Annotated in this window: 69 protein-coding genes, 1 rRNA gene and 2 pseudogenes (1 of these 72 running past the window's edge); 39 read left to right on the forward strand and 33 right to left on the reverse strand. The window is 52.7% G+C overall.

Annotation, left to right across the window (positions count from 1 at the left end; genetic code table 11):
* From rrf to E3E32_RS00015, 3 genes are all read left to right on the forward strand, one after another.
* Positions 1-108, forward strand: a 5S ribosomal RNA gene (gene rrf / locus E3E32_RS00005); the annotation flags it as partial.
* Between the two features lie 53 nt (positions 109-161).
* Positions 162-821: a protein-L-isoaspartate(D-aspartate) O-methyltransferase gene (locus E3E32_RS00010; protein ID WP_167729662.1), complete on the forward strand. Its 660-nt coding sequence runs from the start codon at positions 162-164 to the stop codon at positions 819-821.
* A 38-nt stretch (positions 822-859) separates the two neighbouring features.
* A complete protein-coding gene (locus E3E32_RS00015; RefSeq protein WP_167729663.1) occupies positions 860-1,483 on the forward strand; it encodes an HAD-IB family phosphatase in 624 nt (207 codons plus the stop codon).
* Between the two features lie 179 nt (positions 1,484-1,662).
* Here E3E32_RS00015 and E3E32_RS00020 read toward each other — a convergent pair whose 3' ends face one another.
* Both E3E32_RS00020 and E3E32_RS00025 read right to left on the reverse strand, forming a co-directional pair.
* Positions 1,663-2,793 carry an A24 family peptidase C-terminal domain-containing protein gene (locus E3E32_RS00020; RefSeq protein ID WP_167729664.1) on the reverse strand — a complete coding sequence of 377 codons (1,131 nt, stop codon included), beginning with the start codon at positions 2,791-2,793 and terminating at the stop codon, positions 1,663-1,665.
* Positions 2,794-2,802: 9 nt separating this feature from the next.
* Positions 2,803-2,970, reverse strand: coding sequence for a class III signal peptide-containing protein (locus tag E3E32_RS00025; protein ID WP_167729665.1), 168 nt, complete (start codon positions 2,968-2,970; stop codon positions 2,803-2,805).
* A 93-nt stretch (positions 2,971-3,063) separates the two neighbouring features.
* Between E3E32_RS00025 and E3E32_RS00030 the strand changes: the two genes are divergently transcribed.
* Both E3E32_RS00030 and E3E32_RS00035 read left to right on the forward strand, forming a co-directional pair.
* Positions 3,064-3,399, forward strand: a complete 336-nt coding sequence (locus tag E3E32_RS00030) for an ASCH domain-containing protein (protein WP_167730831.1) — start codon at positions 3,064-3,066, stop codon at positions 3,397-3,399.
* A gap of 3 nt (positions 3,400-3,402) precedes the next feature.
* Entirely contained in the window at positions 3,403-3,972 is a 570-nt protein-coding gene (locus E3E32_RS00035) for an ASCH domain-containing protein (RefSeq protein ID WP_167729666.1), read from the forward strand.
* On the opposite strand, the gene E3E32_RS00040 is transcribed toward E3E32_RS00035, so the two are convergent.
* Positions 3,953-4,234 (reverse strand): hypothetical protein, encoded by a 282-nt coding sequence (locus E3E32_RS00040; RefSeq protein ID WP_167729667.1) that lies wholly within the window; start codon positions 4,232-4,234, stop codon positions 3,953-3,955. The two genes, E3E32_RS00035 and E3E32_RS00040, sit on opposite strands and share 20 nt — an antisense overlap.
* Before the next feature lie 158 nt (positions 4,235-4,392).
* On the opposite strand from E3E32_RS00040, the gene E3E32_RS00045 reads away from it, so the two are divergent.
* Entirely contained in the window at positions 4,393-5,103 is a 711-nt protein-coding gene (locus tag E3E32_RS00045; RefSeq protein WP_167730832.1) for a TIGR02253 family HAD-type hydrolase, read from the forward strand.
* A gap of 83 nt (positions 5,104-5,186) precedes the next feature.
* On the opposite strand, the gene pgsA is transcribed toward E3E32_RS00045, so the two are convergent.
* The 3 genes from pgsA to E3E32_RS00060 are packed head-to-tail and all read right to left on the reverse strand — an operon-like array spanning position 5,187 to position 7,897.
* Positions 5,187-5,750, reverse strand: a complete 564-nt coding sequence (gene pgsA, locus E3E32_RS00050; RefSeq protein ID WP_167729668.1) for an archaetidylinositol phosphate synthase — start codon at positions 5,748-5,750, stop codon at positions 5,187-5,189.
* A 3-nt stretch (positions 5,751-5,753) separates the two neighbouring features.
* A complete protein-coding gene (locus tag E3E32_RS00055; protein ID WP_167729669.1) occupies positions 5,754-6,293 on the reverse strand; it encodes a tRNA (cytidine(56)-2'-O)-methyltransferase in 540 nt (179 codons plus the stop codon).
* Entirely contained in the window at positions 6,290-7,897 is a 1,608-nt protein-coding gene (locus E3E32_RS00060) for a transglutaminase-like domain-containing protein (protein ID WP_167729670.1), read from the reverse strand. Before E3E32_RS00060 ends, E3E32_RS00055 begins: the two co-directional genes overlap by 4 nt.
* A 49-nt stretch (positions 7,898-7,946) precedes the next feature.
* On the opposite strand from E3E32_RS00060, the gene E3E32_RS00065 reads away from it, so the two are divergent.
* Genes E3E32_RS00065 through E3E32_RS00075 form a run of 4 tightly spaced genes read left to right on the forward strand, consistent with a single transcriptional unit; the run spans position 7,947 to position 10,100 of the window.
* The gene (locus E3E32_RS00065) at positions 7,947-8,720 is read left to right on the forward strand and encodes an S-adenosyl-l-methionine hydroxide adenosyltransferase family protein (protein ID WP_167730833.1); all 774 of its coding nucleotides are present in this window, start codon (positions 7,947-7,949) and stop codon (positions 8,718-8,720) included.
* A gap of 12 nt (positions 8,721-8,732) precedes the next feature.
* Complete coding sequence (locus E3E32_RS00070; protein ID WP_167729671.1) at positions 8,733-9,296, forward strand: nicotinamide-nucleotide adenylyltransferase; 564 nt, start codon at positions 8,733-8,735, stop codon at positions 9,294-9,296.
* A gap of 40 nt (positions 9,297-9,336) precedes the next feature.
* Positions 9,337-9,522, forward strand: a complete 186-nt coding sequence (locus E3E32_RS10220; protein WP_370456340.1) for a nucleotidyltransferase domain-containing protein — start codon at positions 9,337-9,339, stop codon at positions 9,520-9,522.
* Entirely contained in the window at positions 9,474-10,100 is a 627-nt protein-coding gene (locus E3E32_RS00075; RefSeq protein ID WP_240910528.1) for a nucleotidyltransferase, read from the forward strand. Before E3E32_RS10220 ends, E3E32_RS00075 begins: the two co-directional genes overlap by 49 nt.
* Here the strand turns inward: E3E32_RS00075 and E3E32_RS00080 are convergent.
* Both E3E32_RS00080 and E3E32_RS00085 read right to left on the reverse strand, forming a co-directional pair.
* Positions 10,078-10,662: an HAD family phosphatase gene (locus tag E3E32_RS00080; RefSeq protein WP_167729672.1), complete on the reverse strand. Its 585-nt coding sequence runs from the start codon at positions 10,660-10,662 to the stop codon at positions 10,078-10,080. The genes E3E32_RS00075 and E3E32_RS00080 overlap by 23 nt on opposite strands.
* A gap of 10 nt (positions 10,663-10,672) precedes the next feature.
* Positions 10,673-11,860, reverse strand: a complete 1,188-nt coding sequence (locus tag E3E32_RS00085; protein ID WP_167729673.1) for an MFS transporter — start codon at positions 11,858-11,860, stop codon at positions 10,673-10,675.
* A gap of 115 nt (positions 11,861-11,975) precedes the next feature.
* Between E3E32_RS00085 and E3E32_RS00090 the strand changes: the two genes are divergently transcribed.
* Positions 11,976-12,494 (forward strand): hypothetical protein, encoded by a 519-nt coding sequence (locus tag E3E32_RS00090; protein WP_167729674.1) that lies wholly within the window; start codon positions 11,976-11,978, stop codon positions 12,492-12,494.
* Here the strand turns inward: E3E32_RS00090 and E3E32_RS00095 are convergent.
* The 4 genes and pseudogenes from E3E32_RS00095 to E3E32_RS00105 form a co-directional block, all read right to left on the reverse strand.
* Entirely contained in the window at positions 12,491-12,955 is a 465-nt protein-coding gene (locus tag E3E32_RS00095) for a GNAT family N-acetyltransferase (RefSeq protein ID WP_240910529.1), read from the reverse strand. The genes E3E32_RS00090 and E3E32_RS00095 overlap by 4 nt on opposite strands.
* Positions 12,930-13,055, reverse strand: a complete 126-nt coding sequence (locus tag E3E32_RS10155) for a hypothetical protein (protein WP_255453200.1) — start codon at positions 13,053-13,055, stop codon at positions 12,930-12,932. Before E3E32_RS10155 ends, E3E32_RS00095 begins: the two co-directional genes overlap by 26 nt.
* Before the next feature lie 36 nt (positions 13,056-13,091).
* On the reverse strand, positions 13,092-13,589 hold the full coding sequence (locus tag E3E32_RS00100; RefSeq protein ID WP_240910530.1) for a GNAT family N-acetyltransferase: 498 nt from the start codon (positions 13,587-13,589) through the stop codon (positions 13,092-13,094).
* 35 nt (positions 13,590-13,624) lie between these two features.
* A pseudogene (locus E3E32_RS00105) lies at positions 13,625-14,430 on the reverse strand (GNAT family N-acetyltransferase).
* A gap of 72 nt (positions 14,431-14,502) precedes the next feature.
* On the opposite strand from E3E32_RS00105, the gene E3E32_RS00110 reads away from it, so the two are divergent.
* The gene (locus E3E32_RS00110) at positions 14,503-15,006 is read left to right on the forward strand and encodes a hypothetical protein (protein WP_167730835.1); all 504 of its coding nucleotides are present in this window, start codon (positions 14,503-14,505) and stop codon (positions 15,004-15,006) included.
* Here E3E32_RS00110 and E3E32_RS00115 read toward each other — a convergent pair.
* Positions 14,978-16,138 (reverse strand): MFS transporter, encoded by a 1,161-nt coding sequence (locus E3E32_RS00115; RefSeq protein WP_167729675.1) that lies wholly within the window; start codon positions 16,136-16,138, stop codon positions 14,978-14,980. The genes E3E32_RS00110 and E3E32_RS00115 overlap by 29 nt on opposite strands.
* Positions 16,139-16,210: 72 nt before the next feature.
* Here E3E32_RS00115 and E3E32_RS00120 point away from each other — a divergent pair, with 72 nt between their 5' ends.
* Positions 16,211-16,690 (forward strand): hypothetical protein, encoded by a 480-nt coding sequence (locus E3E32_RS00120; RefSeq protein WP_167729676.1) that lies wholly within the window; start codon positions 16,211-16,213, stop codon positions 16,688-16,690.
* A gap of 130 nt (positions 16,691-16,820) precedes the next feature.
* Here the strand turns inward: E3E32_RS00120 and E3E32_RS00125 are convergent, their stop codons facing one another.
* The 4 genes from E3E32_RS00125 to E3E32_RS00140 all read right to left on the reverse strand — a co-directional run bounded on the left by E3E32_RS00125 (position 16,821) and on the right by E3E32_RS00140 (position 19,524).
* On the reverse strand, positions 16,821-17,069 hold the full coding sequence (locus E3E32_RS00125; protein WP_167729677.1) for a hypothetical protein: 249 nt from the start codon (positions 17,067-17,069) through the stop codon (positions 16,821-16,823).
* A 72-nt stretch (positions 17,070-17,141) separates the two neighbouring features.
* The gene (locus E3E32_RS00130; protein WP_370456341.1) at positions 17,142-17,609 is read right to left on the reverse strand and encodes a GNAT family N-acetyltransferase; all 468 of its coding nucleotides are present in this window, start codon (positions 17,607-17,609) and stop codon (positions 17,142-17,144) included.
* Entirely contained in the window at positions 17,606-18,559 is a 954-nt protein-coding gene (locus tag E3E32_RS00135) for a hypothetical protein (RefSeq protein ID WP_167729678.1), read from the reverse strand. Before E3E32_RS00135 ends, E3E32_RS00130 begins: the two co-directional genes overlap by 4 nt.
* Before the next feature lie 194 nt (positions 18,560-18,753).
* The gene (locus E3E32_RS00140) at positions 18,754-19,524 is read right to left on the reverse strand and encodes a DUF2202 domain-containing protein (RefSeq protein ID WP_167730836.1); all 771 of its coding nucleotides are present in this window, start codon (positions 19,522-19,524) and stop codon (positions 18,754-18,756) included.
* Positions 19,525-19,641: 117 nt separating this feature from the next.
* Here E3E32_RS00140 and E3E32_RS00145 point away from each other — a divergent pair, with 117 nt between their 5' ends.
* Positions 19,642-20,340: a carotenoid biosynthesis protein gene (locus E3E32_RS00145; protein WP_167729679.1), complete on the forward strand. Its 699-nt coding sequence runs from the start codon at positions 19,642-19,644 to the stop codon at positions 20,338-20,340.
* Positions 20,337-21,018, forward strand: a pseudogene (locus E3E32_RS00150) (carbon-nitrogen hydrolase family protein). The gene E3E32_RS00145 and the pseudogene E3E32_RS00150 overlap by 4 nt, the downstream one beginning before the upstream one ends.
* A 12-nt stretch (positions 21,019-21,030) precedes the next feature.
* Here E3E32_RS00150 and E3E32_RS00155 read toward each other — a convergent pair.
* Positions 21,031-21,771, reverse strand: coding sequence for a DUF2202 domain-containing protein (locus E3E32_RS00155; RefSeq protein ID WP_167711513.1), 741 nt, complete (start codon positions 21,769-21,771; stop codon positions 21,031-21,033).
* Positions 21,772-21,922: 151 nt separating this feature from the next.
* On the opposite strand from E3E32_RS00155, the gene E3E32_RS00160 reads away from it, so the two are divergent.
* Entirely contained in the window at positions 21,923-22,369 is a 447-nt protein-coding gene (locus E3E32_RS00160) for a dual specificity protein phosphatase family protein (RefSeq protein WP_167729680.1), read from the forward strand.
* Here E3E32_RS00160 and E3E32_RS00165 read toward each other — a convergent pair.
* Both E3E32_RS00165 and E3E32_RS00170 read right to left on the reverse strand, forming a co-directional pair.
* Entirely contained in the window at positions 22,356-22,919 is a 564-nt protein-coding gene (locus E3E32_RS00165; RefSeq protein WP_167729681.1) for a nitroreductase family protein, read from the reverse strand. The two genes, E3E32_RS00160 and E3E32_RS00165, sit on opposite strands and share 14 nt — an antisense overlap.
* A gap of 45 nt (positions 22,920-22,964) precedes the next feature.
* Positions 22,965-23,714, reverse strand: coding sequence for an MBL fold metallo-hydrolase (locus E3E32_RS00170; protein WP_167729682.1), 750 nt, complete (start codon positions 23,712-23,714; stop codon positions 22,965-22,967).
* 64 nt (positions 23,715-23,778) lie between these two features.
* Between E3E32_RS00170 and E3E32_RS00175 the strand changes: the two genes are divergently transcribed.
* The 3 genes from E3E32_RS00175 to E3E32_RS00185 are packed head-to-tail and all read left to right on the forward strand — an operon-like array spanning position 23,779 to position 25,366.
* Positions 23,779-24,240: a Mut7-C RNAse domain-containing protein gene (locus E3E32_RS00175; RefSeq protein WP_167729683.1), complete on the forward strand. Its 462-nt coding sequence runs from the start codon at positions 23,779-23,781 to the stop codon at positions 24,238-24,240.
* A 32-nt stretch (positions 24,241-24,272) separates the two neighbouring features.
* Positions 24,273-24,989 carry a 6-hydroxymethylpterin diphosphokinase MptE-like protein gene (locus E3E32_RS00180; protein ID WP_167729684.1) on the forward strand — a complete coding sequence of 239 codons (717 nt, stop codon included), beginning with the start codon at positions 24,273-24,275 and terminating at the stop codon, positions 24,987-24,989.
* Between the two features lie 41 nt (positions 24,990-25,030).
* Entirely contained in the window at positions 25,031-25,366 is a 336-nt protein-coding gene (locus E3E32_RS00185; RefSeq protein WP_167729685.1) for a hypothetical protein, read from the forward strand.
* A gap of 17 nt (positions 25,367-25,383) precedes the next feature.
* Here the strand turns inward: E3E32_RS00185 and E3E32_RS00190 are convergent, their stop codons facing one another.
* On the reverse strand, positions 25,384-26,211 hold the full coding sequence (locus E3E32_RS00190; RefSeq protein WP_167729686.1) for a hypothetical protein: 828 nt from the start codon (positions 26,209-26,211) through the stop codon (positions 25,384-25,386).
* 62 nt (positions 26,212-26,273) lie between these two features.
* Between E3E32_RS00190 and E3E32_RS00195 the strand changes: the two genes are divergently transcribed.
* Positions 26,274-26,489, forward strand: a complete 216-nt coding sequence (locus E3E32_RS00195) for an LSm family protein (RefSeq protein ID WP_012572081.1) — start codon at positions 26,274-26,276, stop codon at positions 26,487-26,489.
* Between the two features lie 9 nt (positions 26,490-26,498).
* On the forward strand, positions 26,499-27,233 hold the full coding sequence (locus E3E32_RS00200) for a molybdopterin-guanine dinucleotide biosynthesis protein MobB (protein ID WP_167729687.1): 735 nt from the start codon (positions 26,499-26,501) through the stop codon (positions 27,231-27,233).
* Between the two features lie 43 nt (positions 27,234-27,276).
* On the opposite strand, the gene E3E32_RS00205 is transcribed toward E3E32_RS00200, so the two are convergent.
* A complete protein-coding gene (locus E3E32_RS00205; protein WP_167729688.1) occupies positions 27,277-27,723 on the reverse strand; it encodes a M67 family metallopeptidase in 447 nt (148 codons plus the stop codon).
* 64 nt (positions 27,724-27,787) lie between these two features.
* On the opposite strand from E3E32_RS00205, the gene E3E32_RS00210 reads away from it, so the two are divergent.
* Together E3E32_RS00210 and E3E32_RS00215 are read left to right on the forward strand one after the other, a co-directional pair.
* A complete protein-coding gene (locus tag E3E32_RS00210) occupies positions 27,788-27,937 on the forward strand; it encodes a hypothetical protein (RefSeq protein ID WP_167729689.1) in 150 nt (49 codons plus the stop codon).
* Between the two features lie 193 nt (positions 27,938-28,130).
* Entirely contained in the window at positions 28,131-28,280 is a 150-nt protein-coding gene (locus E3E32_RS00215) for a hypothetical protein (RefSeq protein WP_012572077.1), read from the forward strand.
* Positions 28,281-28,493: 213 nt separating this feature from the next.
* Here the strand turns inward: E3E32_RS00215 and E3E32_RS00225 are convergent, their stop codons facing one another.
* The 5 genes from E3E32_RS00225 to E3E32_RS00245 form a co-directional block, all read right to left on the reverse strand.
* Positions 28,494-28,997 carry a transposase gene (locus tag E3E32_RS00225; protein WP_167729690.1) on the reverse strand — a complete coding sequence of 168 codons (504 nt, stop codon included), beginning with the start codon at positions 28,995-28,997 and terminating at the stop codon, positions 28,494-28,496.
* A 90-nt stretch (positions 28,998-29,087) separates the two neighbouring features.
* Complete coding sequence (locus E3E32_RS00230) at positions 29,088-31,481, reverse strand: CDC48 family AAA ATPase (RefSeq protein ID WP_167729691.1); 2,394 nt, start codon at positions 31,479-31,481, stop codon at positions 29,088-29,090.
* A gap of 194 nt (positions 31,482-31,675) precedes the next feature.
* A complete protein-coding gene (locus tag E3E32_RS00235; RefSeq protein ID WP_167729692.1) occupies positions 31,676-32,167 on the reverse strand; it encodes an Hsp20/alpha crystallin family protein in 492 nt (163 codons plus the stop codon).
* A 69-nt stretch (positions 32,168-32,236) separates the two neighbouring features.
* Positions 32,237-32,752: a mechanosensitive ion channel family protein gene (locus E3E32_RS00240; protein ID WP_167729693.1), complete on the reverse strand. Its 516-nt coding sequence runs from the start codon at positions 32,750-32,752 to the stop codon at positions 32,237-32,239.
* Positions 32,753-32,791: 39 nt separating this feature from the next.
* The gene (locus E3E32_RS00245; protein WP_167729695.1) at positions 32,792-33,649 is read right to left on the reverse strand and encodes an MBL fold metallo-hydrolase; all 858 of its coding nucleotides are present in this window, start codon (positions 33,647-33,649) and stop codon (positions 32,792-32,794) included.
* Positions 33,650-33,794: 145 nt separating this feature from the next.
* Here E3E32_RS00245 and E3E32_RS00250 point away from each other — a divergent pair, with 145 nt between their 5' ends.
* The 6 genes from E3E32_RS00250 (at position 33,795) to rpl18a (ending at position 38,977) form a co-directional block, all read left to right on the forward strand.
* Positions 33,795-35,483, forward strand: coding sequence for a methylmalonyl-CoA mutase (locus E3E32_RS00250; protein WP_167730837.1), 1,689 nt, complete (start codon positions 33,795-33,797; stop codon positions 35,481-35,483).
* A gap of 59 nt (positions 35,484-35,542) precedes the next feature.
* Positions 35,543-37,465, forward strand: a complete 1,923-nt coding sequence (locus E3E32_RS00255) for a CGP-CTERM sorting domain-containing protein (RefSeq protein WP_206205178.1) — start codon at positions 35,543-35,545, stop codon at positions 37,463-37,465.
* Positions 37,466-37,567: 102 nt separating this feature from the next.
* A complete protein-coding gene (locus tag E3E32_RS00260) occupies positions 37,568-37,723 on the forward strand; it encodes a 50S ribosomal protein L39e (RefSeq protein WP_012572069.1) in 156 nt (51 codons plus the stop codon).
* 10 nt (positions 37,724-37,733) lie between these two features.
* Entirely contained in the window at positions 37,734-38,009 is a 276-nt protein-coding gene (locus E3E32_RS00265; protein WP_167729699.1) for a 50S ribosomal protein L31e, read from the forward strand.
* A gap of 34 nt (positions 38,010-38,043) precedes the next feature.
* Entirely contained in the window at positions 38,044-38,730 is a 687-nt protein-coding gene (locus E3E32_RS00270; RefSeq protein WP_167729700.1) for a translation initiation factor IF-6, read from the forward strand.
* 13 nt (positions 38,731-38,743) lie between these two features.
* Positions 38,744-38,977, forward strand: coding sequence for a 50S ribosomal protein L18Ae (gene rpl18a, locus E3E32_RS00275; RefSeq protein WP_012572066.1), 234 nt, complete (start codon positions 38,744-38,746; stop codon positions 38,975-38,977).
* Positions 38,978-38,985: 8 nt separating this feature from the next.
* On the opposite strand, the gene E3E32_RS00280 is transcribed toward rpl18a, so the two are convergent.
* Entirely contained in the window at positions 38,986-39,585 is a 600-nt protein-coding gene (locus E3E32_RS00280) for an asparagine synthase-related protein (protein WP_167729701.1), read from the reverse strand.
* A gap of 186 nt (positions 39,586-39,771) precedes the next feature.
* Between E3E32_RS00280 and E3E32_RS00285 the strand changes: the two genes are divergently transcribed.
* From E3E32_RS00285 to E3E32_RS00305, 5 genes are all read left to right on the forward strand, one after another.
* A complete protein-coding gene (locus E3E32_RS00285) occupies positions 39,772-40,188 on the forward strand; it encodes a YhbY family RNA-binding protein (RefSeq protein WP_012572064.1) in 417 nt (138 codons plus the stop codon).
* Positions 40,189-40,191: 3 nt separating this feature from the next.
* The gene (locus E3E32_RS00290; RefSeq protein ID WP_012572063.1) at positions 40,192-40,644 is read left to right on the forward strand and encodes a 30S ribosomal protein S19e; all 453 of its coding nucleotides are present in this window, start codon (positions 40,192-40,194) and stop codon (positions 40,642-40,644) included.
* Positions 40,645-40,719: 75 nt separating this feature from the next.
* Positions 40,720-41,058: a DNA-binding protein gene (locus E3E32_RS00295; protein ID WP_167729703.1), complete on the forward strand. Its 339-nt coding sequence runs from the start codon at positions 40,720-40,722 to the stop codon at positions 41,056-41,058.
* A gap of 17 nt (positions 41,059-41,075) precedes the next feature.
* A complete protein-coding gene (locus tag E3E32_RS00300; protein ID WP_012572061.1) occupies positions 41,076-41,357 on the forward strand; it encodes a hypothetical protein in 282 nt (93 codons plus the stop codon).
* 38 nt (positions 41,358-41,395) lie between these two features.
* The gene (locus E3E32_RS00305; protein WP_167729705.1) at positions 41,396-42,295 is read left to right on the forward strand and encodes a transcription initiation factor IIB; all 900 of its coding nucleotides are present in this window, start codon (positions 41,396-41,398) and stop codon (positions 42,293-42,295) included.
* Between the two features lie 18 nt (positions 42,296-42,313).
* Here E3E32_RS00305 and fen read toward each other — a convergent pair whose 3' ends face one another.
* Together fen and E3E32_RS00315 are read right to left on the reverse strand one after the other, a co-directional pair.
* Positions 42,314-43,339 carry a flap endonuclease-1 gene (fen, locus tag E3E32_RS00310; protein WP_167729706.1) on the reverse strand — a complete coding sequence of 342 codons (1,026 nt, stop codon included), beginning with the start codon at positions 43,337-43,339 and terminating at the stop codon, positions 42,314-42,316.
* On the reverse strand, positions 43,339-43,764 hold the full coding sequence (locus tag E3E32_RS00315; protein WP_240910531.1) for a phosphate-starvation-inducible PsiE family protein: 426 nt from the start codon (positions 43,762-43,764) through the stop codon (positions 43,339-43,341). The genes fen and E3E32_RS00315 overlap by 1 nt, the downstream gene beginning before the upstream one ends.
* 214 nt (positions 43,765-43,978) lie before the next feature.
* Here E3E32_RS00315 and acs point away from each other — a divergent pair, with 214 nt between their 5' ends.
* From acs to E3E32_RS00330, 3 genes are all read left to right on the forward strand, one after another.
* On the forward strand, positions 43,979-45,364 hold the full coding sequence (gene acs, locus E3E32_RS00320; RefSeq protein WP_167730839.1) for an acetate--CoA ligase alpha subunit: 1,386 nt from the start codon (positions 43,979-43,981) through the stop codon (positions 45,362-45,364).
* Between the two features lie 287 nt (positions 45,365-45,651).
* Complete coding sequence (locus tag E3E32_RS00325) at positions 45,652-46,308, forward strand: hypothetical protein (RefSeq protein WP_206205179.1); 657 nt, start codon at positions 45,652-45,654, stop codon at positions 46,306-46,308.
* Complete coding sequence (locus tag E3E32_RS00330) at positions 46,293-47,000, forward strand: metallophosphoesterase family protein (protein ID WP_167729709.1); 708 nt, start codon at positions 46,293-46,295, stop codon at positions 46,998-47,000. Before E3E32_RS00325 ends, E3E32_RS00330 begins: the two co-directional genes overlap by 16 nt.
* A 12-nt stretch (positions 47,001-47,012) precedes the next feature.
* On the opposite strand, the gene E3E32_RS00335 is transcribed toward E3E32_RS00330, so the two are convergent.
* The 3 genes from E3E32_RS00335 to E3E32_RS00345 all read right to left on the reverse strand — a co-directional run bounded on the left by E3E32_RS00335 (position 47,013) and on the right by E3E32_RS00345 (position 50,682).
* A complete protein-coding gene (locus E3E32_RS00335; protein WP_167711986.1) occupies positions 47,013-47,330 on the reverse strand; it encodes a PRC-barrel domain-containing protein in 318 nt (105 codons plus the stop codon).
* 77 nt (positions 47,331-47,407) lie between these two features.
* On the reverse strand, positions 47,408-49,924 hold the full coding sequence (locus E3E32_RS00340) for a CDC48 family AAA ATPase (protein WP_167729711.1): 2,517 nt from the start codon (positions 49,922-49,924) through the stop codon (positions 47,408-47,410).
* Positions 49,921-50,682: a hypothetical protein gene (locus E3E32_RS00345; RefSeq protein WP_167729713.1), complete on the reverse strand. Its 762-nt coding sequence runs from the start codon at positions 50,680-50,682 to the stop codon at positions 49,921-49,923. The genes E3E32_RS00340 and E3E32_RS00345 overlap by 4 nt, the downstream gene beginning before the upstream one ends.
* A gap of 118 nt (positions 50,683-50,800) precedes the next feature.
* On the opposite strand from E3E32_RS00345, the gene E3E32_RS00350 reads away from it, so the two are divergent.
* Positions 50,801-50,965 (forward strand): hypothetical protein, encoded by a 165-nt coding sequence (locus E3E32_RS00350; protein WP_167711970.1) that lies wholly within the window; start codon positions 50,801-50,803, stop codon positions 50,963-50,965.
* A 63-nt stretch (positions 50,966-51,028) separates the two neighbouring features.
* On the forward strand, positions 51,029-51,815 hold the 5' portion of the coding sequence (gene glp, locus E3E32_RS00355; RefSeq protein ID WP_167729714.1) for a gephyrin-like molybdotransferase Glp. Its footprint extends 416 nt past the window's final position; only the first 787 of its 1,203 coding nucleotides appear in the window; the start codon lies at positions 51,029-51,031; its stop codon lies beyond the right edge, outside the window.

Here is a 51,815-nt window from a genome sequence, read left to right on the forward strand (position 1 = left end):
CGGCGGGGTCACACCCGGTCTCGTTTCGACCCCGGAAGTTAAGCCCGCCAGCGATCCCGGGTGTACTGCCCTCCGAGAGGGGGCGGGAAACCGGGGACGCCGCCGGCCACTATTCCTTGCTTCTTCGCAAACGTTATATCTATAAGGGAGTATTTTTATCCATGAGTGATGAACTATATCGAAAGTGGGAGAGGACTGTTGAAGTCCTCGTTAGGGAGGGCATAATCCGGAGCGAAAAGGTCAGACAGGCTTTTCTGAAGGTCCCGAGGTATCTCTTCGTTCTTCCTGAGCATAAAAGGTGGGCGCACGTTGACGAACCGCTTCCCATTCCTGGCGGTCAGACGATAAGCGCCCCCCACATGGTCGCGATAATGCTCGAGCTTGCCGAACTTGAGGAAGGTATGAACGTTCTTGATGTAGGTACTGGAAGCGGCTGGAACGCGGCTTTGACAGCGGAGCTTGTTAAGACTGACGTCTATACCGTCGAGAGGATTCCGGAGCTCCTCGAGTTCGCGAGGAAAAATCTTGAAAAAGCCGGCTATGCCGATAGGGTTCACGTCATCATCGGCGATGGCACCAAAGGTTTCCCACCTAAAGCGCCCTATGACAGGATAATGGTCGCCGCTGGAGCACCAAATGTCCCAGAACCTCTCGTTGAACAGCTCAAGCCTGGAGGAAAGCTCATAATCCCCGTCGGAAGCTACCACCTTTGGCAGGAGTTGTACGAGGTAATAAAGCTTAAGGACGGAAGCGTGAAGGTCAAGCGGCACGGTGGAGTTGCCTTTGTGCCCCTCATCGGGGAGCACGGCTGGAAGGAGTAGGCTTTTAAGTCGTGATGAGTTTTTCCTCTGGTGGTATCATGGTGAGACTGATTGCCTTTGACCTTGAGGGAACGCTGGTCAAATCCGTCTCAAGCTGGGTGGAGCTTCACAAGAAGTTTGGAACCTGGGATAAGGGTAAGGAGTATGCTGAGCGCTTCTTCGCTGGGGAGTTTGACTACGCAACATGGGCAGAGCTCGACGCTTTGCTTTGGAAGGGCCATACAAAGGAGGAGATAATGGAGTGGGCTAACTCCGTGGAGTACATGGATGGTGCATGGGAGCTCATTGAATTTCTGAGGAAGAATAATTTCAAAATAGCAATACTAAGCAGCGGACTGATGTGCCTTGCGAGGAGGATAGCCAGCGAGCTTGGCGTTGACTATGTCTTTGCCAACGAGCTGATTTTTGACGAGAACGGGGTTATTACGGGGGAGGTAAATCCTGCCGTGGATTTCCAGAGCAAGGGAAAAATTCTGGAGAACCTCAAGAGGGAGCTCAATCCTGAGCTGACGGTAGCAGTCGGCGACGGCTACAATGACCTCAGCATGTTCAGCGTTGCGGATGTCAGCATCGCCATAAACCCGCACGAGGGAGTTGAGGGAGACCACAACGTCGAGAGTCTGCATGAGGTCATGGAGATCATCAAGGGACTCCTTGACTGATTTTCTATGCTTTTCCCGGGGTCGGTGAAGGGCGTGGTCATCACGACGCCGCGCGGCTTCAGCAAAGCAAAAGCTCGTCATCCCCCTGTCGGCCCGACCGGAACCCCCGCTTCACTTCTCAGCGGAGAGGGCGGGCAGCCGGGCCGATAGAGGGTTCGGCGAGGAGTTAAAAAGCATTACTAAAGCCCGGCTATTTTGAGCTGTATCCACCAGAAGATGTCGCCCCAGAAGTAGGATATCAGGAAGCCGATGAAGAGTGCGGGGGCAAATGGCATGGTCTTTTTCCTTAAAAAGCTGTTTTCAAGCTTCCCTTCCTCAACAAGGCGCTTGAGCTCCTCAATCTGCTCCTTCTTCAGCCCCTCTGCGGTGGGTGACGCTATTATCCTGCCGTAGTCAGGTTTGAGCAGTTCGAGGTTGGCCGTCATGATGGCGATTTTCATGCGCGTGAATGGATCCGTTCTGTCCCTTCCAATCCTTCCGTCCTTCTCGAATATTGTCTCGCCCAGAACGTCCCACTCCTCCAGCTTCTCAACTGGAACTTCCTCCATGAGAACCTCGGTGCGCATGAACTTTACGGTCGAGAGGAACACCTTAAAGAGGTATATCACTGCGAGCAGTCTGACGAAGACCCAGAGAGCCTTTTCTGGGTCGAGGTAGATGAGGTAGCCGAGGACGATGAACCCGAGTACGTTTCCGATTTTCCCTGCCTTTCCGAGGAGAATTATGATGACAACGGTTGTCAGCCACCCGAGGATGCCGCCAAGCGCTATTCCAGTAGTCTCGTAGAGGACTATCTGCAATCCCAGCGCCGCGGTTATCCAGAGTGCCACCTCAGCTGTGAGCTTTGCTCCACTGGTGAGTATCTCCCTCAGCTCGGCGAACTTTTTCCTGACAATCAGCACTCCAAGGGAGTAGAGGAATATGAAGGGGAATATCGCAATGATGCTGTTGAGGAGTATGGAGATGGGGTAGAGCGGATAGTTCAGGGCATATGGTGGGATTAGGGAGGCCGTTGATGGGGGATATGGCAGCAGGGCGGAGAAACCCGCCAGTATTACAACGTCTCCGCTTGCCCAGGCGCCGAGGAAGTATAGAACAAGGCCCAGGATAAGCCCGATGAAAAAGCCGATAAGTCCTGAGATTGCAAGCATAGTGTTGTGCTCGACGAAGAAACCCCTGTAGAGGTAGTAAACTATACCTAGACCAGTTATTGGAAGGACATGGAGGTCATCGATAAAGCCGGTCTTCATATCAGTGTACGAGGTAACGACTCCTATAACCAGCCCCAGAATGAGGGGAACATGGTCCATAATTTCACCTCAGAGGTCTTCGAGAATCTGCTTCCTGACCTGAGTGGTGTAATTAGATATCGCCTCGTTGAGGTTCTTCGTTCCGTTGAGCACGATCCTAGCCGCCATAACTACGAGCACGAGCACAGCGGCCAGCATGAAAAGGTACTCAATCGCGCTCTGAGCTTTTCTCATCATCTCTCACACCTAAACTATCTGCGGCGCTAAAGGATTTAAAAGTTTCCATCGGCTAAGCTTTTAAGCGGAGCGAAAAATGAAAGCGTGGTGAAAATGAAGGTTTACAGACTTCGCGTGAGAGACGAATACCTCGACTACATCAAGTCCGGAGAGAAGAGAATAGAGGTTAGGGTGGCATATCCCCAGCTGAGGAACATAAAACCGGGTGATAAGATACTCTTCAACAACGAAGTTCCTGCCGTTGTTACGGGAGTGAAACGCTACGAGACGTTCAGACAGGTTCTCCGCGAGGAGCCGATTAAGAAGATATTCCCCGACGAGCCGAGCTTTGAAAGGGCCCTTAAGAGGTTCCACAACATGTACCCCAAGTGGAAGGAGAACAGGTATGGGGTAATAGCCATAAGGTTCAAGCTGATCGGCGAGGGGTGAGTCATGAAGCACCTTGAGTTCGACGGCAAATACGCCGATTTAATCCTCAAGGGCAAGAAAATAGCCACAGTGAGGTTGGGCAGGAAGCCGAACCTCCAGTCCGGCGACGAAGTGCTCATCCACTCAGGTGGCTACGCTATAGCAAAGGCCGTAATCGAGAGGGTCGAAAGCAAGACAGTTGGGGAACTCACAGATGAGGACGCTTTTCTCGACGGATTTTCAAGCAGGGAAGAGCTGATTAAAGCTTTGAAGGAGCACTACAGGTACGTGAACGATGACTCAAAGGCCCACGTGATAGTATTCCGCATCGTTGAGCGCTTTGATAGGCCGGTTACCTCATCTGACTACGCCTACGAGGGGAACCTGCCGATTGAGATAGCTGAGATGGCCCTGAAGCACCTCGACCTTCCTGAGGGGGACAGAAAGCTCATCGAGCTCTTCCTTCAGGCGGGCAGTCTGAGGAAAGCCGCATACAGGCTTGGAGGTTTGAACAAGCGCTATCTGATAAGAGACGCGTTGAGGAGGGCCTACGAAGAGCTGAAAAAGAGGGGCCTCATGGGGCCGAAGCTCTGACGCTCTCGAGCATGCTCACTTTAACTCCTTCTCCTTCACTGTTCTTGACGGCGGAGAGCTTTACCGGAATGAGCTTGAAGGTTCCTCCGTGAATAAGCCTTCTAAGCTTCCTCTCAAACTCCTCGGCTTCCTTCTCGCTCATGAACTCCACCTTCGCTATGAAGTCGTACTCCCCGTAGAGCCAGTAGCCTTCGACGGGGAGCTTCTCTAAAACCTCGTCCCGGACACCCCAGACGAGGAGTATTGCTTCGATTTTGCTCACCTCCTTCCCTTTCCCCTTTGTGCTCTGCCCATTGATAAAAGCCTTTCCAAAGTTTTTCTGTCATCAAGGCAAGTTCATGAAAACTTTTCGATCAAAAGTTGTCGTTGTGCCAAGGGAACGGTTTTAACGTCCCTCCCTAAGTTCCTACGGTGGTAAAGATGCTCAGGGCGGTCTTCTTCGACTTCGTTGGCACGCTCATAACGAAGGAAGGGGAAAACGTAACCCACCAGCACATCGTTGGAGATGTTCTCAGAAGGGCCGGCAGGGAAGATTTGGACGTCGTTAAAGTCTGGGGGGAGTACGAGGCTGAAAGCTCGGCCCTCTTCAAGGAGCTCGCCGGAAAGCCCTACGTTAAGATAAGGGATGTCGACACCGAGGCCATGCGGAAGGTTGCCGAGCGCTACGGCTTCTCCGTTCCCGAGGATTTCTGGGAGATAAGCATCGCCATGCACGAAAAATACGGAAAACTCTTCGACGATGCCGTTGAGACAATCAAGGCCCTGAAAGACCTTGGCCTCCATGTTGGCATTATAACCGACTCCGACAACGACTACATCGAGGCTCACCTTAAGGCTCTCGGCATCTACGAGCTCTTCGACAGCATAACGACCAGCGAGGACGCTGGCTACTACAAGCCTCATCCTAGGCCCTTCCAGCTTGCCCTGGAGAAGGCGGGAGTTAAAGCCGAGGAGGCCATTTACGTCGGCGATAATCCGGCAAAGGACTGCGTCGGAGCGAAAAGCGTCGGCATGATTAGCGTCCTGCTCGACCCGAGTGGGACAAAGCGTGAGCTCTGGGAGAACTGCGATTTTGTCGTCTCAAAGCTTGGAGAGGTCGTCGAGATAGCCAGGGGCATGCTCGAGAAATGAGAAAGGGGTCGGCAACGGCAGGGCTCATCATCCAGTGCAAAGCGCGTTTCAGCTAGCGAAATTCTCGTCATTCCCCCTTCTTTTCACTTCAATCTTTTGTAGGCCTCCCACATCCTCTGGAGAACTGTTATCCATGTCAGAACGGCGACGGTGTAGACGCCGTACTCCACGTATCCGAACAGGGCGGTGATTATAAGTATGAGGAGTCTTTCTGCCCTCTCCGCTATTCCCACCGCCAAAGTTCCGGAGCCGGCAAGCTCGGCCCTGCAGCGCTCGTAACTGACGAGATAGCTCCCCATGAAGGCAATAAAAGCTATCCTCCAGTCAACAAGGTTTCCGAGGGCTATTCCGAAGAGCACGGCTCCATCGCTTATCCTGTCAAAGGTTGAATCTAGGAATGCTCCAAACTTGCTCGTCTTGCCCGTCATTCTGGCGAGAGTTCCGTCGAGTGCATCAATGAGAGAACCAACGAGAAGGACGAGGGCGGCTATAAACTGCTCGCCGCGGTAGAAGAAGTAGGCGCCGATTAAACTTATCAAAAGCCCAACGAAGGTTATCTGATTCGGTGTAACCCCAGCTTTTGCGAGCGGCCTTACGATGGCCTCAAGGAAGCCTTTGACGTTGGCCCTGTACCTGTTGAGCACCATGCCTTACTCCCCCAGCTCTACCACTTTCTTGCCCTTCTCCTGGGGTATTATCTTGAGCCTTGCGTTCTGGAACTCCTTCCTCAGGCCAGCACCATTGAGAAGTCTGTCGAGGAAGACTGCTAAAGCAGCCACCTCGCTGTGGGGCTGGTTTCCGACGGCCACGTTGTAGTCGGCCATTTCGTAAACTTCTTTTGGCACCTTCTCGGCGCCGACGATCACCATAATGTCTCTTCCCGATTTCAGTTCTTCCTTAATCTTCGGAACGGCATCATCGATGTGAATACCGTACATGGTCAGATGGGCTATTATTCCGCCCATCTCTTTCCACTCGCGCATCACTTTTTTCCAGCTCGGGTTGAACTCTATCTCAAAGGGCCCGCCCCACCTCTCAACGACGTCCTCTACGCTATCCTTAACGTGCTCGTCGAGCTCAGCCGCGATTATTATTTTATCTGCCCCGAAGGCTCTAGCTGTTAAGGCCACATGTGTGGTTATCCTTTTATCCCTCTCCGGTCTGTGTCCAAGGCGAAGCACGGCTATCATCCGACCTCCCCCGCGAATATTCTCCAGTACTTTGTGAAGTCGTCTCCCCAGGCCATGTTCTTGTAGAACTCGTACATGGTTTTTACGTCTTGCTCTATCTTACCCGTGCGGTACTCCGCGATGATTCTGTTGAGGTCCTCTTCATTTGGAGCCGAGGCGAAGAGGAAGAGGGCGTAAAGCCTCTCGTTCTCGTCGAGGTTGCTCATCACGAGCATTAGCTTGGAACGGAGCTCTGGTTTGAGTCTCTCTGTGACAATCCTGAGAAGCCTGTCCTCCAGATTGGCTAGGAAGTCCCCGGTAACGTCCACATGCTCATGGCCCTCGAGCGTCTCTGGGGCTTGAGCGACTATACGATAACCGTCACGCGTCACAAGCTGATAGAGCTTGGGGAAGTAGGGACTCGCCAGGTACTCATCGAGAGAACCCACGAAGCCGTGCCTGATGTCAACTATGTACCAGCCGTCGGCGGTGTAGAACTCTGTCATCGGCCTCAGCGTGCAGTCCGTGCCATTGGAGAGAGTTATAACCCTGGCAGGGACATCAACGGAGCGCAGCATGGCAGTCATAAGTATCTGTGCCTCAGCGTAGCTTATCCTATCCTGCTGGAGTATCTTGGACGGCTCGAGGGTTGAGGTTGTGTCTCCGAATGAGTACGTCCTCATCATCCAGTCGTAGATGGCTTTCACTGCATGGAACTCTGACTCGGCGTTTCCGATGATCTTGAGAGTCATGTCCCTCAGCTCGCTTCCCTTGAAAGCCGGCATTGAGTTGTAGCGCTCTGCCCAGTAGCCGTCAACTATGTACTCGTCGGTTATCCAGTGGTATTTGAGTCCATATGCCTCTTTCAGGGTCTCGTTGCTCTCGTTCCAGGGCGTCCACACTACTTTAAGGGGCACACTCTTCACCACGCTGCCCTCTGCCCCGCTGATTGCATACTTGAGTATTACCGAGACGTAACCGTCCCTGTATGCGTAGGGCACGCTGACGGTATAGCTCAGTCTAATCTTCCCATTGCCATCTATTGTGTCGGGAAGGGCATTGGCGCTGATGAGCCTCATCCCGTCGAGGAGGTTGAAGCTTATATCGCGGAGCTCAACCGGAACCTCGAGGGTGTTCTCGATTGTGACGGTTATCCTGGCCGTTTCCCCTCCTTTCAGAGTTGTTGGGGCTTCCACGTTGAGTTTGAGCTCGTCAGGTGGACCGGCCTCGTTCGAGACTGTTATCCTGAACTGTCCGTAGAAGCCTGTCCAAGAGCGTTTGAGTTCATCAGTCAGCTCTAAGGAGAGTTTGAGGTTGTAAACGCCCGGCTTCATGGGTGCCCTCAGGATCCAGACGAGCTGAACGCTGTCTCCAACCTTCAGGACATCGGGAAACTTCGGCTCTTGGAGTATCTGGAAGTTGTCATCACCTAGGACAAGGGTTGCTCCCGTTAGGCCGACTTTTCCGGTGTTGTTTACGAAGACCATCACATGGAGCGTTCCACCAGGCCTTGCCAGGGTCTTGTCAACCGAGAATCTGACCTCGGCCGGTGGCTTGAAGAGGCAGCCTGAAACCAGCACCAGGAGGACCAGGAGAATCACCACGGGGCCTTTCCTCATAACCATCTTCCAAAGTCTCTTAAGCACTGACGTTAATAAAGTTTGGGTGGTGGCAGTGATAACGCTGACGACAGATTTCGGTTTGAAGGGGCCCTACGTCGGCGAGATGAAGGTGGCAATGCTCAGGGTCAACCCCGGGGCAGTGCTCGTTGACGTAACCCACTCAGTAACGAGGCACTCAATTATAGAAGGCTCCTTTGTCATGGAGCAGGTTGTCAAGTATTCGCCTAAAGGCACCGTCCACGTTGGAGTGATTGATCCTGGTGTCGGGACGAGCAGGAGGGCTATCATTATAGAGGGTGAGCAGTTTCTGGTTGTCCCCGACAATGGATTGGCAACACTCCCCATGAAGCACATAAAACCGAGAGCAGTCTACGAAATAGACTTTGGGAAGATAAAGCGCTTTACTGGCTGGAGGATAAGCTCGACCTTCCATGGACGGGACATCTTCGGGCCTGCTGGAGCCCTGCTGGATGCTGGGCATTCCCCAGAAGAGCTCGGTCGAGAGATTCCCCTGGAAAGCTTAATTAGGCTTGAGGTCGAGCCCAAAAAAGAAGGCGAAATCTGGAAGCTCAAGGTAATCTACATAGACGACTTCGGGAACGTCATACTCAACCTTGAGGACTACGGAAGGCCAAAGGCCGTTGAGCTCATCGACTTTGAGTTACTCATTCCTTACCTCGAAACCTATGGCCTGGTAAAGCCCGGTGAGCTTCTGGCTTTGCCCGGAAGTCACGACTACCTCGAGATAGCCGTCAACCAGGGTTCTGCTGCTGAAAGGCTCGGGCTGAAGGTTGGGGATGAGGTGAGGGTGAGGTTGGTTCAATGAGAGGTGATTAAAATGCCGAAGCGTGGTCTGTTCGTCGGCCGTTTCCAACCGGTTCACAACGGGCACATAAAGGCCCTTGAGTTTGTTTTCTCGCAGGTGGACGAGGTAATAATAGGCATCGGCAGCGCTCAGGCCAGCCACACACTCAAGAACCCCTTCACGACGAGCGAAAGGATGGAGATGCTCATAAGGGCTCTGGACGAGGCGGGTCTGGAGAAGCGCTACTACCTGATTCCGCTACCGGACATCAACTTCAACGCCATCTGGTCAACCTACGTCCAGAGCATGGTTCCAAGATTTGACGTCGTCTTCACTGGAAACTCTCTTGTCGCTCAGCTCTTCCGTGAGCGGGGATACGAGGTCATAGTACAACCCATGTTCAGGAAGGACATCCTCTCGGCAACTGAGATAAGAAAGCGCATGATGAATGGCGAGCCTTGGGAGGAGCTCGTGCCGAAGAGCGTCGCCGAGTTCATAAAGGAAATCAAGGGTGTTGAAAGGATAAAGATGCTCGCCACAAATCTTGAAAACTCGGAGAAAGAACTGCAGGCGCCAATAAGGATTCCCGAATTTTAGAAGCCTTGTATCTCTTTACTTTGAACTAGGAGAGATCGGTATGGAGACAGACTGGCATCTCGCTTTGGAAAAGTTCATTGAGGACTGGAAAATTAAGGACTTCGTTGAGGCCGCTTTGCTAACTGGAAGTTATGCAGTTGGGCTACAGACCAGATACTCCGATGTAGACTTTACATCGTGCTCTCTGAAGACGTTGGATGGAGGGAGAGAGGAAACGTCGTTATAGACGGGACTTTAATCGAGTACTTCGCAAATCCAGCAAGACAGATCAGGCACTATTTTGAGAAGGAGTTTGCCCAGAACAGCCGGGCCACCGCGAGGATTATAGTAATTGGGAAAGTGCTCTTTGACAAGACAGGAATAGCTGAGGTTCTAAAGGCGGAAGCGCTGGAATACATGAAGAGATCCTTTGAACGGCCCGATGAGACCTGGGTGGAAGTAGCTAAGTACTCCCTCTGGGACATGCTCGACAGTCTGAAGGACGCTGAAGACAGGAACGATCCCAGCTCTGGCTATCTCTACAACCTGGCCCTCAACAGAGCTCTTGAGGTTTATTCGAAGTTTTTGGGTGTTGAAATTCCTCCAGCGAGCAAAGTTTACTGCCTTTTCAGGGACGAAGGGTTCAGAAAAGCGTACATGTTTGAGGAATTCCCAGATAGGAAGTTCGTGGGATTGTTCCTGAATGCTCTTGAGAGAAGCAAGGCTGAAAATCTGGAGAGAGTCATAACGCACATCTTCGAGAGAATGGGAGGATTCAATATCAACGGCTGGCGGCTGAGAACTAAGGCTTTAGATTCTTTATGAAATCTACCAGCTCTTTCAGGTCTTTCACCAGAAGATCCGCCCCTGGGACGCTCCTGCCCACCGCTATTCCCACGTCGGCCCTCTCGAACATCTTGGCGTCCGCGTAACCGTCTCCCATAGCGAGGATAAAACAGTCTCTTAATCTTTCGAGGAACTCCCCTTTATCCCGGAATCTCAGCCTTATTCCCTGGAACTTTCCGTCCTCAAAGATTGCCCTGTTGGCTATGATCTCGTCTCCGAGCCTCTTAAACGGTTCAAGGACTTCCTCAAAGGAACCGCTGATGAGAACCACCTTAAAGCCCTTCTCCCTGAGCGTTTCAACGAGCTCTCTCGCCTCAGGACTCACGTTCACCTTCTCCCTCGTCCTGAGGAACGTCCCCTCGTCGATACCTCTTATGAGCTCCACCCGTTTGAGGAGGGAATCCAGCCACTCCACCTCCCCGGAGAGGCCCTTTTCAAGAAGCTCCCCTATCTCCCGTTTTCCGGTTATTCTGGCCATCTCCCTCCAGAACTCGAAGTCTGTTAAAGTCCCCTCGATGTCTATTACCGCGACCTTCTTCATTTTCCATCCCTCACTGGAGGCTGCTTCTTACCTTCGCCTTTCTAAAGGCTTCCCCTCTAACGAAAAGTACCCCAGCTAAGAGGAACAGAACTAAGCTGGCTGCATAGGGCAGTGTCGCGTGTACGCTCGCCAGTGCGCCGGCGATGAATGGCGTGACGAGGCCAATTAGCCTGTTGTAGCTCGATATGGCTGCGTGGAACTCGCTAGCCCTTTCCTTCGGAATCAGCGAGAACTGCCACGAGCGGTAGAACGGGAACCAGAGCGTATTCCCGAAGTCCCCCATCGCATAAACAACCAGGGCCAGCCAGAATGGCGGCGAGAGCGCCATGACGAGGGCATAGACCGCGTTGAGGAACATTCCAAGGCCTATCGCCTGAAAGCCCTTCCCCTTCGGAACTCTCTCGCTGGCGTAGGTTCCAATTATCGAGGCCAGACTGCTCGCGCAGGCTATCAGCGTTACCTCGAAGACTGTCTTGTGGAGCACAAAGACGACGTAGTTGATGAGCACCAGCTCAGGCGCGAGGGACCACGCCAGAGTCAGCAGCGCTTCAAAGGCCAGCAGGAGCTTGAACTCGCCGGCCTTGAAAGTGAAGCCCTCAGGGGTTATTCTCTCCTCCCTGCCGGCCGACGGAAGGAAGAGCCAGATGTAGGCGATGGTCGGTATCGAAAGCAGGCCGAAGAAGAGGAACGCTAAACGGTAGTGGTCTGCTGAGCTCCAGACGTAGCCGAAGAGGTAGCCGAGGATCGGGAAGGTTACCAGCCTGCTGATTTCGGGCAGGCGCAGGTGCCAAGCGAAGATTTCTTCGTACCTGTCCTCCGGGTAGATAATCTGCTCATAGGCACGGTAGAGAGGGTAAAGCACCGTCGAGAGCTTCTCGACTGTTCTTCCCGCAAAGAACATGACCGGAGCTATTGCACCTCTGGCAAAGCCGTAGAGGATGTAGGCTATTCCGTCGAGGGCGTCAATCACCATCAGCCCTTTCTTGATGTCCCATCTGTTGAACGCCCTGCCGAGGAGATATGTAAGCGGGATCGCGATGATGTTAACGGCCGTAAAGAACGCCCCGACCTCGAGGACGGAGTAGCCGGAGTACATCATATAGAGGGGCAGAAGAATCCAGACTATGAGCTGGGGTGCGATGATTGTGTGGTAGAGCATGTAGGCTTTGGCATCTCGCGGAATCTCGCCCCAGCGCATAGGAACACCTCTGCAGCTACTCACTGGCACTTTAAGGATGCTCTCTTTAAACTTCTGAAAGTTTCTATCGGGTTAAGTAGAAAGTGTTTTAAAGTCTTTATGTTGAATTCCTTTGGTGGATGCCTTGAAGAATGTGCTGGCATTTGTCATCGTGGCACTCGTCATTTTATCTCTTTTCTCGTCTTACATAGGGTATGAGACTGAAAAGAAAACGAAGTCGGCCATCTCACATCTAGAGATGATATCTGAATTGAACCTTCTCTGTCTCTCGGAAGTTTCCTCCCTTAGGACGATGCTCGATGGCAACGCTTCGGATGACGTGATCAAAGAGAGAGTGAGACTCTATGAAAGCTGCGCCATAACGCTCCAACGCTCTGCCTTTGGTCTGTACTCTCTAACCGGTGACGATAAATACTACACCCTAGGCGTCTTTGCGGCTAATCTTGAGAGCTTTTTCCACACCCTATACACTCATCCAGATAGACTCAAGGAGTCCCTCGAGAAAAATATGAACATCCTTAACTCCATCTCAGTTGTCATCGAGGGGTTTATAGAACAGGCAAGGCAAGTTGATGAGCTAACCCTGCAGGATGTCGAGACTCTGGAAAATCTATCCAAAAGGCTCAGCTATTAACTCCTCAAACACTTCACGTAAATCAGAGCCGGCTCGCCCCATTCTGGATAGGGGTCTATTAAAGCAACCCTGACAAAACCTCTCTTTTCGTAGAACTTCCTCGTTTCATCGTAGGGCTTGTAAGATAGATCGCCTGAGGTTTTCACTACGAGAACTTCGAAGCCTTTCTCAAGCGCCCATCCCTCAATGAAGGCCAGCAGTTCCGAGCCTATTCCTTTCTCTCGCTTCTCACGCTTCACGGCCATCCAGAGGATTTCGAGGGCCTTCTCGTTCAGCGGCTTGAGGGTGATGAACCCGAGGATTTTGCTCCCTTCAACCGCGAGGAAGGTTCTTTCCCTTTCAAGGTCGCGCTCCATCGCCCTAAGCCCGGCCTCGTTGAACCACTCGGGAAGGGCTCTGACGATTTCAAGGCAGACTTTCCTTTCTTCCTCACTCTCAAGGAGTTTTACGATCATCTTCATCGCCACGCGACTCCAACCACTTTTTAAGGGCCTCGTTCACGATTCTCAGGAACTCCTCTTTAGTTCCTCCCTTCTTGTAGAACATCTCAAGGAGCTCCATAAACTGGTGCTCTCCCTCCGTGAATCTTTCACCCCTCTATTCAAAAATCCTGAACCTCTCGCCCAAGAGCTCGACCGTATGGAAGCCCTCATCCCTCGGTGTTGGCTCCAGATCCTTGACAAGCTCAATCGTGTTTATTGTATCGTAGCCGAGCCTCTTCCAGAAGGCTACTGCATCCTTGTCCTGGGGAAGAACGAAGAGGTAGAGCGAGCTGTCCCACTTGAGAACCTCTTGCTCGACCTTTTTGACGAGCTTCCTTCCGATTCCGTGCCCCCTAAACTCAGGCCTGACGTATATCTCCTCGACCCAAAAGCTTCCTTCTCGCGAGGAAACTCTGATGAAGCCGGCACACTTATCATCTTCGACGGCAAGGAAGATGATGTCCCCCCGCTTGAAGTAATAAGTAGCCTCCGCTTTGTATTCCTGCTCGGCGTGTGGGTTCCACCCCTGCTTTCCCCTCAGCTCGCGGAAGAACTCGATGTACAGGCCCTGAAAGTCTCCAAGGTACTCCTCAGTAAGGCGAACTATCTCCATGGGCCTCCTCCAGATTCGCTCTGAGCTTTAAAGCTTTAAAATCCTTTCCTGAACACCAGTACATTGGGATCTTCAGTCTCATCCCAGAGCTTGAGGCCGAGCCCCATTAGACCTGGGAGGACGGGATTCATCCCGCCTAGGAGCATGATGTCAAACCATTCGCCCCTCTCCTTCGCAACGTAGGCCATGGCTGGAAGCATCGTCCTTATGCAGGCAAGCCCAGTTGAGAGCGGAGTGAAGGTCGTTCCTCCTCTGGGGACTATGAACTTGAAGCCATCTACTTCGTAAACCTCCGCCCTCTTCCTGAGCCATTCTAACGTTTCCTCGCTCCTGTGGAGAAACTTCCAGCCGAGCGGGATTATTCCGAGCGTTAAGTCCTCGTAGGTCAGCTCCGAATGGGTCGGTTCCTCTCGATCGAAATCCTCGGCTTTGGCGCCGAGAACGTAGAACCTGGCGAGGACTGAGAAGCCGTCCTTCTTTGCCATAGCTATGCTTTCCTTGTTGAGGAAGTAGGTGGAGAACTCGAGGGCCTCTATTTTCCCTTCCTCGGCAAGCCTCTCACCGAGTTCGAGCATAAAGCTGTGGAGGAGCCTTCCGTAGCCCTGCCCCTGTAATCGGGATGAACGCGCAGGCCCTCAAGCCAGCCAACGCGGTTTGGAAGGAGCGTCAGCTTTGCAGTGCCGATGACCCTGCCGTCCAGCTCCAGGACGTAGAAGTTGCCGTCTTTAACCCAGTCATCGAAAACTTTCGCTAAATAGTCCTCTCCGCCCCACGTGAGCCTTGCTATCTCCTCAATGAATGGCTTATCTTCAGGTCTGGCTTCGCGGATGAACGGCTCCATAGTTTCGTTTCACCGGAGACATCTTAAGGAAAACCTTTTAAGCACCTTTCGTTATTACGACTGGTGGTGTTAATGCAGAGGGTCTGTTCCCTTGTCATTGCGGTTCTTCTGATTCTCTCAACCACCCTCGGCTACCTCTACCACGGGGAGAGAAACGACGTGGAGAACGCGAAGGGGGGCATCTTTCAAGCCTCCACCATGGCCATTTTCTGCCTTTCGGACATGGCTGCCCTTGAAACGATGCTCGAAAACAACGTGAGCGATGATGTTCTAAGGGAAAGGCTGAGCCGCTACACTTACTGCGCCTGGGAGCTGAGCGGGGCATCTTTTTCGCTCTACGAGCTCACGGGGGAGAATAAGTACTGGAACCTCTACGTGGCGGGTGGCAATCTGGAAAGCTACTTCTCAACGGCTGTAAACAGCCCGGATCCCAGAGAGAAGGTTTCCAAGGATGTGAGAATCTTCAATGAACTATCTGAGGAGTTGTCCTCCATACTGCAGAATGGAGGGGTAGAGAACCTCACTGACGCCGAGGCGGAGAGACTTTTCAACCTAGCTCAATCGCTCTCAGGCTGAGCTGGAGAAAAGCCAACGCCACGAGTGCTATGAGAAATGCCCCAGAGGAGAGGCCCAGTGGGGAGAGACCCCTCTCAATCAGCCACGCAAAGAGTATCTGTGAAATTGGAATGACGAGCGTTGCGAGGGCGTCGAAGATTCCCCTGAACGTCCCCAGTCTATCAAGCGGAAAGACCTTCTGGAAGAGGCTGTCGAAGGAGACGTTGAGGAAGGCACCGCCGAGGCCCAGGACGAAGACCGCCGGTAGAAGCGCCGCAACTTTGGGGAGACCAACGAGGATGAGGGCGAAGCTCTGGAGCAGCATACCAGCTAAGAGTGGCCTTCTGATACCCAGTTCCCTTCTGTGGGCAAAGTAGGTGATTCCCAGAACGGCCACCAAACTCCCCACCGTCGTCAGCGACTGAAGTAAGCCGTATATCACCTCTCCCTTTTCCAGGGCCCTGAGCGATGAGAAGACGAATATCCTGAAGGAGCCGAGGGCGAAGTTGAAGAGCAGGAGAGTTACCATGAAGCCAATGACGAGCTTTCTGCTGATTTCAACTGGTTTGGCCCTTTCTTCCGTCTCTTTTTCCCGCTTCACATCAACGTTGAGGTACGGAACCAGCGCGAGCGCACCGATGAGTAAGAGGGCTGCATCTATCAGCATGCTCCATATTCCGAAGCGGTAGGCGAGAAAACCCGCGAGTGGATACGCGAGGAGTGAAGTGGCCTCACCAACGGTCTCCTTGGTCGCGTTGAGCCTCTGGAGTTCGGACTCGTGGAGGGTCATCGAGGCAACCAGCGAAAAGCCGTAGTATCGGTGAAGGATGTCCAAAGCCGAAATCCCCGAGACGATGAGATAGAAGGCCCAGACGTTTGAGGAGAGCGGAATTATGAGAACTGCCAGGAAAGCCTGAAGGATGAGCGCGAGAAAGGCCAGCCTCACCTTTTTGACCGTTCTGTCGAGGGTTCGGCCGAGGATGGGTGGCAGGATAACCCATGGCAGGTGGGTGAAGAGCGCATAGCCACCTATGCTTATCAGTGAGCCCGTGGCGTTCAGGATGCTCCAGGGTAGGGCAACGGTCTCTATGGCATCCCCGGCCACTCTGAGCGAAGCCGTGAGCAGGTGGAGGCGGTAGAGTTTTGATTTCATTGAAATCGCCTGCAATTGCTTTCACAGGATAACCAAGGCAAAAACTATAAATTTTCTGATGAATTTTCAAGCATGCCGTTCACTCCCTTCCATCTTGGTCCGGCGTTGCTGTTTGCGGCGTTCTTTGGGTATCTGGATTTCTTGACTTTCATGATTGCCAACGTAATTGTGGACTTTGAGCCCTTCCTCGTGATGACCTACGATTTAGACCTGCGTTGCGGCTACCCCCTCCACGGCTTCTTCCACACATTCCTCGGAGGAGCGCTTGTTGCTCTGATTCTGGCGGAAGGTATGGCCGTCTTCTACAGCCAGTTTGGAAAAGAGGTGAACACCAGGAAGCTCAGAATCACTGCGCTGAGCGGGATCTGGCTCCATATAGTCCTTGATTCTTTTCTTTATACGGATATAAAGCCGCTCTTCCCTCTGAGCTGGAATCCGCTCTACGGCCTGTTCTCTGGCATCGAGGTTTACGGATTCTGCGTGGTGGCCTTTCTTGTGGGGGTACCGTTATGCTTCTTCCTGAGGAAGGGGATTCTCAAACTCCACATCTAACTGGAGGATATGTTCAAACCTTCCTTGCAATCACAATTATTCTCGGTGCGTCAAGTGAAAGCTCCCTGTCATCGAACCCGCAGTAAACATGAGAATCGTCAGCGTTTTGGAGTAAAAATACATGTAATAGTCAACGTGGAGGACCTCTTCGATCGGGAAAGTCATGCTTATCATGCCTCCTTCTTATCTTCCGTCCGGCGAACCAGCCGGCGACGATTGGGTTTATTATGACAACGTATGGGAACGCCAGCCTTGCGTATTGCTTGATGTCTTTCGGAGTATGGTTTGCTATGAATGGGGCAGAGATAATCAAAGCAAGCGCAATAATCCACGAGCGCTTTGTTTCTTTAACATCCTCAGCGGTTAGAATCCGCCGCATCCTCCCACTCCTCCCTCAAAAGCTCATAAATCAGTTCATCAACGTATCTCCCGTCGTTCCAAACGTGATCCCTCAACCTGCCAGCCAGCGCGAAGCAGTTCTTCTCCAGAACCCGGATTGAGGGAACGTTGTCTGCGTGAACCTTCGCCCTACCTTGTGCAGGTTCAGGTGCCTGAAGGCGTATTCGCAGAGCACTTTGACGGTTTCGCTCCCGTAACCTTTACTCCTCTCCTCCGGCGCGAGATAGTAAAGGATTTCTCCCCATCTCGCCTGCCAGTTTATCCAGTTGAAGCCTGCTATTCCTATGAGCCTTTCGCTCTCGTTCTCGATAACTGCAAAGGTAGGTGCTTTGTCCTTGTTCTTCTTCAAGTCCTCATAAAACTCCTCTTCCTCATCGGGTAGTGTGAAGTAGGCCGAGTGGAACATCCCTCTGACCGTGCTCCTATTGTTGAACCACTCCCATCTCTTCCTGAGGTCTTCCCGTAGGAGGATTTCTAGGGATACCTTTTCACCCTTCAGCACCACAGGCGCATACTTCACAGCCCCAACCTGTGAATGACCATCACCGTCTTTCCTCCTTCCTCTTTAACCCCAAGTGCGACCCCTTTCCCAAGAACTTCGACCCAGCCGTTCTCCCAGAGCTCTTTCTTCCAGAGGGACTTTCCATCAAAGTCGAGCTTCAAAACAGCGGCCTTTCCCCCAAGCTCTCCTCCGACGAGGATGCCATCCTCTTCCTGCAGGATAGTGGTTGCAGTGCCCTCTCCAAGCGTTACCTCCCACGAGATTCCCTCTCCAACCAAAGCGATCCAGAAGTCCTTGCCATTGTAGCCAGCAATTAGAGTTCTGCCGTCCAGCTTCGTCATGCTGAGGGCGATTCCTTCTGTGAGCTCCCTTTTGCCGGTTATGTCGCCCTTACCGTTAAAGTCAAATGCTGTAACCCTCCATCCCTCTTCCTTCACGCTCCCGATAAGGGTAAGGCTGTCTTTTCTCCCGAGGAGGCCGCCGAACACAGCGTCTTTCCACTGGTCCAGCGTCCTCGTCCAGATAGGATTCCCTTCTCTATCAACCTTCATCAGGAAGAAGCCCCGCCCATTCTCGTCTGAAGCTTCACCGCCGAGCAGAAAGCCGTCCGAGAGGGAGAGGATTGAATAAACGCACTCGTTTCCAAGGATGCGGTACTTCCGCTCCCAGAGAACTTCGAGGTCTTCATTAATCTTTGCGAGGTATGCTTTCCAGTTCCTGCCGCCCTCAGGAGTTGCGATTCCTTCAACCGCCCCTCCAATTAGGTAGCCATCGTTGAGCTTCGCTACGCAGTGCCCTTCCCAGTCGTTCTTGCCTGAGAGGAACTGGATATCTGCTATTCCCTCTCCTTTTCCTTTAAGCAGTGCCAGCATTATTTTGTAGTTCTTTCCGTCGTGGACGCTCCCTATAGCGAGGTCTTCGGCGATCGCCACCGGGACGGTTTCGATGCCGAAGGAGTGGGTTCTCATGACTTCATCCCTCTCAATATCGTACTCATCTCAGGTTTTTTCATAGAGTAATGCGTCCGTGTAACCCAAGTTCTGGAACATCCCGCCCACCAAACCTACAACGCAAAAGAGTTTTAAATATTTACTTCTGCCCGTTAGGACTGCCCCGGGGCGTTACCCCTCTGGCTAAGTAAGGGGAGGAAAGAAAGAAATCTTCAGCCACTTGACATTCCCGTCTCCATCGGGGAGCTCACTATGGCCTCGTACTCGTCCTGAGGTAGTATCTGAGGCTCGTAGGTTATTCCATACTGCCTAGCAAGCATGCCGGTGAAGGCCCTGAGGTGGTTCCTGGAGCCCATCATAAGGCGTTCGAAGACGTACTTGATGTCCTCGTTGTCAGTCTTTTCGAGCCAGTCCTGGAGATCCTTGATGTCGACTTCCTCTATGAGCGCGCCGACCTTGAGGGCGGCCTCCTCGCTTTGGAGCCCCTGTTCAATCAGCTGGTCGTAGAGGGCCTGAATTTCAGGGTTTGTGAACTCCCCAATGTCCTTGCCCTCAGCGGGGTCGGTGAGGTTGTACTTTTCTATGAGAGCCAGCACCATGTCCATGTGCATCTGCTCGCTCCGGGCTATGTTGTTGAATATTGGTATGCCCCACTTGTCATAGAGCGTGAGGTAAACGTCACGCGCAAGCTTCTCCTCCTCCCGCATGTAGAGGATAGCCTGTATTTCATCCAGAGTCAACTCCTCTGTTGGAAGTGAATAGATGTAATCCACATTGTATGCCATGTCAACAAAGCTGCCAGCTGTCACATTGCTGGGAGGCCCGCACGGAGCCACCTCTGAGCCATACGCCTGTGTTGCGGCTGAACTAACGGTTTCAGTAGTAGTGGTCGTTGAGGTGTCAGTGGTTATACATCCTGCACTGAAGACTCCAAGTAGCACAACCCCCATGAGGAGGAGCCCAAATGCTTTCTTTCCCAACATTTTCATCACCTTTTCCCATATGCAATTTTAATATTACATATGTCCCGAGACTTTATAAGCCTTTCGGCTCACAGAACTGGGCAATAGGTTTATATCCTTCTGTGAAGAAATCCCTACATGGACAACAGCAACAACCGTTTGAAAGCTGCAATGCTCCTCATCATCGGAGCTAACATACTCAAGAAGTCGCCGGTTTATATACTCCTGTACTTTCTCGCCTTTGCTTTGCTCTCCAGAAGAGAGTGGAGGAGCCTGCCCGCGCTGCTGGGATGGGCGATGCTCGTGGGTTTTCTGGCGGAGTTCGTAGGCACGCGCATGTGCCTGCCTTTTAGCTGTTACGAGTACGTCAATCTTCAGCCCCAGATTCTGGAGATATCGGTCTTTGTGCCTCTTGCGTGGGCAATCTTTGGAGCCATCTCATACCTCACGGCCAGCTTTCTGTTCGCGAGGAAGTACCACAGGCTTCTTTTCGCTTCGCTCTTGATGGTTGTCCTTGACCTCTCGATAGACCCTATCATGACCTCATGGAGTGGATGGGTCTGGAAAACCTCAACAACAATAAACTGGTTTGGGATTCCCTGGACAAACTACACCGGCTGGTTCATAGTGTCCCTGGTGATATTCTACCTCTATGAGAGATTTTCGGATGCTTTCATATGTCCCCGCCTCAGGAAGTTTGGGCCACCTATCTACCTGCTGGAGATGCTGACTTTTGCAGTCTATGCTCCAGAGAGTGTTAAGGTGCCGACGATGGTGGCGTTCCTAATTTCCCTTGTTCTGGTAATTCCACTTAGCCTCAAGAGGCTGGGAGAATGAGAGTCGCTTTAGTCCCAATGCGCGTGAAGATCGGAGACTTTGAGGCCAACTGGAAGGAATTTCAACGGCGCTTTGATGAGGTGATGAAGCACGGGGCCGACTTCATAGTCTTTCCAGAGTACTGCCTGACCGGCTTTGAGGAGTGGGATTTCAGCGGGGCGGGGCTTTACGACGATATAGTATTCAGGGTTGGAAGGCTTGCAAAGGAAAACTCGTCTACGTTATCTTTGGCCTCCTTGAGCCCTACAAGAACTGCGTCTACAACTCTGCCCTGCTAATTGGCCGCGATAGGAGGGTTCTCCTCAAACACCGCAGGTTCCAGGAGCCGATGAAGTTCTGCACCGGCAACACCGTCAAAACAGCTCAAACGGAGTTCGGCAAAGTCGCGATAATCATCTGCGGCGATCTCTACAACAAGAGGATAGCAAAGTGGACTCGGAGAAAAAGACCTAACTACATCTTTGCGCCTATGGAGTATTCCCCAGAATCGGGAGAGATAACGCCTGAAGACGTTGAGGCCATGTCCAGGAGGTCAGGCTCCTTGGTATTAAAACCTTCATCGTGAACAGCTTCTCCCCGGGTGATGCGTGGGTTTTTGAGCGGGACGGGAAGCTTGCCGCCTCAGTTCCCGGAAGTGAGTTGCTGGTTTACGATGAAAACAGAGGAGACGAGAAGTAAAGGACAGGGCGTTCAGGGCTTGCTACCGCCCATTCCCCCGCCCATCTCCATCGGGCTGTTGATTATTTGTTCGTACTCGTCTTTGCTGAGAATCTGGGGCTCGTATGTGATGCCTCTGTTCTTCAGCTGGCTCACGAAGGCCCTGAGGTGATTCCTTGACCCCATCATGAGGTTCTCGTAGACGGTTATGATGTCTATCTTGTTTGTCATTGCGATTCTCTCTTGAAGATCCCTTATGTCAGTCTCCTCTATGAGTGCGCCGACCTTGAGGGCATCGATTTCGCTCTTCATGCCCATCTCGATGAGCTGGTCGTAGAGTGCCTGAAGCTCGGGATTCTGGAACTCTCCTATGCCGGCATTGGCGGTCGGGTCGGTGAGATTGTACTTCTTAAGAAGCATCCTTACAGACTCGACGTGGGTTGTCTCGCTCCTGGCGATATTGCTGAATATCTGGAGTCCCCACTTCTCATACAGTTTGGTGTAAACGTCATGGGCCAGCTTTTCCTCTTCGACCATGAAGAGCAGCCCCTCTTTCTCCGCATCGGTTAGAGGTTCAGAGGGAAGGGAATCTATGTACGACTGAAGATCCTGCATATTGACGTTTCCATTCGAGTCTGTGACGAGTGGAACAGTGTTGGTGAGCGTTGATGTTTCAACGGGTGTTGTAGAAGGCTCCGTGTTACTTATGCATCCGGCCGCGAGAACACTCAGGAACATTGCTCCAATCAGGAAAAATGCGTAGACTTTTTTCATACTACCACCTCATCAAAGGGCTGTCCGCCCGGAATCCAAAATGGTATTTATCTAGTGGTTCATAAATACGTTTTGGTTCTCTCACAGATGTAAAATAAAACTCTGCTCCGAAAGATTTATCTCACATCTTGCGAGTTGCTCATGGGATATCATGAATCCAAGGTTCGTGTCCGGCAGAGTTGCCTTCTCAAGGATGCCAACGGAAAGAGAGCTGGACGAAGTAGCGAAGAAATTCGATGCCATCGTTGTCCTCGTCGAAGAGTTTGAGCTCCCCTATTCGCTGGAGGAATGGAAAAAGCGCGGAGTTGAGGTTATTCACAGCCCGATTCCTGACTTCATGGCGCCGAGCATCGAACAGCTCTTTGAAATCCTCCGCTGGATTGAGGAAAACACTGCGGAAGGCAAACGCGTTCTTATCCATTGTATGGGTGGCTCCGGCAGGAGCGGGACGGTGGCAGTTGCGTGGCTGATGTACTCTCAAGGCCTGTCCCTTCGTGAAGCCCTTTCAATGGTGCGCTCACTTAAACCAAGCGCCGTTGAGACTCGGGAGCAGATGGAAGTCCTGGAGAAGCTTGAGGAGCTTCTCAGAAACCGTTGAAGCTCACAACCTCTTCAAGCTTTTTCCTCTCGTATTTCGGCTTCGGGTCTGCCGGATATCCAACGGGCAGGATGGCCTGAAGCTTGTAGTCTCTGGGGGCGTTCAAAAGCTCCTCGACAGGCTTCGGGTTGGGCGGTGTGTAGGTTACCGTCCCGAGGCCCAGCTCTTCAAGTGCTAAAAGAAGATATCCGACCGCTATCCACGTTGATTGGAGCCAGTAGGGGGCCTTTGTGTGGCCGAAGACAAGGATCAGGTAAGGGGCTTCGCTCAGGAAGGGCTTCTCTGGCCTGAATCCCTTGGCGTTCAGCCAGGCCATCAGGTCGCCCTTTGTCTTTGAGTAGAACTTCTTCTCTTCTTCCTCGCAGAGCTCCCGTATCTTCCCTTTCAGCCACTCATCGTCTATTACAATAAAGCGCCATGGTTGGGCGTTCATTCCGGATGGAGCTTCCTTTGCAGCCTCGAGGGCTTTCATGATTGCATCAAGTGATGGTTTATCCGGTAGGAACTGCCTCACAGTCTTTCTCCGCTTTGCGAGCTCAAAAACCCTCATGCCACCACCGTAGGGATTAGGAGAACAGAGATAAAAACCTTGGCCTCAAACGTAGAAAACCATTCCATCATACGCGACCAGAACTTTGTTGCCCCATCTTTTGCGGACGTACTCCGTGAGTTCGAGGAATGGCAGGTTTTTGTGAGATATGTGGCTGAGAACGGTTCTCTCGGTAAGCTCAAGCCCGATTTCAGCGCCCTCATCAACGTTGTTGTGGTAGGGATCATCGAAACCCGGGGGATAAGTTGCGTCAACGATGGCCAGCCTCAGTGGGGCCTTTTTCTCCAGAACCTTCCACGTCTCCTCTGGAAGTCCCTTTGTGTCGTAGAGTATTGCAACACTCTTTCCGTCCTCCTCGATTAAATAACCGAGAGTTTCAACCTGGTGATTGAGCTTTAGGGCAGTGATCTTGAGCGTGTCGATTTTCAGAGTATCGCCGGGCTTTATGAAGTTCGGTTGCAGGTTTTTGGGGTCGTTGAGTATCAGAGCATCCGCGTGTCTCTCCGGGGCGTATAGGGGCGTCTTCAGTGCCATCCAGCGTAGCTTGTAGAGGCCGTAGATGTGGTCGTGGTGCCAGTGGGTCAGGAAGATGGTCCCGAGGGGGACATTGAGATGGTCTCTTATGTCCGTTCCAACGTCGAAGAGGATGGCCCTTTTGTTCTCCGTGATTATTGCCACTGTAGAGGGCTTCCTCTGGGCGAAGCCAAAGTTCCTCGCCTCGTTGCATGAGGAACAGGTGCAAAGGTGAGCCGGAATTCCCTCGCTCCCGCCGGTGCCGATAAAGTAAACTATCATCCTACCACCTATTTTACGGTCGTGAAATAGTCCCCTTATAAGGATTGTCACCAATTCTAAATCCATGAGGTTCATCGCCGATATGATGCTCGGTCGTTTGGCCCGCTGGTTGAGGCTCTACGGCTACGATACACTCTATGGAATCGAAGATGACAATGAGATACTCAGGATTGCCTTAGAGGAAGGGCGCATAATACTCACAAGAGATTCCGGTTTGGCCGGAGCGGCGAAGAGGCTTGGTGCAGAAGTGATTCTTATCCACTCAAACTCACTTGAGGAGCAGGTTAAGGAACTCAAGGAGCATGGGCTGGAGTTCAAAGATCTCTTCCCCACCAACGCGAGATGTCCGAAGTGCAACGGGTTGATAAGGCCGATTCGAAAGGGGGAAATCAGAGACAAAGTTCCATCGAGCGTTTACGCGAATTACGACGAGTTCTATATCTGCGAGAGCTGCGGACAGATATACTGGCCGGGGAGGCAATGGAGGGAGATGCTAAAAATCGACGAAAGGCTGAGGAGGATTTAAAAACTTCCGCCCTAACTCGGTTTGGTGAGCCAATGGAGTGGGAAGAGTGGGAGCCTTTCTACCTACGCATAGTTCGTGAGATGGGTTATTCCATTGAGAAAGACCGCGAAGCCGCCCAAATACTGAGAGCGCTTCTGTTGGAGGGAGATGACTACATCCTGAGGGAGGAACTTAAGGCGGTCGTCGGCAGAAGAGTCTATATCTTCGGCGCCGGTCCGAGCCTCGAGGAGGCCTTAAATGAGTTCGACTTCTCCGATGGAACGCTCATAGCCGCCGACGGTGCCACTTCCGCACTGCTTGAGTTCGGCTTGGTTCCAGACATCGTTGTTACTGACCTCGATGGAAGGATTCCTGACTTGAAAATAGCCAACGATAGGGGGGCATTTATGGTAATCCACGCCCACGGAGACAACATCGAGAAGATGGGCATTTACGTACCCATTTTCGAGCGAATTCTCGGAACGTGCCAGACCGAACCCTTGGACATCGTCTACAACTTCGGCGGCTTCACCGACGGCGACAGGGCGGCTTTTCTGGCTGAGGCACTGGGGGCCGAGGAGGTAGTCCTGGTCGGCTTTGATTTCGGTGAAACGGTCGGCAGATGGAGCAAACCGGGTCTGAAGGAGCACTCGCCGGTGTGGGAGAGCAAGCGAAAGAAGTTCGCCTTTGCGAAGGAGCTGCTGGACTGGTTGGCGAAAAATGGAAAAGCGAAGATTATCCAATTCTCTGTCTCAGGTGAGGGGGGATAACTTTTTTATATTGCTTTACCACTACTAACATAGGTGGTTCTATGGCGGATGTTGAAACGGCCAAACTGCTCATAAAGATTGGGGGAATAATCTCGCTTATAGTAGGGGTTCTCGGGGGATTGGTGCTTCTGATAACCATCATTGGCATAATCCTTGCAATCCCGGCGTTCATACTCGCATGGTGGATCTACAAGCGCTCCAATGAGGTTGTGGAGCTCGTTGAGATGGGGGAATACAAAGAAGCTAAAAACAAGCTCATTATACCAATGGTGCTCTCGCTCCTCTTCTTCAGCACGGTAAGTGGTATCCTGATGCTCGTGGGCCTTATACTGCTCCCCTCAGAACCGTCCACCCATTCAAAACTCGAAAAATCCTAATGTTAAAAAGGAGGGACTCAAACGAGATCCCTCAGCTTCTTCACTTTTCCTGCCTTTATCTCCAGGTAACCGAGCTTCTTCAGAAGGCGAAGGATTTCTTCCAGAGCCTTCGGCGAATAGTTTATCACGAGGGTTCCCTTCTCGGTGGGTATGGCCATTGGTGAAACCCTCACGAAGCCCTTCACCAGATCCTCCTCGGGAACCTTCTCGTTTCCGAGGGCCTTGAGGATTTCCCCTGCGAGGATAGCCCTGCCGATGAGCCCGAAGTAGACCTTTAGGAGGTAGTCCTCGGGGAAGTACCTGGCGGCGAGCTTTCCGAGGGTGTTTATCTTGCGTATATCGAGCTCAAGAATCTCGAACTCGTACTCCATGGTTAGATCAGTGAAGGCGAACTGCTTGGCGATTTTTTCGGTGCTCTCCGGGTTGTGAACGAGGTTGAAGGGGAACTTAAACTCAAACCTGAGCTTTGTGATATCAACGCCCTCTTTGAGCTTTATTGTCCCATCGCTGTACTCTATCGCCTCGTTTCTTGTGAGCTGGTCGAGGATTTCAACGACCCACGGACCCTCCTGGATGAGCGTCTCGAATTTTTCGCCAACCTTTATGTGCTCCAAGATGTGGTTCAGACTCTCCTTGAATGACAGAAAACCCTCTTTGAGCGCCTCCTTGTCTGCTCCTTCCATGACGTCTATCTGAGCACCTATCTCTTCAAGTGTCCCCTCGAGAAGATAACCCACGAAGCTCTCGTAGCTCAGCCTCTCATGAAGTTCGAACTTGATACCTTCTCTCTTAAGGTCTTCAAGTAGCGATCTTTTGACTGCTTCGTTCTTCGTGACGAATCTCATTCTATCACCGAACGGGAAACGATTAAAAGCCTTATAGGTTTTTGGTTTCTGGAGGTGAGGATATGAGCGAGAAGCAGTATCTCCTCGACAAGACTCTTGAAACGTGGAAGGGCAAAAGAGTGGCCTTAGCCGTAAGCAGCGAGCACTCCTTCACAGGAATAATCGAAGACTTTGACGAGGAAGTTATCCTCCTGAGGGACGTTGTGGACATAGCTGGAAACAAGGCCAAGGCTCTGATAGTTAAAATCGATGACCTTAACTGGATAATGCTCCTGTGAGGTGATGATATGAAGGCCGTAACATTCGTTGGCTATAAAAAGAGCGGGAAAACGGCGACCCTTGAAGCAGTCGCGAGAGTTCTGAAAGAGCGCGGTTACAGAGTTGCGATAGCCAAGAGCATGCATGCAGACTTCGACAGAGAGAACAGCGACACCTGGCGCTTCTCAAAGATTGCCGACGCTGTCATCGTGAAGGCCCACGACACTGATGCGCTCCTCTTCAGGGCCAAGGACATAAATGCCCTCTTTTCGATGGTCAACGCCGATTTTCTTCTGCTGGAGGGCTTTAAATCGGTGCAACACTTGCCCAGGGTCATCTGCGCGAGAGACGCCAAGGACGTCCTCGAGCTCAACAACGGTCTAGCGATAGCGGTGAGTGGGGTCATGGCCGAGAGTGGGATTGACGAGGTTGGGGGATTGCCGGTTATAAACGCCCTCACCGAGCCCGAGAGGCTCGCCGACCTCGTGGAAAAGCGCGCCTTCATGCTGCCCAACATAGACTGTCACATGTGTGGCTTCAAGTGCGCTGAGATGGCGAAGATGATCGTCAAAGGCGAGAAAACGCTCAATGACTGTGTGGTTCTCAGCTCAAAGCCAAAGGTCACCGTTAAGATAGACGGCCAGGTTCTTCCGATGAAGGATTGGGTACAGGAGCTCGTCGAGAAGACGATTAAGGGCATGCTCTCGGCAATGAAGGGTTACAGGGGTGGGAGGAAGATAGAAATAATCATAAGGGATGATTGAGTCTTTCGAAGTCCCTAAATCCAACACTTTCAATCCTTTTCCCTTAACATTCTCCCTTTTTTGACCCTCTTTGCCATCGGTCCGTAATGCTACTCACGATTTCAACAGGGACTTCCCGAACTTTCTCTCCCTCAAGCACAAAAGCTCTGTAGTTTCCATTATCATCAACTATCAGCCACACCACTGGCCAGAGCCTCATACCCGGCAGATCATGCCCACTCGGCCTCGGTGGGCACTTCAAGTGGGAGTGGAAGATGCCAACGACTTCAAGTCCCCTTTTTTCTGCCTCATCTATAGCTTGCACCATCTCAAGGGGTTCCATCTCAAACGCCGTTGGGGAGCCGATGCGGTTAGTTATGAAGCGAATATCCTTGACGATAGCGCTTTCACAGTTTTTTCTGCCAAAAAGGAAACCACATATCTCGATCCCTGATTTCTTCGCCGTCTTGATAATCCGGTTTAAATCCTCTTGTCGAATCGTCAACTTCATGTTCGAGAATATGCCCGTTAAGCTTATAAATTTTGGACGAGTGACAGGATTTTGCGGTGGTAAAATGAAATGGGCCCTCACTCTGCACGGCGGGGAAAACCATGGTGAAACTATAATCTTCCACGCCGAAACAGCTGACGAGGCCAGAATGGTCGCGGTCAGGGAACTGAAGCGAAAGGACGCGAGGGTTTTCGAGCTCGAGAAGCTTGAGTGAATTCTGCGTGGTTTTCTTTCCTCTTACTCTTCCTCCACACTGATGCCCACATTTGGGTATCTTGTAAGTAATGGACACCAATGCTCACTTTCGGCCGTGGTTTTCCATTCATTGACGTTCTCAATTGTGCAGCAATGTTTTTAAAAAGGTCGAAATTTTCTATCACTCACGGTGATATATTGGGGGTGACTTCATGCTGGCAAGAATAGTCTACTATCGCGAAAACACTCTTCCAGAGGAGCTCGTCGTTGCAGTTAACAGCATCGAAAAGGCCGAGAAGATTGCAAGGGAGAAGATGGGAGAGTTTAAGGCCGTAGACTTCGAAGTCGAGATGATAGCTTAGTCTCTCCCCTCCGATTTCTATCACATTAACGTTGATTGGCGGCTCTTTAGGCTTGTTAGCTACCTTTTGGCCGTCCCTTCGGGCGGGCGCGCTATAAGGGCGGCGTCGCCTTCGTAATGCTCGTCCCTCGCTATGCCGTAACCTATGGTCCTCCTCACCTCATTCCCGTATTTGGAGACCAACTTTTGGGTATGCTCAACAGCACGCGGCATATCATGCAACTACTTCCTTAGAATTTTCTAAACCGAACAGGATGAGCACCAGTCCAGTTAGAGTCGCGGCAAAGTAGACTTTGATGCTGACGAAGTGCATCGGGATTGCGAGTATCAAAATCAGCCCAGCTGTTCTCAGTATCGTCTGTTCGGTCATCTCTGCAAGCACGTCGAGGGTCTTGTAGAGGTAGTATAGTGAAAACGCCTGCAGGAACAGGAAGACCACGTGAACGCCGTTGTAAACGAGCGGGCTCGTTTCAATCGGGGTTATCCCAAGCACTTTCGCCCAGCCAGATATGCCGAGGAATATCTTTGCCACGTAGAGCGGCACCGAGAGGAGGAAGGCGACTATCGAAAGCCTAACCGCGCGGCCTAGCTCTTTTCTGCCGAGCTTTTCGAGCGCTCCCCTAAGAAGGAGCAGGCCCACTAGAGTGAGGGGGTAGAGGTACATCATAAGAATCAGAGTTAGCCCATAGGCTCCCTGGAGCTTTCTTATTACTTCCATAGCATCCCCAGAAAAGATAGTTTCAAAAGGTTAAAAGGTTAGAGGCTGGGGCATCAGCCCCTCGCCCCGCGTGAACTATCGTTCACTGGCTCACGCACCCCGTGAGTGCTTGAACTGCTCCTGGATTCTCTTGTAGTACTCCATGGTCTCCTTGCTCACGCTCGGGCCTATCTTCTCCAGTGCCTCCTCGAAGTCGGCCATTGTAACCTTGACCTTCTGCTTTATCTCGTCCGCCTTCATTCCAGGCTTGATGATGCCCTCCTGGAGCGCCTTCCTCATGGCGAGCATGGCAGCCTCCCTGACCACTGCCGCTATGTCAGCTCCGGTATAACCCTCCGTTCTCCTGGCGAGCTCCTCGAGGCTGATGTCCTCAGCGAGCGGTACGTTCCTGGTGTGCACCTTGAATATCTCCAGTCTGGCCTTTTCGTCTGGCGCTGGCACGAGTATCAGCCTGTCGAACCTTCCTGGCCTAAGCAGGGCCGGGTCTATGATGTCTGGCCTGTTGGTTGCAGCAATGACAACCACACCGCTGTTCTCGGCTATGCCGTCCATCTCGGTGAGCAGCTGGTTGATGAGCCTGTCGGTGACCCTGTTCACGTCAGTGCCGCGGCGTGGGGCTATTGCGTCTATCTCGTCGATGAATATCACCGTCGGGGCAGCCTGTCTGGCCTTGCGGAATATCTCGCGGATGTTCTTCTCACTTTCACCGACCCACTTGCTGAGCACCTCTGGGCCCCTGATGGCGATGAAGTTGGCCTCGCTCTCCGTGGCCACTGCCTTGGCTAATAGCGTCTTACCGGTTCCCGGAGGACCGTAGAGGAGTATTCCCTTCGGTGGGGTTATGCCCAGTCCGAGGAAGGCCTCCGGGTACTTGAGCGGCCACTCGACGGCCTCTTTGAGTTCCTGCTTAACATCTTCAAGGCCACCGATGTCGTCCCAGCGGACGTTCGGGACTTCGAGGAGCACCTCCCTGAGCGCTGACGGCTCGACCATCTTGAGGGCCTCGTAGAAGTCCCTCTTGGTGACCTTGAGCTCCTCCAGGACCTCCTTCGGTATGTGCTCGGCCTCGAAGTCTATCTTGCCCTCCTTGATAAGCCTCCTCAGAGCGGCCATCGCTGCCTCTCTTGCCAGCGCTGCCAGATCAGCTCCGACGAAGCCGTGGGTCTTCTCGGCCAGCTCCTCCAGCAGGTCGTCGATGAGCTTGACCTTGACCTCATCGTAGAGCCTCTCATCGAGCTCCCTGAGTATCTCCTTGACTTCCTCCTCGGTCTTGGCCCTTTCCACCTTCTCGATGGCCCTGTCGATGACATCCCTGAAGCGCTCGTCGCCACGAAGGTTCTCGAGTATCTTCTTGACCTTGCTGACCCTGAACTCTGGCTCGATTGGCATCCCTCTAGTGTGTATCTGGAGTATCTCTTTCCTGCCCTGCTTGTCGGGAACTCCGACCTCAAGCTCACGGTCGAACCTTCCTGGCCTTCTGAGGGCCGGATCTATCGCATCGGGCCTGTTGGTAGCGGCAATGACTATGACCTTTCCGCGGCTCTTGAGACCATCCATCAAGGTCAGGAGCTGGCTGACAACTCTCTTCTCGACTTCGCCGTGAGTCTCTTCCCTCTTGGGAGCAATTGCATCAATCTCGTCTATGAAGATTATCGCTGGAGCGTTCTCCTCTGCCTCCTTGAATACCTCTCTGAGTCTCTCCTCGCTCTCGCCGTAGTACTTGCTCATTATCTCCGGTCCGTTGATGGCTATGAAGTGCGCGTTCGCCTCGTTGGCGACGGCCTTGGCAAGGAGCGTTTTTCCAGTTCCAGGTGGACCGTAGAGGAGCACACCTTTCGGCGGCTCAATTCCGAGCTTCTCGAATATCTCCGGATGCTTGAGCGGGAGCTCTATCATCTCCCTGACCTTCTGGATGACCTCCTTGAGGCCACCTATGTCCTCGTAGGTGACGCCGAGTGCTGCCGTCTTGCTGACCTCCTTGACGGGCTTCTCGCTGACGGTGAAGTCGGTGAACTCGGTTATCTGGACTATACCAGCTGGAGTAGTCGCGGTGACGACGAAGGTGAGCTCCTGGCCGAGTATACCTACCTTGATGTAGTCTCCCCTAACGACTGGCCTACCGACAAGCCTGCTGTGGAGCCACTCAACGAAGTCGTGTCCAAAGCGTATCGGCTCGGTCGGGGCAACTATGGCCTTCTTGGCTTCCTTGACCTCTGCCTTTCTGACCGTAACCTCGTCGCCAAGTCCAACTCCAGCGTTCTTCCTGATGGTTCCATCCATTCTGATGATGGAAAGTCCCTCGTCCTCTGGGTAAGCTGGCCAAACGACCGCGGCGGTGTTCTTGGTTCCGATGATCTCGATGATATCACCCGGCTGGACGCCAATCTCGCGCATGGCTTTCCTGTCTATCCTAACTATCCCTCTTCCAACGTCGCGCTGGTATGCAGACGCGACCTTCAGCTTAACTTCCCTCTTTTCGGCCATTATTTACCACCTCCAACTTTTCATGACCGATGATCTTGATTTTTGCAGCTTGATTTTATCTGGGGTTGCAGGGGGCGGAGCCCCCTCAGGAGTTTAAGGAAAGGCGGGGTTGTGGGGCAAAGCCCCACTACGGGGGTTTGATGGTAGAGGAAGATAAGGGGGTGTCCTCCTGTCTTCCCCTTAAAACGAAAGCGTCACTCAATCTTAACCTCGAAGCCTTCTCCTTCCTTCTTGGTCGGGTGCTTCTTCGGAATCCTGATTTCAAGGACGCCGTTGTTGTACTTGGCCTTGGTCTTCTCTGGGATGACTTCCTCCGGGAGCCTGATGATTCTCCTGTAGCCGCTGTAGTAGCGCTCGATCTTTATGGCTCCCTCGCGCTCAAGCTCCTTCTCGCGCCTGACCTGGGCCTCGATGTAAACCGCATCTTCGGTGACCCTGACCTTGATGTCCTCCTTTCTGACTCCTGGAAGCTCGGCGGTGATGACGAACTCGTCGCCCCTGTCGAAGATATCAACGAAGGGCTCCCTCCAGACCTCGCTGGTAAATTCTTCGTACGCTGGCCCCTCGCGGTGGCCCCAGAGCCTTGGCCCGCGCATGAAGTCCCTGAATATCGCGTCAATCTCCTCCTGGATCTCTCTCATTATGTCGAATGGGTCCCAGTAAGGGCGGTCCCTCCTCCAGACCACCGGCACCACCCCCATCTTTTGGTTACCAGTAGTAACTAAAAAAGAGGAGTTTATAAAGTTTTGTGTCTTTTAGTGTGCATCGGTGACTAAAACCTGCTTCATTCTTTGGTTTTCTTTTTCCTTGAACCTCACAATGGGCGCGTTCCAGACGAGCTTAGTGGGGATGGTGACGGTCTCTCCGTCGTCCCCGATTAGAACAATGTTCGTGGCGTTTATCTCCTTAACGACACCCTTGTAGCCCTTTAAGTTCACATAGTCACCTATCTCGAAGGGCCTCACTGCCGATATCCAAGCACCTGCGGCTATATTGTTCAACATGTCATGCAACCCAAAGCCCATGAGGATGCCGATGAAGGCCGTCACGCTTATCGTCAGGCTCTCTATCTGGTAGCCCAAGTAACTCAAAGCTGTGAAGATCGAGAACATGACTCCTACAACGACGACAAAGTCCTCAAGGAAGTCGAGGATGAGGCCGTGGATATTAAACCTGTTCATGGATTTCCTTATGCTAATTCCTATGATCTTTGAGATTAGAGAGCCAACCACGATTATGAGGATTGCATAAATCAGCTTTTCGAGTTCCATGGGATTTCCCTATTTTAGGTTGTCCCCGCGCCTTTAAGGTTAGAGCTCCAGAACAGAGTTAGGCTCGAGGGCCTCCGCCTCGTAACCCAGACCCCTCAGTATACGGGCGAACTCTCCGGCGAAACCATAGACTGTGAAAATTCTCTCGGGCTTTACTCTCTCCACTATTTTCATCAGCTCCCAGAAATCCGCATGATTGCTCAGCTTCAGCCTCCCAAAGCCCGAAACAGTAAGCTCCCACGGTGAAAGAGAGTTCTCAACCCTTGGCGATCGATAGGAGCGAAGCACAATATCGCCATCTCTTTCGATGTTGCGAAACTCGATCCCGAACTTCGCGTAAATCCGAGCAACCTTCAGCATCTCCCTAGAGGCTTTCACAGTATAGCCATGAACGTCGAGTATCTTCATGACCTCCTGGGCTTTCCCCATCTGGTTGACGTAGAGGGTCGGCCTCTTTCCCCGGTCTAAGGCCTCCTCCACGAAGGCCACCAGCTTTTTCTCGGCCTCTCGCGGGGATGGGAACGTGAACGAGGGGACCCCGAAGGTAGCTTCGATTATGAGAACATCGGCTCTCGGAAAGTGGCTCTTTTCGGCAGTTCTCAGCTTGAACCACTTGGTGTCGCCGGTATAGAAAACCGTTCCCGTGTCCAGCCAGAGCTTTATCCCGGCGGAGCCGAGCATATGGCCCGCTGGATAGAGCCTGGCTTTGTACTCGCCGAGGTAGAAGGTCTCTCTAAACTCGGCCTCGCGGTAGAAGCCGCCCTTCCTGAGGTGGCTGAGGAACTTTGTCGCTTTGGTGGCGAAGATAACCTCGCCGCTAACGAAGTGGTCGGCATGGGCGTGACTCTGGAATGCTATCTTGGCGGAACTGTCAAGACCGAGGTTGTGTATCAGCATTATACTGAACTGCGGTGACGGTTCAGAAATCTTTTACGGTGCATTCTCAGCGCATGGCTGGACAATATATCCAACATCAAGTTTGACCTTTCGTTATGTAAAAGCTTTTTATAGTCGCTCGCCCAAATATGGGCAGGTGATAGGCATGACTTTCGATAAGGAGAAACTCAAAGCCATTAAGCAGGCTGAGGAGGAATGGGAGGAGAAAGTTGTCAAGCCTCTCATAGCGAAGAGGCCGGAAAGAAAGGAAAAGTTCATGACGGATGATGGTTTCGAGATAAAGCGTGTTTACACCCCCGCCGATCTTGGAGAGGACTGGGACTATCTTGAGAAGCTTGGCTTCCCTGGGCAGTATCCGTTCACGAGGGGCGTTTACGGAACCATGTACCGCGGCCGTTTCTGGACGATGAGGCAGTACGCAGGTTTTGGAACGGCGGAGGAGAGCAACAAGCGCTACAAGTATCTCCTCGGCCAGGGACAGACGGGTTTGAGCGTCGCCTTTGATCTGCCCACTCAGATAGGATATGACTCCGACCACCCGATGAGCGAGGGTGAGGTCGGAAAGGTCGGTGTTGCCATCGATTCTCTCTGGGATATGCGCATACTCTTCGATGGAATCCCGCTCGATAAGGTCTCAACCTCGATGACCATCAACTCGACCGCTGCCAACCTTCTCGCCATGTACATCCTCGTTGCCGAGGAGCAGGGCGTTAAGCCTGAACAGCTCCGCGGAACCGTTCAGAACGACATCCTCAAGGAGTACATCGCTCGTGGTACCTATATCTTCCCGCCGCAGCCGAGCATGAGGCTCACCACCGATATCATCATGTACTGCGCTGAGCACGTGCCGAAGTGGAACCCGATTTCGATAAGCGGCTACCACATAAGGGAGGCTGGAGCGAACGCCGTCCAGGAGGTCGCCTTCACTCTCGCCGACGGTATTGAGTATGTTAAGGCCGTCATTGAGCGTGGAATGGACGTTGATAAGTTCGCCGGAAGGCTGAGCTTCTTCTTCAACGCCCACAACAACTTCCTCGAGGAGATAGCTAAATTCAGAGCTGCCAGAAGGCTCTGGGCCTACATAATGAAGGAGTGGTTCAACGCCAAGAACCCGAAGTCGATGCTCCTGCGCTTCCATACCCAGACGGCAGGTTCAACCTTAACCGCCCAGCAGCCCGAGAACAACATTGTTAGGGTTGCGATTCAGGCCCTGGCAGCGGTTCTTGGTGGAACTCAGTCCCTGCACACCAACTCCTACGATGAAGCTCTGAGCCTTCCGACGGAGAAGAGCGTTAGGATAGCCCTCAGGACCCAGCAGATTATCGCCTACGAGAGCGGCGTTGTTGATACGATAGACCCGCTCGGCGGAGCCTACTACATCGAATGGCTCACTGACCATATCTACGAGGAGGCCCTCAAGTACATCGAGAAGATTCAGAAGATGGGCGGCATGATGAGGGCCATCGAGAGGGGCTACATCCAGAAGGAGATAGCAGAGAGCGCCTACAAGTTCCAGAAGGAGGTCGAGGAGAAAAAGCGCATCATCGTCGGTGTCAACGAGTTCATCGTCGACGAGCCGCTTGATGTCGAGATACTCAAGGTCGACCCGAGCATCAGGGAGAAGCAAATCGAGAGGCTCAAGAAGCTCAGGAGTGAGAGGGATAACAAGAAGGTCGAGGAGGCCCTCGATAAGCTCAGGAACGCCGCCGAGAAGGAGGACGAGAACCTCATGCCCTACATCATCGAGGCCCACAGGCACCTAGCAACCCTTGGAGAGGTCACTGACGTCCTCCGTGAGGTCTGGGGCGAGTACAGAGCGCCGCTGATATTCTGATTTCTCAACTTTTCCAAAACTTTTTTAACTCCTCAACGTTGTTAAAACTGGGGAGTGTGATGAAAAGCTCACGTGCCCTTTTGCTGGTGGTCATCATAGGCGCGCTTCTATTCCCCCCAGCTCATGCGGATTCGGCCTCTTCTGGGTACCCTATTCCTGATTACCCAGTCATGATGAGGATAAGCGTTGCCAGCAACGGAAGTCTCGCCCTGTTGGCAATCACGTTCTCCGTCTACGGCAATCCCCCGGAAGGCATGTGTCCCATAGACTCGCCGGATACGTACCTTGCCTGCCGCGAGCTCTCGTTCAGGGACTACCTCCTCTTCGAGGTAGATGATGGCGTGAAATACATAAACGTAACCTCCGTTCTGTTGCCTCAAAACTTCACTGCATTCTCACCTGCTCCGATAGGAAGGAAGTGGTTCCTCGCGGGAATTCGGTCGGAGTATTACCCGTGCCACTTCGGGGACTGTTTCAATGCAAGCTACACCGTGATGGAGTACTTTCCTTCTGAGGGAAGGATAGGAGAGCCTGTTGCCGTCCCAAACCTGACAGCCGAGACCCTCTTTAATTTTCCACGCCTCCTTTCTTCACGGGCCACCCTTTCAAACGGCTCCCTGCTCTTCTACTTTCCCTACGCTAACGAAACCTACACTGTACCGCTCGACACCTTTAGTCCATACCTTGAACTCCTGAACTTCAGCGACTCAAAGGGCCTCGATGTGGAGGGCTTTCTGAAACTCCTCAGGGCGGTTCCGCTAAGGGACGGCTTCTTGGTTTACCTTCCAACCTATGGGCTGGTGCCGTACGCAGATGCACCACACATGGAGAGGGAATACCTCCTAATTCGGAATGAGTCCAGCCTTTACATATCCTACCTCTGGGTTGGCCACACTGGTTTTGTGACGTTCCCAAGCAACATGACCAACGTTCCCCTCACGGAAGAACTCTTTCCCCCGGTTTTCTACTACCACGACGGCGAGCTGAAGCCAATTCTGGAATTTTCGCTTGAGCATTACAACTGGTCTCCATATGGGTCAGTGGGAAAGCTCATCCGTACACACATTGCCCTAAAACTGCCCCCAGAAACAAGGGCAAAAGCCGGCGGAAAGTCCTCAATGCCTGGAGTGAATATACCTACGGAAGGAAGGGCCTATCTCTCCGTTCTCCAGTCCATGCCCCACTATTCCCCTGAAAATCTGACGTTCATTGACTTCTGCGTGAACCTCAGGGACTGCCTCCATGCTGAGCTGAGGGGTGATTCTCTCACGTACCTAAAGCTTCCGTTTCCGGGTCTCTTCCAGTATTCGAACGGCTCCTGGTTCTACCGTTCCATGTCCCGAAGAGAGTGCCTGAACCTCTGCGCCCGCTGGTGGTCCCCCCGGTACAACGGCACCTACATCTACAATCCCATCAAGAGGGAGCTGAGCTCAACGATCCCCGTGAACTCCCCAGGCTCATCGAAAGAGCGGGGATGGTACCACATTTATAGTGCAAACAAGACAGGGGTAAGATTTCTGGATTACAATTTCACCTTCCACGACGTTCCTCTGGAAAAGCTGTCGGAATGTGTTCCAAGTGCCGAAGCGGCGAGGATGTTGAAGGGAATAGAAGTAGGAAACGGAGTTCTCCTTTACTATCCTGTTTACACCACAGGTGTAGCACTTGAGGGAAGCGAAAGCGCCGGGCTGTGGGGTGCGTACGATAGATACGTCAGAGTTTCGCTCAACGAAACCTGCATCCTCTTCTACTACTCAGAAGATACCGTAAAATTCGCCTTAAAACCCAGTACCGCCATAGTCGAAGTTCCCGTTGGGGAGTGGGAGATGAAGCTGAGCCTTCCCTATCTCGACCTGAGTAAGAGCGCCAGCGTCTCCGTAAAATATCCCGGCAACGAAAAGAGGGAAGAGAGCAAGATATGCGGGCCGGGCCTTCTGGTGGGATTGCCGCTCCTTCCACTTCTCACGAGAAAGAGACGTTAGTCAATAAGCCACTTCAGAAAACCTTAAAACCCCACGAAAAAGCTTAAAAAAGGATAGGTCAAGCAACGTTAGACATCACGATAACCTCAGGAGGGATTGTGAATGGCGAGAAACAAGCCGCTTGCAAAGAAGCTCAGACTTGCCAAGGCTGCGAAGCAGAACAGGCGTGTTCCGGTCTGGGTCATCGTTAAGACCAATAGGAAGGTCATGACACACCCGAAGAGAAGGATGTGGAGAAGGACCAAGCTTAAGGAGTGAGGTGATATAGATGCCGATTAAGCCGGGAGACGAGGTTATATTCACCGTTCCGATTAAGAAGGTTAAGAAGAGGGTTCCACGCTGGAAGAGAGCCCCTAGAGCGGCTCGCTTCGTCCGCGAGTGGATAGCGAGGCACGCCAAGGTCGAGGAGGTCATCATCGACCCGGCCGTCAACGAGAAGCTCTGGGAGAGGGGAACTGAGAAGCCGCCCAACAAGCTCCGCGTTAAGGTCAAGGTCGAGGAGCAGGACGGCAAGAGGGTTGCTTACGTCAACCTTGCCGACTGAATTCCTTTCCTTTTAATTCCCACGAGGTGACGAGATGCACATCGAAAAGCTCGATTTTGAGAATTCGCCGTACCTCGGTGTTTACGGTACCGCTACGGATAGGGTAGTCCTTATCAGAGAGGGCCTCGGAGAGAAGAAGCTCGAGGTTCTCCGCGAGGTTCTCAAGGTTCCGCTCATCGAGACGAGCATAATGAAATCCAGGATAGTTGGCGTATTCGCCGCCGGCAATTCCAACGCGATAGTCGTACCCTGGTACATCTGGGACGCCGAGCTCGAGCACATCCAGAACGAACTCAATGAACTCGACATCGATATGAGGATAGAGCCCTTCCAGAGCACGCTTACAGCCTTCGGCAACCTGATCCTTGCCAACGATAAAGCAGCACTCATAAGCGTCAAGTTCACCCGCGAGGAGGCAAAGAAGCTCGAGGACATACTCGGCGTTGAGGTCGAGAGGGGAATGATAGGCGACTATCACGCGGTTGGCAGTGTGGGTGTTGTCACCAACAGGGGCGGCCTCGTTCACCCAGAGGCCACCGATGAGGAGCTTGAGTGGCTCCGCGACCTTTTCAAGGTTGATATATACGTCGGAACTGCCAATATGGGCGTTCCCTTCGTCGGCTCGTGCATGCTGGCGAACTCTCACGGTGTCGTTGTCGGACACCTAACCACTGGACCCGAGATTGTGAAGATTGAAGAGGCGTTAGGATTCCTTGACTGAGGAGGTGTGAGGAATGGAGGTTAAGGTCTTCCGCGTTAAGGGCGTCTTTGAGAGGCTCGGAAAGAAGCAGCCGTTCACCAAGGAATACAGGGCTCTCAAGCAGGAGCACGTCAAGGAGCTCGTTTACTCTGAGATAGGCAGCAAGCACAGGGTTCCGAGAACCAAGATATGGATCGAGAGCATCGAAGAGATAAAGCCGGAAGAGGCTGAAGACCCCATCGTCAGGAAGCTCAGCCTCGAGCTCTGATTTCTTTTCTACTTCTCCCTCCAGCCGAGAACCCTTGACTGGTAGTGCCTTTTTGGAAATATCTCCAGGGGGTCGATCCCCTTCTCGCGGAGCATATGTCTCAGCTCCACCTCGTAGTCCGCCTTCTGAAGTTCTTCGCTCTCCCTAATTTCAACGACAAACAGCCCCTCCGTAAGCTCTCTTATCGTCTTGTAGCCGAGGCCGAGGAGCGGTCTTATGTATGCGACGCCAAACCTGTCCTCCAGCGAGCGGGCCTTTGGGAGGTCGAGGAACGGAACTCTATCGTCTCTCCTCGTACCGTCGCTCACTCTCTCGACTTCAGGCATGGAGGCTATAGCTTCCAGAGCTTTTTCGTGGATGAATTGGATGGCATTGTTGGGATGACCATCCTTAATTGCCATCTCCGCCGCTTTCTCAAGCACTCCCCTCGGCAGATAAAGAACCTCATGCTCGAAGCCGAGGGTTTGGGCGGTTTCCCTTGCGTATCTCCAGTTGTCGAGCAGGCCGAAACTCACCGTTACAAGTCTCACCTCGTAGCCGAGTCTTGTTAGAATCCACGCAGCTAAGCTAGAATCCTTCCCGCCGGAGTAGAGGTGGTGGACTTTCATTGTTTCACCTCATGCTTCCCATTATGAGGAGAGATTTAAAGGTCTTGGGGTTTAATTAGGGACGTACAAACTTTGATGAATCTCTATCGAGCAACTTTGCGAAGGCGAAGTTTGCTAGGCAACCTTTAAAAGCCAAACTTTTATAAAGCCTTCAGCCTACGGCGAGAGGCCTTAGAGGTGAGAGAGATGGAGAAACGCTTACCCGGAAAAGTGAGGCGAGCCATTCGCGCTAAATATTACGACATCGAGCCAAGAGCCTGGATAGGCAAGAGAGGGCTCGATGAGAGCGTTATAAGTGAGATTAACACCCAGCTCGAGAAGGACGGCATACTCAAGGTCGAGATCAGGAAGGGTGCTCTCATCAGCACGGGCATGGAAAGAAGGGAGCTGGCAGAGAAGGTGGCCGAGCTCACCGACAGCGAACTCATCGAAGTCAGGGGCAAAAGGTTTATATTGTTCAAGCCGAGAGAGGGGTGGGAAAAGTATTTAAGGAAGCTCCAGAGAAAGGAGCTTTCGAAGGAAAGGCGGGAAGAGAAGCCCGTTAAGAAAGTCAAGCTCGACATCGCTCAATTCAGGAGGAAATTCAAGAAGGGGAGGGATTGAAGGATGGCTACGGTTTATGACGTTCCCGGTGATTTGCTCGTCGAGAGGGTTGCCCAGAAGCTCAAGGAGATAGAGGCCATAAAGCCGCCCGAGTGGGCCCCGTTCGTCAAGACCGGCAGGCACAAGGAGCGCCTTCCGGAGCAGGAGGACTGGTGGTACTACAGGGTTGCCAGCATCTTCAGGAAGATCTACATTGACGGGCCGGTCGGAATTGAGAGGCTCAGGACCTGGTACGGTGGAAGGAAGAACCGCGGTCACGCCCCGGAGCACTTCTACAAGGCCGGTGGAAGCATTATCAGGAAGGCCCTCCAGCAGCTTGAGGCTGCCGGCTTTGTCCAGAAGGTCCCCGGCGAAGGAAGAATCGTCACCCCGCAGGGACAGAGCTTCCTCGACAAGATTGCCACCGAGCTCAAGAAGGAGCTTGAGGAGCAGATTCCGGAGCTCAAGAAGTACTGAGCTCGCCTCTTCTACTTTCCTTCCAATCGAGAACCTTTTTAACCTTACTGCACAGTTTGAACTGGAGGTGAGAAAATGGCCGAGGACATAGAGGAGATCAGGAAGAAGAAGCTCCTCGAACTGCAGAAGAGATACCTCGAGCAGCAGAAGGCCCAGGAGGAAGCCATAAGGCAGGAGATGGAGCTTGAAGCCCAGCTCAATGCCATAATGAGGCACATACTTACCCCTGAGGCGAGGGAGAGACTCGGGCGCATTAAGCTTGTTAGGCCCGAGCTGGCCCGCCAAGTGGAGCTCGTCCTCGTTCAGCTGTATCAGGCTGGACAGATACGCGAGCCGATAGACGATGCTAAGCTGAAGAAGATTCTTGCCCAAATCGACGCGAGGACGAGACGGGACTTCAGGATTAAGTGGTGAGTCCGGAAGGTGACTCCATGGACGCCAAGGAGATAGTTAAAATACTCGACGAAAAGGGAGAGGTTAGTCTCGAGACCTGGAAGGCCGTCTCCGTTAAGAAGAACAAGGATGGGACGGTCGATATTCTGTACAAGAACCTTCACGTCGGAACCGACGATGATCCCGTCTTCCTCTGGATTTACGCCAACATAGTTGAGGAGGACTGGGAAGTTAGGGTTCTTGAGAGGATCACATTTAAACGTGAAGACCTCGCCTGGATTCTTAGGTATGTGGCAAAGAAAAAGGGCGAAGGTTTATAAGGGCTTTATAAAATAGCCGGCCGGTTGGGGGTGTTGGAGTGAGCAAGCGTAGGGTCTGCCCGGTATGTGGCTCAACGGAGTTCATCTACGACCCGGGTAGGGGAGAGGTTGTCTGTAAGGTTTGTGGTTACGTGATAGAGGAAAACGTCATAGATATGGGTCCGGAGTGGCGCGCTTTTGACGCTTCTCAGAGGGAGAAAAGGGCCCGCGTTGGTGCCCCCGAGAGCATCCTTCTTCACGATAAGGGTCTCTCAACTGATATAGGCATCGACAGGAACCTTTCTGGATTGATGCGCGAGAAGATGTACCGTCTGAGGAAGTGGCAGTCCCGTCTGAGGGTTAGCGATGCCGCCGAGCGTAACTTGGCATTCGCCCTGAGCGAGCTTGACAGGATAGCGAGCCAGCTCAAGCTTCCGAGACACGTTGAAGAAGAGGCTGCTCGTCTCTACCGTGAGGCCGTCAGGAAGGGCCTCATAAGGGGCCGCTCCATCGAGAGCGTCATAGCAGCCTGTGTTTACGCTGCGTGCAGGCTCCTCAAGGTTCCGAGGACGCTCGACGAGATAGCGGACATATCGCGCGTCGACAAGAAGGAAATAGGCAGGAGCTTCCGCTTCATCGCGAGGAACCTCAACCTTACGCCAAAGAAGCTCTTCGTAAAGCCAACGGACTACGTCAACAAGTTTGCCGACGAGCTCGGCCTGAGCGAGAAGGTCCGGAGAAGAGCCATTACGATTCTTGAGGAGGCCTACGAGAAAGGCCTCACGAGCGGAAAGAGCCCGGCCGGCCTTGTTGCGGCGGCCCTGTACATAGCGGGCCTGCTTGAGGACGAGAAGAGGACGCAGCGTGAGGTTGCAGAGGTTGCGCGCGTCACAGAGGTAACGGTAAGGAACAGATACAAAGAGCTGGTGGAGAAGCTGAACCTCAAGATTCCAGTTTGAAGGAAATAAAAAGAGAGACTATCTCCGCCCAAACCAGCTCTCGAGCGTCGACTGCTTTCCGGCCTTTACGGCTTTCTTTAGCCTTTCAAGGCCATTCTTCACTCTCTCCTCGCTGAAGTCGTGCTCATCGCAGAGGAACTTTATAATGCCTTCTTCGTCGGGTTCTCGCCATTTGAGTTCGTAGTCATCCGTGGCCGGCGGGTTGAGGAAGAACTCCTTTATCGCGTAGAGGTCAACCTCACTCTCCTTCTGATACTTCTTGAGCGGGTCTTTGGTGCGCTTGACTATCGTTAGAGCCTTCTTCGGGCCGATTCCCCTAATCCCGCCTGGGTTGTAGTCTGTACCGACCAAAATCGCCATCTCAATGAGTTTCTCCCTGTCGATGCCGAGCTCTTTGAGAACCTCCTCCAGAACTATCAGCTCGGGCTTGACTTCGACGTAAACGTTCTTCCCCGGGAGCTTTCTCCTTCCCGTTATCGTGAGGTTCCTCACGAGCTTGGGCGCGCCGAAGAGCAGGGAATCGTAGTCCTGGCTCGCGGAGGCGTAGACCTTCTTCTTCGCAGCCATGTATGCAGCTTGAGCCTCGCCCTCGCTTGGAGCCTGAATAACGGGGATGCCCATCAGCTCGAGGAGCGTTTTGGCGTCGTTTATGAGCCCCTCGTTGACGCGGGTTGCGCGCATCGCGTACTTCTTGGCCTCCTCAAGGTCGCCTCTCTCCAAGGCCTCGTACCACTTTTCCTCAGCTTCCTCCCTCGCCTCGCGCCTCTTTTCGAGCTCTCTCTTCTTGAAGTCCGGCGGTTTGCCGTCGAAGATATAGGCCGGCTTTATGCCTGCTTCCATGAGGTTTATTGTGCGGTAGAAGAGTCCGCTTAGATGGGAGGTTATCCTCCCCCGGGAATCCATCAGAGGGGTTCCGTCCCTCTGGCGGATAGTAGAGAGAAACTGGTAGATGGCATTAAAGGCATCTATTGCAATCCTCCTTCCGTAAAGGTTCTCCAGTTCAATTTCCTTCCTCGGGATGAGCTCTCCAATCTGTACTCCCATCAGTCCTCACCCACCTTGAGGTAGAGGTATCCTAACACAAAAAGCAGAATCGCTATTGACAGCAATTTAAACGCGTCCATGTTTTCAAAATCTGAAGCCACTATGAGCTTCTGGATGAGCGCCACTATGCCAACTTCGAGGATGTGGGTCAGGCTCACACGGTGTTGCCTTAAATATATTATGAGTATGCGGTACGTCTCTATCAGGATGACTGTAACGAGAACATTAGCTATAAGGAGCTTTGGTTCAGTCACGCCGTATGTTAGCTTGAAATTCAGGTAGATAGAGTACACTGTAAGATATAGTATGAAAAACAGAAATGCCATTACCACAAAGTCAAAGCTTATCTCAAGGGTTTTCCTAAACAGCCTGTGTACCTGTGTATATTGGGCTGTTTTTTCGTTCTCAATCTTCGTCATTTTCATCAGCCTACCGTAGGCTCATCACCGTTCAGGCGAGGGGAAGGATCATCATCACTCAGAAGTCTATGTGGCAGATTTTAAATGCTTTATTCTAAAAAGGTTGGAAACCTAGGGTTTCTTTGACGGATGACGATTCAGTTATCGTCAAAACGAGAAGAGAAAAGTTATAACCCGTTTTACAGACGTGAAACTGTAAATATCATCAGGGGTGATGAAGATGAGTTTAGAGGCACTTTTTAGGCCAAAAAGCATCGCCGTCATCGGAGCTTCAGAGAAGCCAGGTAAGATAGGCTACGCAGTTATGAAAAACCTCGTCGAATACGGCTATGAGGGCAAGATCTACCCTGTTAATGTCAAAGGTGTTGAGATTGAGATCAACGGCAGGAAGTTCAAGTCATACAAGAGCATCCTTGATGTTCCCGATGATGTCGATATGGCTGTTGTAGTTGTCCCAGCCAAGTTCGTCCCGCAGGTCGTCGAAGAGTGCGGCAAGAAGGGCGTTAAAGTTCTCCCCATCATAAGCTCTGGCTTCGGTGAGCTTGGCGAGGAGGGCAAGAAGATTGAGAGGCAGCTCGTGGAGACCGCCAACAAGTACGGCATGAGAATCCTTGGCCCGAACATCTTCGGCGTCGTCTACACTCCAGCCAAGATGAACGCCACTTTCGGCCCAACCGATGTCATGCCAGGTAACCTCGCCCTCATCAGCCAGAGTGGTGCCCTTGGAATTGCTCTCATGGGCTGGACCATCCTCGAGAAGGTCGGTCTCTCAGCCGTCGTCAGCGTTGGAAACAAGAGCGACATCGACGACGCCGACCTGCTTGAGTTCTTCAAGACCGACGACAACACCAAGGCCATCCTTATCTACATGGAGGGTGTCAAGGACGGAAGGCGCTTTATGGAGGTTGCCAAGGAAGTCAGCATGGAGAAGCCGATTATCATCATCAAGGCCGGAAGGAGTGAGCGTGGAGCCAAGGCCGCAGCTTCCCACACTGGCTCGCTCGCCGGTGCCGACAAGATATACGAGGCCGCCTTCAAGCAGAGCGGCGTTCTGAGGGCCTTAACCATCGGCGAGGCCTTTGACTGGGCGAGAACGCTGAGCAACCTGCCAGAGCCAGAGGGCGAGAACCTCGTCATACTCACCAACGGCGGTGGAATTGGAGTTATGGCCACCGACGCCGCTGAGGAAGAGGGTCTGCACCTCTACGACAACCTGGAAGACCTGAAAGTCTTCGCCAACCACATGCCGCCCTTCGGAAGCTACAAGAACCCGGTTGACCTCACCGGTATGGCCGGCGCGGAGGCCTACGAGGGTGCCATAAGGGACGCCCTGGCGAACCCGAACATGCACAGCATCGCTGTGCTCTACTGCCAGACGGCCGTGCTTGACCCGAGGGACCTTGCCAAGATAGTCATCCGCGAGTACAACGAGAGCGGAAGGAAGAAGCCGCTGGTTGTTGCTATCGTCGGCGGTATAGAGGCCAAGGAAGCCATCGACATGCTCAACGAGGAGGGCATTCCAGCCTATCCGGAGCCGGAGAGGGCGATAAAGGCTCTTGCTGCCCTCTACCGCTGGAGCCGCTGGAAGAAGAGGCAGGAAGAGTGAGGGTTTTTCTCACTTTTTTCCTTATCCTAATAACCTTTTCGAAAAGTTTTTATGGACGGTGGATATATTCTAACTTGGGTGTGTAATGTGAGAACCCCGAGTGGGAGGATTTTGTGGGTTGCTTTGATAATCATAGTCCTGTCGCTAGCGTATTGGATCCTCAGAACTTCGGAGCCGGCCTGCACCTATGCCTCCATGGAATCCCCAAGCTTAGTTATGGAGTTGGGGATTACGAACCTCAGCAATGGTGGAGGTATCAACGCCTTGTCCTAGCGGTCAGGGTTGATTTGAACTCGACGGAGCTCATCATTAAAGACTCGGTAAGTAACGATATCCACAGATTCGTCCTCCGGGATGGACTGTACTACCCGAACGGACGGACGTACTTTTACAGAGTTCTGATTCCCGAGCTCCCACCTGGTAGCCCCATCGAGGTCTATTATATGAAGCTCTCAAAGGGGAATGTCATCCTCAACAAGCCCTCCGTGAAGGCTGTCGCAGGGAGATTCATTTTGGAGGAAAACCTTTCCATGGAACCCACCGAGAATGGGCTTTACCTGAGCCTCACGGCTCCTCGGGGCAAAGTGTTGCTCTCTGGATCACTTGAAGGATACGTGTTGTTTAAGAATCATTCGGCAACTGCCGCTCTTTTCAACAAAACTGTCTGGGGCCTTCCGCTGAACGCCACCTTTGCCTATAACACTCATGACCCAGTGGCAAAACATAAGCTTTGGCTTTCAATAGCAACGAGTTCCGGGCATGGGGCAATAATCTACCATAATTACGGCGAGAACATGAAACTCAATGTTCTCACGCTTGAAAAAGGCTTCCAGTTCACATGGCTCGTGCTCTACGATGGCTATAACGTGGAAACATGCTGTGGCAGTGGCTTAAAGGTGTCTTTCCCACCTGGATGGGAGGTGACTTCGTGCTCATCGCCCTAATCTCAGACATCCACTCCAACTGGGAGGCCCTTCAGGCTGTGTGGGATTACATCAAAGACGCCGACGTAATCCTCTGCATGGGAGATCTTGTCGGTTATGGCGCTTCCCCCAACGAGGTTGTTGACTTCATCAGGCGGGAGATGGAAAAGAGGAAGCTCCTCTGCGTCCGTGGAAACCACGACAACGCTATCGCTTTCGGCGCCGAGTGGGGCTTCAACCCCTACGCGAGACAGGCGGTCCGGTGGCACCAGCGCGTTATGACCGTTGAGAACCTTGAGTTTCTAAGAAAATTGCCTGTAAGGCAGATTTTCAACGACGAGGCCGGCAGGAGCTACCTCCTAATTCACGGCTCGCCGAGGGCACCGCTGGATGAGTACCTATTCCCTTGGCTCCCCGATAGCGAGTTCCGGGCGGTTCTGAGCTACGTTAAGCAGCATGACTTGCTCGTCGGCCACACCCACGTGCCGATGCTGAAGGTCATCGAAGGGCGGAGAGTAATAAACTCTGGTGGTGTTGGGCAGCCGCGCGACGGTGACTGGCGGGCAAGCTACGCGCTAATAGACACAGAAAAAGAGCCTCCAGAAAACGTTGAATTCCACCGCGTTGAATACGACGTCCAGGAAGCGGCGAGAAAGATACTGAAGGCCGGTCTTCCTAGGTTTCTGGCGGAAAGGCTCTACGATGGATATTAAAAGGAAGAGGAATCACTCCCCGGGTTCTTCCTGGGGCTCGGTCTTCTTTATGGGGCCTATCCTCCTGAGCTTGGACTTGACGGCGAGCTTGCCCGAGTCTATAATGATAACCTCTCCAATGCTCTTAACGGCGCTTATCGGGATAAGCAGAAGACCCTCGTGATCGGTAACGAATTCGCTCGTGTCGAGATCCTCATCGGGCTCGGCCACGATAACGAGAATATCGCCGGTTTCCTCATCGAAGCTGAGGTCGTAAACCCAGCCGAGCCTTATTCCGGTGTCGGTTATCAGCTCGACATCCCTAAGCTTGGAAGCCATTATCTTGACCATTTTCGCCACCTCTCGGTTTAATCGTGTAAGACCTTGGGCACCAACGTATAAAACTTTTTCCAAAATGGTAAAGAAAATTAGAAGGTGTAGTAGTCCGGCCCCCTGCTAGTCTTCTCGGCTTTGGACTTTCTGTTCTCTTCGAAGTTCTTGTAGTACTCTATCATGTATGGCGTTATGCTCGGCCTGACCTTCTTGAGGGCCTCCTCGAAGTCCTTCTTTGAAACTCTCAGCTGTTCGAGGAACTCCTCACTCTCTTCCTCGATGAGCTCTGTCGGGAGCTTTGATATAGCCCTGCGCATCGCTATCAGTGCCGCTTCCCTCACGAGGGCCTCCAGGTCGGCACCGCTGTAGCCTTCCGTCTTCTTCGCGAGTTCCCGGAGGTTGACATCCTTAGCAAGTGGAACGCGTCTCGTGTGCACTTTGAGTATTTCCAGTCTGGCCTTTTCGTCTGGCGCTGGCACGAGTATCAGCCTATCGAACCTTCCGGGCCTGAGCAGGGCTGGATCTAGTATGTCAGGCCTGTTGGTCGCTGCTATGACGACGACACCGCTGTTCTTTTCTATTCCGTCCATCTCCGTCAGGAGCTGGTTGATGAGCCTGTCAGTGACGCGGTTCATGTCACTGCCCCTTGCCGGTGCTATGGCGTCTATCTCGTCGATGAATATCACCGTCGGAGCAGCCTGCCTGGCCTTGCGGAATATCTCCCTTATGCGCTTCTCGCTCTCGCCAACCCACTTGGAGAGAACTTCTGGCCCGCGTATGCCTATGAAGTTGGCCTCGCTCTCCGTGGCCACTGCCTTGGCTAATAGCGTCTTACCGGTTCCCGGAGGACCGTAGAGAAGAACTCCCCTTGGCGGGTCTATACCAAGCCTCTGGAAGGCCTTCGGGTACTTCAGCGGCCACTCGACAGCCTCCCTGAGCTCCTGCTTGACCTCATCAAGACCTCCAATGTCCTCCCAGCGGACGTTTGGCATCTCGATGAGGACTTCCCTCAGTGCCGAGGGGTCGACCATCTTCAGAGCCTCATAGAAGTCCGCCTTCTTAACGCGGAGCTCCTGGAGAACCTCGGGAGGAATCCTCTCCTGCTCAGGGCTTATCTTGCCTTCGTTGATGAGCCTCCTGAGGACGACCATTGCCGCTTCCCTTGCGAGGGCAGCTAAGTCGGCACCGACGAAGCCGTGGGTCTTCTCGGCTATTTCCTCAAGCATTCTGTCTATGAGCCTCGTCCTGACCTCTGGATAGATTTCGCTCTCACTCTTCAGTACCTTCTTGATTTCTTCCTCGCTCTTTGCCTCCTCAACCCTCTCGATGAGTCTCTTTAGCCGCTCCTCGTCGAAGGTCTCCTTCCTCAGGAGCTCCCTTAGAACCTTGAGGACAGTAACTTTGTCGTAGTCCGGTTCGAGGGGCATTCCTCTGGTGTGTATCTGGAGTATTTCTTTCCTGCCCTTCTTGTCGGGCACACCGACCTCTATCTCCCTGTCAAAGCGTCCCGGTCTTCTGAGGGCGGGGTCGAGAGCATCAGGCCTGTTGGTGGCCGCTATAACTATGACTTTGCCCCTGCTCTTGAGGCCGTCCATCAAAGTCAGCAGCTGGCTGACGACACGCTTCTCAACCTCCCCGACGACTTCTTCACGCTTGGGGGCTATTGCATCTATCTCGTCTATGAATATGATTGATGGCGCGTTTTCCTCGGCATCCTTGAATATCTCCCTCAAGCGCTCTTCACTCTCACCGTAGAACTTACTCATTATCTCTGGCCCGTTGATAGCTATGAAGTGGGCGTTTGCCTCATTGGCGACGGCCTTAGCAAGGAGCGTTTTTCCAGTACCCGGTGGACCGTAGAGTAGAACACCCTTCGGCGGCTCAATTCCAAGGCGCTCGAAGAGTTCGGGATGCTTGAGCGGAAGCTCCACCATCTCACGTATCTTCTGAATCGCGTCGCTCAGACCGCCGATGTCCTCGTATGTGACCTCGGGAATCGTCTCCTCGCGCACCTCGACCGCCTGCGGGAGAACCTCGACCTCGGTGTTGTAGGTTATCTGGACTATGCCCTTCGGATTCGTGCTGACGACAACGAACTTGAGCTCGCCGAAGCCGAGGGGCATGGCCTCGAAAAGGCCCCTTAGGAGCTCGTCGAAAGGCGAGCCGCCATAGTAGCTGGCCTCACTCCTACCGCTTGCAACTATCAGGTCTCCCTTAACGACGGGCCTTCCGAGGAGGTTCTGCTTGACCATGTCTCCAGGTATCTGGATGAACACACCCTTCTGCGCTGGTGCGAGGACGACCTTCTTTGCCTCCTTTACCTCTGCCCTTGCGACCGTGACGTAGTCACCTATGCTAACCCCTGCGTTTCTCCTTATGTAGCCATCCATCCTTATGATGTCGAGGTTCCTGTCGTCCGGGTGGGGGTTCGCCACTATTGCAGCAGTCGAGCGCTCTCCTATCAGCTCAACTATGTCGCCTGGCTCAACCCCAAGCTGGCGCTGGTACTTTCTGTCGAACCTCACTATCCCCCTTCCCACGTCCCTCTTGAGCGCCTCGGCAACGCGAAGCTTTATCTTCTCATACCTCTCCTCATCCTTACCAAAAATCATCTTGACCTCCTCCTCTGCTTTTCTATAGCCTCTTCCAATGTCAGATTACCAATAGCGACCTCGCGGGCGAGCTTCGAGGAGATCGTGATGTTCCCGCTCAGCTCACGGCTCCTCCTCTTTATGTCTTCTATCTCCCTCTTGGTTGGCTCCTTTACTTCAATGAGTTCTCCTATCGGCACTTCCCTGCCCTCGCGCAGGCCGATGTTTATGGCAGCGACTATGTCCTGCACCTGCGAGACGTCTATGCCCCCAACCTTTGGAGTAGTCCGCGACTCGTTCACGACGATGACGGGATAATCGTAGCCGAGCAGGTCAGCGAGAGCTTTGAGCATGAGTATCCTCTGCCGCTTTGCCCCGTGTCCAATTTTGATTTTAGCGGACGGGTACTTCTCAAGCAGTTCAAGGATTATCCCCACGTCGCGCGGGTTCTTGAGGTGGTGAACCTCTATCACGCGGTTGTCAGCAATGACGCTCAGGCCGGGTCTCTCGCCTGGGTCTATGGCAATGTAAACCCTCTTAAACCTCTCCCTTCCCTCAAGCTTCGCGAGGAGCTCGTCTATGAAGCTTTCGTTCCTCACGATTATCTTGACGGGAAAGTCTATTTTACCATAATCCCTCTCACTCGTCAGGACAACCTCCACATCGAACGGGATCTTATCCCCCACGCGGATGCTGTGGAAGGCTATCCTGTATTCCTTCAGCACCTTTGTTGCCAGATAGTAAACACGAGCATCGCTCGTTACGATGGCTACCCTCATGGTTATTAGTAAATCTTCCCAATTAAAAACCTTTCTAACCGTTCCAATCCACAATTTTGGCCACGAAAGGCTCCAAATCCGCAGAAAAAAGTTTATAAGCCATTATCGGCAAGTAGGGATGGGGATTGGGATGCAGCCTCCAAAGAAAAAGAAGAAGGTCGAGGAGTTTGAGGAAGAGGAGTTCCTCGAGGAAGAGGAGTGGGAGCTCGAGGAGGACGAGTGGGAGGAAGAGGACTGGGAAGAATGGGGAGATGAAGAGTGGGACGAGGAAGATGAATGGTGAGTTAAACGTTTCCTTTTACGCAACTCATTTATACGCCTGATCTTATCTTTTCTCGGTGATAGAATGGCGTTCCTGAAGGTGGTTCCGCTCGAAGAAGCTCTCAAGGTTATAGACTCATTTCCGCTGAAGCCAGAGATTGAGGAAGTTTCCCTTGAAGAAGCTCTCGGCAGAGTTCTCGCTGAGGACGTAGTCTCTCCAATAGATGTCCCACCATTTGACAGGGCAACCGTCGATGGCTACGCCATTAGGGCTGAGGACACGTTCATGGCGAGCGAGAGCGAACCGGTGAGGCTGAAGGTTATTGGCGAGATAAACGCTGGTGACACGCCAACGATAGAGCTCAAGCCCGGTGAGAGCGTCTACATATCCACAGGCGCACCGTTGCCGAAGGGCGCAGATGCAGTGATACAGTTCGAGGATGTGGACAGGGAAGGCGATGAGGTGGTTATCTACAAGCCGGCCTATCCAAGCTTGGGTGTCATGAAGCGTGGAGCGGACATTCCGAAGGGCAGCTCTCTCCTCGAGAAAGGTACGAGGCTAGGCTTCAAGGAGACGGCACTACTTTCGGCGGTCGGCTTCTCGAAGGTCAGAGTCTTCAGAAAGCCAAAGGTTGCTGTGATAAGCACCGGCAACGAGGTCATTCTTCCAGGAACGGAGCTTAAATATGGTCAGATATACGACATCAACGGAAGGGCCATCGCTGACGCTGTAAGGGAGCTTGGCGGCGAGGCCATCTTCCTGGGAATAGCAAGGGATGACCGTGAAAGCCTGAGGGAGCTGATACTAAGGGGTGTCGAGTGCTGTGATATTGTTCTCCTGAGCGGTGGTGCGAGCGGGGGAATAAGGGATC

The organism is Thermococcus sp. GR6, assembly GCF_012027415.1.
Classification (GTDB): Archaea; Methanobacteriota_B; Thermococci; order Thermococcales; family Thermococcaceae; genus Thermococcus; species Thermococcus onnurineus.

Coding starts and splice junctions, on each gene's coding strand:
- E3E32_RS00020 (WP_167729664.1), bottom strand. CDS start 2,793: ATGGACCATGTTCCCCTCATTCTGGGGCTGGTTATAGGAGTCGTTACC.
- E3E32_RS00015 (WP_167729663.1), top strand. CDS start 860: ATGGTGAGACTGATTGCCTTTGACCTTGAGGGAACGCTGGTCAAATCC.
- fen (WP_167729706.1), bottom strand. CDS start 43,339: ATGGGAGTACAGATTGGAGAGCTCATCCCGAGGAAGGAAATTGAACTG.
- E3E32_RS00165 (WP_167729681.1), bottom strand. CDS start 22,919: ATGAGGGTTTTTGAGCTCGCAAAGCGGAGAAAGACTGTGAGGCAGTTC.
- E3E32_RS00010 (WP_167729662.1), top strand. CDS start 162: ATGAGTGATGAACTATATCGAAAGTGGGAGAGGACTGTTGAAGTCCTC.
- E3E32_RS00260 (WP_012572069.1), top strand. CDS start 37,568: ATGGCGAGAAACAAGCCGCTTGCAAAGAAGCTCAGACTTGCCAAGGCT.
- E3E32_RS00115 (WP_167729675.1), bottom strand. CDS start 16,138: ATGAAATCAAAACTCTACCGCCTCCACCTGCTCACGGCTTCGCTCAGA.
- E3E32_RS00270 (WP_167729700.1), top strand. CDS start 38,044: ATGCACATCGAAAAGCTCGATTTTGAGAATTCGCCGTACCTCGGTGTT.
- E3E32_RS00350 (WP_167711970.1), top strand. CDS start 50,801: ATGGGGATTGGGATGCAGCCTCCAAAGAAAAAGAAGAAGGTCGAGGAG.
- E3E32_RS00095 (WP_240910529.1), bottom strand. CDS start 12,955: ATGAAGATGATCGTAAAACTCCTTGAGAGTGAGGAAGAAAGGAAAGTC.
- E3E32_RS00205 (WP_167729688.1), bottom strand. CDS start 27,723: ATGAAGTTGACGATTCGACAAGAGGATTTAAACCGGATTATCAAGACG.
- E3E32_RS00100 (WP_240910530.1), bottom strand. CDS start 13,589: ATGGAGATAGTTCGCCTTACTGAGGAGTACCTTGGAGACTTTCAGGGC.
- E3E32_RS00030 (WP_167730831.1), top strand. CDS start 3,064: ATGAAGGTTTACAGACTTCGCGTGAGAGACGAATACCTCGACTACATC.
- E3E32_RS10155 (WP_255453200.1), bottom strand. CDS start 13,055: ATGGAGCTCCTTGAGATGTTCTACAAGAAGGGAGGAACTAAAGAGGAG.
- E3E32_RS00315 (WP_240910531.1), bottom strand. CDS start 43,764: ATGAAAATGACGAAGATTGAGAACGAAAAAACAGCCCAATATACACAG.
- E3E32_RS00155 (WP_167711513.1), bottom strand. CDS start 21,771: ATGAAAAAAGTCTACGCATTTTTCCTGATTGGAGCAATGTTCCTGAGT.
- E3E32_RS00215 (WP_012572077.1), top strand. CDS start 28,131: ATGCTGGCAAGAATAGTCTACTATCGCGAAAACACTCTTCCAGAGGAG.
- E3E32_RS00170 (WP_167729682.1), bottom strand. CDS start 23,714: ATGATAGTTTACTTTATCGGCACCGGCGGGAGCGAGGGAATTCCGGCT.
- E3E32_RS00145 (WP_167729679.1), top strand. CDS start 19,642: ATGGACAACAGCAACAACCGTTTGAAAGCTGCAATGCTCCTCATCATC.
- E3E32_RS00265 (WP_167729699.1), top strand. CDS start 37,734: ATGCCGATTAAGCCGGGAGACGAGGTTATATTCACCGTTCCGATTAAG.
- E3E32_RS00225 (WP_167729690.1), bottom strand. CDS start 28,997: ATGGAAGTAATAAGAAAGCTCCAGGGAGCCTATGGGCTAACTCTGATT.
- E3E32_RS00085 (WP_167729673.1), bottom strand. CDS start 11,860: ATGCGCTGGGGCGAGATTCCGCGAGATGCCAAAGCCTACATGCTCTAC.
- E3E32_RS00125 (WP_167729677.1), bottom strand. CDS start 17,069: ATGCGGCGGATTCTAACCGCTGAGGATGTTAAAGAAACAAAGCGCTCG.
- E3E32_RS00340 (WP_167729711.1), bottom strand. CDS start 49,924: ATGATTTTTGGTAAGGATGAGGAGAGGTATGAGAAGATAAAGCTTCGC.
- E3E32_RS00120 (WP_167729676.1), top strand. CDS start 16,211: ATGCCGTTCACTCCCTTCCATCTTGGTCCGGCGTTGCTGTTTGCGGCG.
- E3E32_RS00045 (WP_167730832.1), top strand. CDS start 4,393: ATGCTCAGGGCGGTCTTCTTCGACTTCGTTGGCACGCTCATAACGAAG.
- pgsA (WP_167729668.1), bottom strand. CDS start 5,750: ATGGTGCTCAACAGGTACAGGGCCAACGTCAAAGGCTTCCTTGAGGCC.
- E3E32_RS00190 (WP_167729686.1), bottom strand. CDS start 26,211: ATGAGATTCGTCACGAAGAACGAAGCAGTCAAAAGATCGCTACTTGAA.
- E3E32_RS00210 (WP_167729689.1), top strand. CDS start 27,788: ATGAAATGGGCCCTCACTCTGCACGGCGGGGAAAACCATGGTGAAACT.
- acs (WP_167730839.1), top strand. CDS start 43,979: ATGAGTTTAGAGGCACTTTTTAGGCCAAAAAGCATCGCCGTCATCGGA.
- E3E32_RS00025 (WP_167729665.1), bottom strand. CDS start 2,970: ATGATGAGAAAAGCTCAGAGCGCGATTGAGTACCTTTTCATGCTGGCC.
- E3E32_RS00345 (WP_167729713.1), bottom strand. CDS start 50,682: ATGAGGGTAGCCATCGTAACGAGCGATGCTCGTGTTTACTATCTGGCA.
- E3E32_RS00255 (WP_206205178.1), top strand. CDS start 35,543: ATGAAAAGCTCACGTGCCCTTTTGCTGGTGGTCATCATAGGCGCGCTT.
- E3E32_RS00250 (WP_167730837.1), top strand. CDS start 33,795: ATGACTTTCGATAAGGAGAAACTCAAAGCCATTAAGCAGGCTGAGGAG.
- E3E32_RS00240 (WP_167729693.1), bottom strand. CDS start 32,752: ATGGAACTCGAAAAGCTGATTTATGCAATCCTCATAATCGTGGTTGGC.
- E3E32_RS00070 (WP_167729671.1), top strand. CDS start 8,733: ATGCCGAAGCGTGGTCTGTTCGTCGGCCGTTTCCAACCGGTTCACAAC.
- E3E32_RS00140 (WP_167730836.1), bottom strand. CDS start 19,524: ATGTTGGGAAAGAAAGCATTTGGGCTCCTCCTCATGGGGGTTGTGCTA.
- E3E32_RS00295 (WP_167729703.1), top strand. CDS start 40,720: ATGGCCGAGGACATAGAGGAGATCAGGAAGAAGAAGCTCCTCGAACTG.
- E3E32_RS00135 (WP_167729678.1), bottom strand. CDS start 18,559: ATGAGAACCCACTCCTTCGGCATCGAAACCGTCCCGGTGGCGATCGCC.
- E3E32_RS00335 (WP_167711986.1), bottom strand. CDS start 47,330: ATGGTCAAGATAATGGCTTCCAAGCTTAGGGATGTCGAGCTGATAACC.
- rpl18a (WP_012572066.1), top strand. CDS start 38,744: ATGGAGGTTAAGGTCTTCCGCGTTAAGGGCGTCTTTGAGAGGCTCGGA.
- E3E32_RS00185 (WP_167729685.1), top strand. CDS start 25,031: ATGGCGGATGTTGAAACGGCCAAACTGCTCATAAAGATTGGGGGAATA.
- E3E32_RS00200 (WP_167729687.1), top strand. CDS start 26,499: ATGAAGGCCGTAACATTCGTTGGCTATAAAAAGAGCGGGAAAACGGCG.
- E3E32_RS00055 (WP_167729669.1), bottom strand. CDS start 6,293: ATGATAGCCGTGCTTCGCCTTGGACACAGACCGGAGAGGGATAAAAGG.
- E3E32_RS00060 (WP_167729670.1), bottom strand. CDS start 7,897: ATGGTTATGAGGAAAGGCCCCGTGGTGATTCTCCTGGTCCTCCTGGTG.
- E3E32_RS00180 (WP_167729684.1), top strand. CDS start 24,273: ATGGAGTGGGAAGAGTGGGAGCCTTTCTACCTACGCATAGTTCGTGAG.
- E3E32_RS00280 (WP_167729701.1), bottom strand. CDS start 39,585: ATGAAAGTCCACCACCTCTACTCCGGCGGGAAGGATTCTAGCTTAGCT.
- E3E32_RS00175 (WP_167729683.1), top strand. CDS start 23,779: ATGAGGTTCATCGCCGATATGATGCTCGGTCGTTTGGCCCGCTGGTTG.
- E3E32_RS00285 (WP_012572064.1), top strand. CDS start 39,772: ATGGAGAAACGCTTACCCGGAAAAGTGAGGCGAGCCATTCGCGCTAAA.
- E3E32_RS00080 (WP_167729672.1), bottom strand. CDS start 10,662: ATGAAGAAGGTCGCGGTAATAGACATCGAGGGGACTTTAACAGACTTC.
- E3E32_RS10220 (WP_370456340.1), top strand. CDS start 9,337: ATGGAGACAGACTGGCATCTCGCTTTGGAAAAGTTCATTGAGGACTGG.
- E3E32_RS00230 (WP_167729691.1), bottom strand. CDS start 31,481: ATGGCCGAAAAGAGGGAAGTTAAGCTGAAGGTCGCGTCTGCATACCAG.
- E3E32_RS00290 (WP_012572063.1), top strand. CDS start 40,192: ATGGCTACGGTTTATGACGTTCCCGGTGATTTGCTCGTCGAGAGGGTT.
- E3E32_RS00195 (WP_012572081.1), top strand. CDS start 26,274: ATGAGCGAGAAGCAGTATCTCCTCGACAAGACTCTTGAAACGTGGAAG.
- E3E32_RS00110 (WP_167730835.1), top strand. CDS start 14,503: ATGCAGAGGGTCTGTTCCCTTGTCATTGCGGTTCTTCTGATTCTCTCA.
- E3E32_RS00300 (WP_012572061.1), top strand. CDS start 41,076: ATGGACGCCAAGGAGATAGTTAAAATACTCGACGAAAAGGGAGAGGTT.
- E3E32_RS00035 (WP_167729666.1), top strand. CDS start 3,403: ATGAAGCACCTTGAGTTCGACGGCAAATACGCCGATTTAATCCTCAAG.
- E3E32_RS00245 (WP_167729695.1), bottom strand. CDS start 33,649: ATGCTGATACACAACCTCGGTCTTGACAGTTCCGCCAAGATAGCATTC.
- E3E32_RS00160 (WP_167729680.1), top strand. CDS start 21,923: ATGAATCCAAGGTTCGTGTCCGGCAGAGTTGCCTTCTCAAGGATGCCA.